The 56761-nt window shown below is 56.3% G+C and carries 49 protein-coding genes and 3 pseudogenes (2 of these 52 running past the window's edge); 31 read left to right on the forward strand and 21 right to left on the reverse strand.

Annotated features, from left to right (window positions below; translation table 11 throughout):
* The 3 genes from O77CONTIG1_RS09820 to ftsZ form a co-directional block, all read left to right on the forward strand.
* Positions 1 to 162, forward strand: the end of a protein-coding gene (locus O77CONTIG1_RS09820; RefSeq protein WP_084782462.1) for a hypothetical protein. 258 nt of this gene lie to the left of the window's left edge; 162 of the gene's 420 nt are visible here — the last part of the coding sequence; its start codon lies beyond the left edge, outside the window; its stop codon occupies positions 160 to 162.
* A gap of 258 nt (positions 163 to 420) precedes the next feature.
* Positions 421 to 1437 carry a cell division protein FtsQ/DivIB gene (locus tag O77CONTIG1_RS09825; RefSeq protein WP_068510181.1) on the forward strand — a complete coding sequence of 339 codons (1017 nt, stop codon included), beginning with the start codon at positions 421 to 423 and terminating at the stop codon, positions 1435 to 1437.
* A gap of 596 nt (positions 1438 to 2033) precedes the next feature.
* Positions 2034 to 3242, forward strand: a complete 1209-nt coding sequence (gene ftsZ / locus O77CONTIG1_RS09830) for a cell division protein FtsZ (protein WP_084782464.1) — start codon at positions 2034 to 2036, stop codon at positions 3240 to 3242.
* Positions 3243 to 3264: 22 nt separating this feature from the next.
* On the opposite strand, the gene O77CONTIG1_RS09835 is transcribed toward ftsZ, so the two are convergent.
* On the reverse strand, positions 3265 to 3504 hold the full coding sequence (locus O77CONTIG1_RS09835) for a TIGR02450 family Trp-rich protein (protein WP_068510182.1): 240 nt from the start codon (positions 3502 to 3504) through the stop codon (positions 3265 to 3267).
* A gap of 179 nt (positions 3505 to 3683) precedes the next feature.
* Here O77CONTIG1_RS09835 and upp point away from each other — a divergent pair, with 179 nt between their 5' ends.
* The 3 genes from upp (at position 3684) to O77CONTIG1_RS09850 (ending at position 5221) form a co-directional block, all read left to right on the forward strand.
* The gene (gene upp / locus O77CONTIG1_RS09840; protein ID WP_068510184.1) at positions 3684 to 4334 is read left to right on the forward strand and encodes a uracil phosphoribosyltransferase; all 651 of its coding nucleotides are present in this window, start codon (positions 3684 to 3686) and stop codon (positions 4332 to 4334) included.
* 125 nt (positions 4335 to 4459) lie between these two features.
* Positions 4460 to 4765, forward strand: a complete 306-nt coding sequence (locus O77CONTIG1_RS09845; RefSeq protein ID WP_068510187.1) for a hypothetical protein — start codon at positions 4460 to 4462, stop codon at positions 4763 to 4765.
* A 177-nt stretch (positions 4766 to 4942) separates the two neighbouring features.
* Entirely contained in the window at positions 4943 to 5221 is a 279-nt protein-coding gene (locus O77CONTIG1_RS09850) for a YggT family protein (RefSeq protein WP_084782466.1), read from the forward strand.
* Positions 5222 to 5255: 34 nt separating this feature from the next.
* Here O77CONTIG1_RS09850 and O77CONTIG1_RS09855 read toward each other — a convergent pair whose 3' ends face one another.
* On the reverse strand, positions 5256 to 5765 hold the full coding sequence (locus tag O77CONTIG1_RS09855) for a hypothetical protein (RefSeq protein WP_317134238.1): 510 nt from the start codon (positions 5763 to 5765) through the stop codon (positions 5256 to 5258).
* Positions 5766 to 5934: 169 nt separating this feature from the next.
* Between O77CONTIG1_RS09855 and O77CONTIG1_RS09860 the strand changes: the two genes are divergently transcribed.
* Together O77CONTIG1_RS09860 and O77CONTIG1_RS09865 are read left to right on the forward strand one after the other, a co-directional pair.
* A complete protein-coding gene (locus tag O77CONTIG1_RS09860) occupies positions 5935 to 6666 on the forward strand; it encodes a hypothetical protein (protein ID WP_068510189.1) in 732 nt (243 codons plus the stop codon).
* Between the two features lie 174 nt (positions 6667 to 6840).
* Complete coding sequence (locus O77CONTIG1_RS09865; protein WP_068510190.1) at positions 6841 to 7296, forward strand: Fur family transcriptional regulator; 456 nt, start codon at positions 6841 to 6843, stop codon at positions 7294 to 7296.
* 153 nt (positions 7297 to 7449) lie between these two features.
* On the opposite strand, the gene O77CONTIG1_RS28345 is transcribed toward O77CONTIG1_RS09865, so the two are convergent.
* The 3 genes from O77CONTIG1_RS28345 to O77CONTIG1_RS09875 form a co-directional block, all read right to left on the reverse strand.
* Positions 7450 to 8049 carry a proton-conducting transporter membrane subunit gene (locus O77CONTIG1_RS28345; RefSeq protein WP_410503495.1) on the reverse strand — a complete coding sequence of 200 codons (600 nt, stop codon included), beginning with the start codon at positions 8047 to 8049 and terminating at the stop codon, positions 7450 to 7452.
* Positions 7982 to 9028, reverse strand: a complete 1047-nt coding sequence (locus O77CONTIG1_RS09870) for an NADH-quinone oxidoreductase subunit M (RefSeq protein WP_410503496.1) — start codon at positions 9026 to 9028, stop codon at positions 7982 to 7984. Before O77CONTIG1_RS09870 ends, O77CONTIG1_RS28345 begins: the two co-directional genes overlap by 68 nt.
* 231 nt (positions 9029 to 9259) lie before the next feature.
* Complete coding sequence (locus O77CONTIG1_RS09875; protein ID WP_068510191.1) at positions 9260 to 11332, reverse strand: NAD(P)H-quinone oxidoreductase subunit 5; 2073 nt, start codon at positions 11330 to 11332, stop codon at positions 9260 to 9262.
* A 1465-nt stretch (positions 11333 to 12797) separates the two neighbouring features.
* On the opposite strand from O77CONTIG1_RS09875, the gene ctpB reads away from it, so the two are divergent.
* Positions 12798 to 14132 carry a carboxyl-terminal processing protease CtpB gene (gene ctpB, locus O77CONTIG1_RS09880; RefSeq protein ID WP_068510192.1) on the forward strand — a complete coding sequence of 445 codons (1335 nt, stop codon included), beginning with the start codon at positions 12798 to 12800 and terminating at the stop codon, positions 14130 to 14132.
* 91 nt (positions 14133 to 14223) lie between these two features.
* Here ctpB and O77CONTIG1_RS09885 read toward each other — a convergent pair whose 3' ends face one another.
* From O77CONTIG1_RS09885 to O77CONTIG1_RS28350, 3 genes and pseudogenes are all read right to left on the reverse strand, one after another.
* Positions 14224 to 16704: a 5'-nucleotidase C-terminal domain-containing protein gene (locus O77CONTIG1_RS09885; RefSeq protein ID WP_068510199.1), complete on the reverse strand. Its 2481-nt coding sequence runs from the start codon at positions 16702 to 16704 to the stop codon at positions 14224 to 14226.
* Between the two features lie 393 nt (positions 16705 to 17097).
* The gene (locus O77CONTIG1_RS09890; RefSeq protein WP_317134239.1) at positions 17098 to 17631 is read right to left on the reverse strand and encodes a molybdenum cofactor biosynthesis protein MoaE; all 534 of its coding nucleotides are present in this window, start codon (positions 17629 to 17631) and stop codon (positions 17098 to 17100) included.
* Between the two features lie 18 nt (positions 17632 to 17649).
* Positions 17650 to 18539: pseudogene (locus O77CONTIG1_RS28350) on the reverse strand (GGDEF domain-containing protein).
* Positions 18540 to 18735: 196 nt separating this feature from the next.
* Here O77CONTIG1_RS28350 and O77CONTIG1_RS09905 point away from each other — a divergent pair.
* The 10 genes and pseudogenes from O77CONTIG1_RS09905 to urtE all read left to right on the forward strand — a co-directional run bounded on the left by O77CONTIG1_RS09905 (position 18736) and on the right by urtE (position 29367).
* Positions 18736 to 20046 (forward strand): TAXI family TRAP transporter solute-binding subunit, encoded by a 1311-nt coding sequence (locus tag O77CONTIG1_RS09905; RefSeq protein WP_068510202.1) that lies wholly within the window; start codon positions 18736 to 18738, stop codon positions 20044 to 20046.
* 94 nt (positions 20047 to 20140) lie between these two features.
* The gene (gene ureG / locus O77CONTIG1_RS09910; protein WP_068510203.1) at positions 20141 to 20758 is read left to right on the forward strand and encodes an urease accessory protein UreG; all 618 of its coding nucleotides are present in this window, start codon (positions 20141 to 20143) and stop codon (positions 20756 to 20758) included.
* 150 nt (positions 20759 to 20908) lie between these two features.
* Positions 20909 to 21031, forward strand: coding sequence for a hypothetical protein (locus O77CONTIG1_RS26790; RefSeq protein ID WP_286132647.1), 123 nt, complete (start codon positions 20909 to 20911; stop codon positions 21029 to 21031).
* Between the two features lie 130 nt (positions 21032 to 21161).
* Complete coding sequence (locus O77CONTIG1_RS09915; protein ID WP_068510207.1) at positions 21162 to 21824, forward strand: NAD(P)H-dependent oxidoreductase; 663 nt, start codon at positions 21162 to 21164, stop codon at positions 21822 to 21824.
* Entirely contained in the window at positions 21814 to 23751 is a 1938-nt protein-coding gene (locus tag O77CONTIG1_RS09920) for a monovalent cation:proton antiporter-2 (CPA2) family protein (protein WP_068510209.1), read from the forward strand. The genes O77CONTIG1_RS09915 and O77CONTIG1_RS09920 overlap by 11 nt, the downstream gene beginning before the upstream one ends.
* 215 nt (positions 23752 to 23966) lie before the next feature.
* Positions 23967 to 25236: pseudogene (urtA, locus tag O77CONTIG1_RS09925) on the forward strand (urea ABC transporter substrate-binding protein).
* A 114-nt stretch (positions 25237 to 25350) separates the two neighbouring features.
* Positions 25351 to 26508: an ABC transporter permease subunit gene (locus O77CONTIG1_RS09930; RefSeq protein WP_068510211.1), complete on the forward strand. Its 1158-nt coding sequence runs from the start codon at positions 25351 to 25353 to the stop codon at positions 26506 to 26508.
* A gap of 58 nt (positions 26509 to 26566) precedes the next feature.
* The gene (gene urtC / locus O77CONTIG1_RS09935) at positions 26567 to 27733 is read left to right on the forward strand and encodes an urea ABC transporter permease subunit UrtC (protein WP_068510213.1); all 1167 of its coding nucleotides are present in this window, start codon (positions 26567 to 26569) and stop codon (positions 27731 to 27733) included.
* Positions 27708 to 28517 (forward strand): urea ABC transporter ATP-binding protein UrtD, encoded by an 810-nt coding sequence (urtD, locus tag O77CONTIG1_RS09940; protein WP_084782474.1) that lies wholly within the window; start codon positions 27708 to 27710, stop codon positions 28515 to 28517. The genes urtC and urtD overlap by 26 nt, the downstream gene beginning before the upstream one ends.
* An 88-nt stretch (positions 28518 to 28605) precedes the next feature.
* Entirely contained in the window at positions 28606 to 29367 is a 762-nt protein-coding gene (gene urtE / locus O77CONTIG1_RS09945) for an urea ABC transporter ATP-binding subunit UrtE (protein WP_225894733.1), read from the forward strand.
* Positions 29368 to 29494: 127 nt separating this feature from the next.
* On the opposite strand, the gene O77CONTIG1_RS09950 is transcribed toward urtE, so the two are convergent.
* On the reverse strand, positions 29495 to 29818 hold the full coding sequence (locus tag O77CONTIG1_RS09950; RefSeq protein WP_068510215.1) for a hypothetical protein: 324 nt from the start codon (positions 29816 to 29818) through the stop codon (positions 29495 to 29497).
* A 493-nt stretch (positions 29819 to 30311) separates the two neighbouring features.
* Between O77CONTIG1_RS09950 and O77CONTIG1_RS09960 the strand changes: the two genes are divergently transcribed.
* Positions 30312 to 30608 (forward strand): hypothetical protein, encoded by a 297-nt coding sequence (locus O77CONTIG1_RS09960; protein ID WP_068510219.1) that lies wholly within the window; start codon positions 30312 to 30314, stop codon positions 30606 to 30608.
* A gap of 125 nt (positions 30609 to 30733) precedes the next feature.
* On the opposite strand, the gene gcvP is transcribed toward O77CONTIG1_RS09960, so the two are convergent.
* Complete coding sequence (gcvP, locus tag O77CONTIG1_RS09965; RefSeq protein ID WP_225894734.1) at positions 30734 to 33775, reverse strand: aminomethyl-transferring glycine dehydrogenase; 3042 nt, start codon at positions 33773 to 33775, stop codon at positions 30734 to 30736.
* Between the two features lie 516 nt (positions 33776 to 34291).
* On the opposite strand from gcvP, the gene O77CONTIG1_RS09970 reads away from it, so the two are divergent.
* Positions 34292 to 34999: a hypothetical protein gene (locus O77CONTIG1_RS09970; RefSeq protein ID WP_156435130.1), complete on the forward strand. Its 708-nt coding sequence runs from the start codon at positions 34292 to 34294 to the stop codon at positions 34997 to 34999.
* Here O77CONTIG1_RS09970 and O77CONTIG1_RS09975 read toward each other — a convergent pair.
* Positions 34905 to 36074 carry an extracellular solute-binding protein gene (locus tag O77CONTIG1_RS09975; RefSeq protein WP_068510225.1) on the reverse strand — a complete coding sequence of 390 codons (1170 nt, stop codon included), beginning with the start codon at positions 36072 to 36074 and terminating at the stop codon, positions 34905 to 34907. The genes O77CONTIG1_RS09970 and O77CONTIG1_RS09975 overlap by 95 nt on opposite strands.
* A gap of 947 nt (positions 36075 to 37021) precedes the next feature.
* On the opposite strand from O77CONTIG1_RS09975, the gene O77CONTIG1_RS09980 reads away from it, so the two are divergent.
* Together O77CONTIG1_RS09980 and O77CONTIG1_RS09985 are read left to right on the forward strand one after the other, a co-directional pair.
* Positions 37022 to 37534, forward strand: coding sequence for a histidine kinase (locus O77CONTIG1_RS09980; RefSeq protein WP_068510227.1), 513 nt, complete (start codon positions 37022 to 37024; stop codon positions 37532 to 37534).
* A 272-nt stretch (positions 37535 to 37806) separates the two neighbouring features.
* The gene (locus O77CONTIG1_RS09985) at positions 37807 to 38433 is read left to right on the forward strand and encodes a DedA family protein (RefSeq protein WP_068510232.1); all 627 of its coding nucleotides are present in this window, start codon (positions 37807 to 37809) and stop codon (positions 38431 to 38433) included.
* 36 nt (positions 38434 to 38469) lie between these two features.
* Here the strand turns inward: O77CONTIG1_RS09985 and O77CONTIG1_RS09990 are convergent, their stop codons facing one another.
* The 4 genes from O77CONTIG1_RS09990 to petN form a co-directional block, all read right to left on the reverse strand.
* Positions 38470 to 38871 (reverse strand): two-component system response regulator, encoded by a 402-nt coding sequence (locus O77CONTIG1_RS09990; RefSeq protein ID WP_068510234.1) that lies wholly within the window; start codon positions 38869 to 38871, stop codon positions 38470 to 38472.
* A 459-nt stretch (positions 38872 to 39330) separates the two neighbouring features.
* A complete protein-coding gene (locus O77CONTIG1_RS09995) occupies positions 39331 to 41265 on the reverse strand; it encodes a primary-amine oxidase (protein ID WP_068516354.1) in 1935 nt (644 codons plus the stop codon).
* 289 nt (positions 41266 to 41554) lie between these two features.
* Positions 41555 to 41722 carry a hypothetical protein gene (locus O77CONTIG1_RS25160; RefSeq protein WP_172799660.1) on the reverse strand — a complete coding sequence of 56 codons (168 nt, stop codon included), beginning with the start codon at positions 41720 to 41722 and terminating at the stop codon, positions 41555 to 41557.
* Between the two features lie 51 nt (positions 41723 to 41773).
* On the reverse strand, positions 41774 to 41863 hold the full coding sequence (petN, locus tag O77CONTIG1_RS10000) for a cytochrome b6-f complex subunit PetN (RefSeq protein WP_068510235.1): 90 nt from the start codon (positions 41861 to 41863) through the stop codon (positions 41774 to 41776).
* Between the two features lie 278 nt (positions 41864 to 42141).
* Here petN and O77CONTIG1_RS25165 point away from each other — a divergent pair, with 278 nt between their 5' ends.
* The 4 genes from O77CONTIG1_RS25165 to O77CONTIG1_RS10020 all read left to right on the forward strand — a co-directional run bounded on the left by O77CONTIG1_RS25165 (position 42142) and on the right by O77CONTIG1_RS10020 (position 47751).
* A complete protein-coding gene (locus O77CONTIG1_RS25165) occupies positions 42142 to 42978 on the forward strand; it encodes a hypothetical protein (protein WP_068510237.1) in 837 nt (278 codons plus the stop codon).
* Positions 42923 to 43363: a TonB family protein gene (locus tag O77CONTIG1_RS23470; protein WP_225894772.1), complete on the forward strand. Its 441-nt coding sequence runs from the start codon at positions 42923 to 42925 to the stop codon at positions 43361 to 43363. Before O77CONTIG1_RS25165 ends, O77CONTIG1_RS23470 begins: the two co-directional genes overlap by 56 nt.
* A 64-nt stretch (positions 43364 to 43427) precedes the next feature.
* Positions 43428 to 44957: a hypothetical protein gene (locus O77CONTIG1_RS10015; protein ID WP_068510240.1), complete on the forward strand. Its 1530-nt coding sequence runs from the start codon at positions 43428 to 43430 to the stop codon at positions 44955 to 44957.
* Positions 44958 to 45219: 262 nt separating this feature from the next.
* Positions 45220 to 47751: an endonuclease MutS2 gene (locus O77CONTIG1_RS10020; RefSeq protein ID WP_068510242.1), complete on the forward strand. Its 2532-nt coding sequence runs from the start codon at positions 45220 to 45222 to the stop codon at positions 47749 to 47751.
* A 38-nt stretch (positions 47752 to 47789) separates the two neighbouring features.
* On the opposite strand, the gene dapB is transcribed toward O77CONTIG1_RS10020, so the two are convergent.
* The 3 genes from dapB to O77CONTIG1_RS10035 form a co-directional block, all read right to left on the reverse strand.
* The gene (dapB, locus tag O77CONTIG1_RS10025) at positions 47790 to 48629 is read right to left on the reverse strand and encodes a 4-hydroxy-tetrahydrodipicolinate reductase (RefSeq protein WP_084782480.1); all 840 of its coding nucleotides are present in this window, start codon (positions 48627 to 48629) and stop codon (positions 47790 to 47792) included.
* Between the two features lie 42 nt (positions 48630 to 48671).
* Complete coding sequence (locus O77CONTIG1_RS10030; RefSeq protein ID WP_068510243.1) at positions 48672 to 50018, reverse strand: sensor histidine kinase; 1347 nt, start codon at positions 50016 to 50018, stop codon at positions 48672 to 48674.
* Between the two features lie 419 nt (positions 50019 to 50437).
* Positions 50438 to 50644, reverse strand: coding sequence for a hypothetical protein (locus O77CONTIG1_RS10035; protein ID WP_068510244.1), 207 nt, complete (start codon positions 50642 to 50644; stop codon positions 50438 to 50440).
* Positions 50645 to 51136: 492 nt separating this feature from the next.
* Here O77CONTIG1_RS10035 and O77CONTIG1_RS10040 point away from each other — a divergent pair, with 492 nt between their 5' ends.
* Entirely contained in the window at positions 51137 to 51901 is a 765-nt protein-coding gene (locus tag O77CONTIG1_RS10040; protein ID WP_068510245.1) for an NDP-sugar synthase, read from the forward strand.
* Positions 51902 to 51938: 37 nt separating this feature from the next.
* Here the strand turns inward: O77CONTIG1_RS10040 and O77CONTIG1_RS24445 are convergent, their stop codons facing one another.
* Positions 51939 to 52097 carry a hypothetical protein gene (locus tag O77CONTIG1_RS24445; protein ID WP_156435132.1) on the reverse strand — a complete coding sequence of 53 codons (159 nt, stop codon included), beginning with the start codon at positions 52095 to 52097 and terminating at the stop codon, positions 51939 to 51941.
* Between the two features lie 53 nt (positions 52098 to 52150).
* Here O77CONTIG1_RS24445 and serS point away from each other — a divergent pair, with 53 nt between their 5' ends.
* The 3 genes and pseudogenes from serS to O77CONTIG1_RS28355 all read left to right on the forward strand — a co-directional run bounded on the left by serS (position 52151) and on the right by O77CONTIG1_RS28355 (position 55902).
* The gene (serS, locus tag O77CONTIG1_RS10045) at positions 52151 to 53431 is read left to right on the forward strand and encodes a serine--tRNA ligase (protein ID WP_068510246.1); all 1281 of its coding nucleotides are present in this window, start codon (positions 52151 to 52153) and stop codon (positions 53429 to 53431) included.
* 301 nt (positions 53432 to 53732) lie between these two features.
* Positions 53733 to 54956 (forward strand): GDSL-type esterase/lipase family protein, encoded by a 1224-nt coding sequence (locus O77CONTIG1_RS10050; protein ID WP_068510248.1) that lies wholly within the window; start codon positions 53733 to 53735, stop codon positions 54954 to 54956.
* A gap of 216 nt (positions 54957 to 55172) precedes the next feature.
* A pseudogene (locus tag O77CONTIG1_RS28355) lies at positions 55173 to 55902 on the forward strand (IS5 family transposase).
* A 9-nt stretch (positions 55903 to 55911) separates the two neighbouring features.
* On the opposite strand, the gene O77CONTIG1_RS10060 reads toward O77CONTIG1_RS28355, so the two are convergent.
* Together O77CONTIG1_RS10060 and O77CONTIG1_RS10065 are read right to left on the reverse strand one after the other, a co-directional pair.
* Positions 55912 to 56463 carry an HD domain-containing protein gene (locus O77CONTIG1_RS10060; RefSeq protein ID WP_068510250.1) on the reverse strand — a complete coding sequence of 184 codons (552 nt, stop codon included), beginning with the start codon at positions 56461 to 56463 and terminating at the stop codon, positions 55912 to 55914.
* Between the two features lie 192 nt (positions 56464 to 56655).
* On the reverse strand, positions 56656 to 56761 hold the end of the coding sequence (locus O77CONTIG1_RS10065) for a hypothetical protein (protein ID WP_068510252.1). 182 nt of this gene lie beyond the right edge of the window; 106 of the gene's 288 nt are visible here — the last part of the coding sequence; its start codon lies beyond the right edge, outside the window; it ends in the stop codon at positions 56656 to 56658.

The following is a 56761-nucleotide window of genomic DNA, read 5'->3' on the forward strand; positions in this document are numbered from 1 at the left end:
GAGGCTCTGCCGCTGGATGCCCCCCCCGAAACGGGACGAAATCTGGCAATTGCTTTGGAATTGCCGAATGGGGCGGTCACCATCCCCTTCACAGACTTGACCCTAGCTGTGGAATGGGGACGGTTCCTCCAGCGCCATCAGCAAACCCTGCCGGAACCATAGCCTGACTGCAAACCTGCTGGTTTCGCCGTTTCAATGCTTTGCCCAGCAAAGTCTTCAGAAAGCCTCGATCTCGTCTTGATCTCTTGTGGCAATTTTGCAAAAACAGGATATACCAGGGAAAGCAGCGGGGCTTTGCCTGGAATCTGTCTTCATCGGCAAGCCTCAAATTCAGTGAATTAAGTTTAAGTGAATAGTGAATTAAGTTTAAGTGAATTAAGTTTAAGTGAATTAAGTGGCAGGGGTTCACGACCAAGATTCATGGCGGATATTGTTTCAGTCTCACGGGCGGAGCTAGCCAATCGGCGCAGGCGGCTGCGGCAACAACGTCGCTGGCGGGCGTTGAAGGGAATCTGGCGGCTGTCGATGGTGATGGGCATGGCGGGGGGTGCGGTGTGGCTGCTGACGCACCCTGCCTGGGTTATCGCGTCGCCCCAGCAGGTAGAGGTGGAAGGGAATCGGCTGCTGTCGGACGATACGGTGAAGTCGATGTTGGAGATTGACTATCCCAAAGCGCTGTGGCAGCTTAGCTCCGAGGCGATCGCCCGCCAGCTAGAGTCCCAGGGCATTATTGCTCAGGCATCGGTGACGCGCCACCTATTTCCGCCCAGCCTGACGCTTGCCGTACAGGAGCGCGATCCCGTGGCGATCGCCGTTCTGGCACCGCCGATTGCCGGAAACGAGACTGCGATCCTCAAGGATTCCACCGCGAACGCACCCAGCCCCCCGCCAACCACTGGACTGCTGGATGCCACAGGTTTCCTCGTGCCGATGGATGAAACCACCGTGCTGGAAGCAGGGCTAACGCTGCCTACTTTACGAGTTGTTGGTTTTCGGGTTGAACAACACGAGGAATGGGCCAACTTCTACCGAGATCTAAGCCAGCACCAGCAGCAAACCCCAGGGGCGATCGCCATTCAGGAAATCGACTGGAGCAACCCGTCCAACCTCATCTTGACCACTGAGTTGGGAGCGGTTCACCTGGGTGGCTACAGTTCTCGCTTCCCGGCCCAACTCCGCGCCCTTGACCAACTTCGACAATTGCCCACCAAGCTTGATCTCAGCCAGGTTGTCTATATTGATCTACAAAACCCAGATAATCCCCTTATCCAAACGCGAGACATGCGCCTCCCTGGTACGTCATCCAATCCTGATGATGAGGCTAGCTGGGATCAAGAAACTGGGGCCGCGTCAAACGCTGAGACGGGAAGCTTGAGCGATCCGGCCAGTTCTGCTCCGGTTTCCGATCCGGCGATCGCCCCACCCGCTGCTTGGTAGAGCCAGCGCCCCGCCCCCGTCGGTTCAAATCGGCTCAACGCTGTCACCCAAGAACTTTCGTTTGTTTTCCAATCAAGTTGCACTATATTTAGTTAGAATTAGACCTCACATTCCTCCCTGAGAAATCGTCCAGAAATCTCTCGGATCACGCTAATGGATCACGCTAATAGAACGCCGATAGCGATTGGCTCTGATTTCCACTGGGTTTGAGCGTTTGACTGGTTTGGGTTTCCACCATGAATAATCTGGGTGTTCTGCGATCGCTCTCGAATGACCAGAGCCACTGCTCATAGCCCCACCCCCAGTCCCGGTCAATTGGATCGTGTCTAAGTCGATCGTTCCAATCGACCGTTGCAGTGAACCGTTCAAGTTGATCGTTCAAGTTCCGTTCAAACTAAATGTCCAAATCCGCCGAGCCTGAGGCTGCATCAGGCATTTCCACTGCTCCGTAGCCTCTTTGCGTTAGCGAACGTTAGAGAATTGCCATCAAAGGTGGAATTTGGAGATGTGGATGCGGACTGCGCGTGTAGTATTGATGTAAATATAATGCCTGGGCTTTCTTGCCTGGTTAACGAATTAAGCCACTTTTTTGACCAATGAATAATGCGAACCCTTTTGCCAATGCAGGCGCGAACTCTGGGCTTCATCTAAACCAGAGCCACGACACGAAACCGTCCCTCTCAGACGACTCTGGATACAGCGACATCGTGCCGAGCAGCCTGGCCCGGATTAAGGTCATTGGCGTGGGGGGAGGCGGCTGCAACGCGATTAACCGCATGATTGCCAGCCAGGTCTCTGGAGTCGAGTTTTGGTCGGTCAATACTGATGCTCAGGCGTTGACCAATGCCGCTACGCCGAACCGCCTCCAGGTGGGCAAGAAGCTGACCCGTGGGCTGGGCGCAGGCGGGCATCCGCCCGTGGGTGAAAAAGCAGCCGAAGAATCGCGGGATGAAATCGCCACTGCCCTAGAAGGGGCTGACCTCGTGTTTATCACCGCAGGCATGGGCGGCGGCACGGGCACGGGCGCGGCCCCGATTGTGGCAGAAGTCGCCAAAGAAGTCGGCGCTCTGACGGTCGGTGTGGTGACTCGTCCCTTTACCTTTGAGGGCAAGCGTCGCACCTCTCAGGCCGAAGAGGGCATCGCGGCGTTACAGAGTCGGGTAGACACGCTCATCGTCATTCCCAACGACAAGCTTCTGACGGTGATCTCAGCCGAGACCCCGGTGCAAGATGCGTTTCGCGTCGCAGATGATATCCTTCGCCAGGGCGTTCAGGGCATTTCCGACATCATCACCATTCCGGGTCTGGTGAATGTAGACTTTGCAGACGTGCGGGCAGTCATGGCCGATGCGGGGTCTGCCCTGATGGGGATTGGCATTGGCACGGGCAAGTCGCGGGCGCGGGAGGCGGCTACGGCTGCCATTTCGTCACCGCTGCTGGAATCTTCTATCGATGGCGCACGGGGCGTGGTGTTCAATATTCGCGGTGGCTCTGACCTAACGCTGCATGAGGTGAATGCGGCGGCCGAAATCATTTACGAAGCGGTTGATCCCAATGCCAACATTATCTTCGGCGCGGTGATTGACGATCGCCTCCAGGGAGAAGTCCAGATTACGGTCATCGCGACGGGCTTTGCGCCGGGTGAGGTGGCAACGTTGCAGTCTAGCCGGGTAGCTCCGCTCAAGCGCACGGTCACTGCTCCACCCATTGGCACTATGCCCACTGCGCCCTCCGCCGATCCGCGCCTGCGACCGGGGCTGGATATTCCCGAATTCTTACAGCGTCGCCGTCCGCCGACCCGCTAGGTTTTTGGGTTCATTTTTGGGTTTACTCAATGGACTGTTCCTGGAGCGATCGCCAGCCTGCCTGCCAGAGCGATCGCTCTTTTAGCTGCTTTGCATTGATCCAGAACCGCACGCTGGGATCACAGGATGCCACCATCTCAGCAAATACCCACTCGCCCTCATTTTTGCGGTTGACCACCTGAAAGTGTCGCCAGCCCCAGGTGGTTTGCAGCGAAGTCCACTTAGACCCTACTAGATGGGGAAATTTTTGCTTTTTGGGCATCGTTACTCCTCACGCCAAAGCAGTCTTGCAACGCAATTCCTGGGGAAAAAACGTTGATATGATAATCCAGATTGCCTGCCCGTGCGACCTATCAAGCCGCGTCTCCAGGGTGATATTGCAGAACTTGCAATCATTGGTCGATTTGCGCTTTTTCTATCTACGCTAATCCCTAACCCCTTATGTCCCTGACCCTCCGCGTTTACGTCCCCTCCCATCCGCTCATCAAGCACTGGCTCTCGGTTGCCCGCGACGAATCAACCCCTACGGTTTTGTTTCGCAGCGCCATGACCGAGCTGGGGCGCTGGCTCACCTACGAAGCCACCCGCGACTGGCTGCCGACCACCGAGAGCGAAGTGCAAACGCCCCTGGCCCCCTGTCCAGCCACCTTCATTGACCCGGAGGTGCCGATTGTGGTGGTGCCAATTTTGCGGGCGGGGCTGGCGTTGCTGGATGGAGCGCAGGCGCTACTGCCGCTGGCCTCGATTTATCATGTCGGGCTGGTGCGAAATGAGGAAACCCTGGAAGCCAGTTGCTATCTCAACAAGCTGCCAGAACAGATGCCGCCAGGGACGCGGGTGCTGGTGACGGACCCGATGCTGGCGACGGGTGGCTCTAGCCATTCGCTGTTAAAGCTGCTAGTAGAGCGGGGTGTTGATCCGGCGCTGATTCGGATTGTGGCGGTGGTGGCGGCTCCCCAGGCCTTGCAGCTATTGGGGGCAGACTTCCCAGCGCTGTCGATTTTCACAGCGGCCATCGACGAAGGGCTGAACGATCGGGGTTATATTGTGCCAGGGCTGGGCGATGCGGGCGATCGCACGTTTGGCACTTGAGAAGGGGCGCTGAAGAAAGGACACTTGAGAAACCCACTGAGCAATCACATGCCCAGTAATCGACTTAACGGTAGACTAAAGGGTATCTGAAATAACCGCTAGTGGCGATCGCGGAGAGAAAGGGTATGAGTCAGCAAGATAACTTCTTTGGCGGGTTTTGGGTCGGCGCAATTGTGGGCGGCGTGGTGGGCGGCGTGCTGGGCGTGCTGGTTGCCCCCCGCCTCTCGCGGCAAGACTCGCTAGAGAGCAAAAAGGGAGACCGTCATTTGCCCCTGTCTGAGCAAAACAGTGAGGACTCTCGTCGGGGGCTAGAGGACAAAATTGCCCAACTCAACGACGCGATCGATGACGTGCGCCAGCAGTTGGGCGGGGTGAACGGCGGCAACCGGGTCGAAGGGATGGAACGGGTGCGGGGCGATCGCCCTTACTAGCCCCCTTGGAAAGCTTGTGAAAAGCCCATCTCTGAGAAAGCCCCCTCGAAGCCTCATTCAAACTAGCCTCATCCTGTAGAAATCCTGGAAGTCGTCAAGCGCCCGCTGGCTTCCAGGTCGTGTAGGTTAAACTGAGTGTTAAATGAGTTTAGTTCGCCATTATTCATCCAAACGCCCATGAGTGGTTCTACTATGCTGGTTGCCCAGTCCCTCTCCACCTTCATCTCGATCTACACGACAATCCTGATCATCCGCATCCTGCTTACCTGGTTTCCCAGCGTCAACTGGTATAGCCAGCCCTTCGCCGCCCTCAGCCAAATCACTGACCCCTACCTCAACATCTTTCGTCGCGTGATTCCGCCGCTGGGGGGCTTTGATTTTTCGCCGATCTTGGCAATTTTTCTCCTGCAATTTTTGGGGCGCTTTCTGGAAAGCGCCGCCTATGCTGCCTTCTAAGCCTTCTAACCCTTATAAGCGGTGACCCAAGCGGCTATCGGCGGACAGTCCCTGCAAATCCTGCTGCCTTGAACTGCTCCAGCTTTAGCGGCGTGGGCTGGTTTTCGGACACGCTGATGCGGAGTTCAAAATCGCTGACACCGGGCGGAACTTCGTCGATCGATCCCAGTCGAGTCCGGTTTTGCATCACTGGGTTATCGTTGGCATCGTAAATACGACCGAAAATGTCGGCGTTGTAGATGTCCTTGTTGGTTGGATTTTCGGCTTTGCCCGTAATGATGTAGCAACTCGCGGGCATACTCGTGCCGCCAGGAGTGACAGCGCCTTCGCCCAATTCTTCTGGGCAGACTTGATAGGACAGGTCAAATAGCCGAATCTGCACGAGCGCTAGGGCTTTGGGTGCGTAGAACCAAGGGGCGATCGCCATACAGGCCGCCAGGAAAATTACGAAAACGCGCTGAAGGCGGAAGTTAAACCAGTTCATCATTGCAGGGAATAGCGTAGACAGTAGCAGAATCCAGGTCGAAATCTGGAGAGTAGGCATGGAGAAATGGCTACCCTCAGCGTACCTGAATCTGGGGGCACAGGGGGTTAGCCAGCCTATTTTTCCAGCCTATTTTTATAGATGACTTCGCAGATGACTCTACAGATGTAGTGGCATAATACAAAGTTAACTTGCAGAGCTAACGGTTGCGAAGCAGAGTGAACCGCGCATGACCCCTGCCGAGATTGAAGCTGCTTTGAGGGTCGCTTTCGATGCCTGTGATGCCGAAGGCTATCCTCTGAGTTTGGAACAGCAGAGCCTGTTGTTGCAGCTTGTGGCGCAACAGTTAGAAAACGGAGCGGCATTGTCTGCACCCGACTCTGCTGTCTCTGATCGGGACAAGCCAAAGGACAAGCCAGAGGATAGCCAAAACAACCCGCTGGATGCGCTCACGGTAGATCAGCGGCGGGCGTTTTTGGACTATGTGCAGGAGACTCAAGCCAGCGGGCGATCGTGGAAGGCGCAGTTGCTTAATGACTGGCTGCGAGGAAATGATTCTGGCCCGGTGCAGTTTGTCCGCGATCAGTTTGGGCTGAACTGGTTGGAACAGGTGCGTCCTGTGCATCTGGCGGCCTACGCAGAGGCAGCGTTGCGGCTGAAGGTGGGCGATCGCATCGAAGTTGCAAACAGCCTCTGGGAATGGGTGCAAGACGACGGCCCGTGCAGCCGCGAGTGGTTTCCCTGTACCGTTATCTCCGTTAATGAACCAGCCCCGCGAGAATCCGCCAATAGCCAATCTGCCAGCAGTGAACCAGAACCCACAGGCATGTCAGAGGCTTCCGAAACCCGACAGGCAAGCTGTTGCGTCCGATTTGACAACGGCATGGAATACGAAATTCAGGGTGTTTATGAGTGGAATCGCTATAACTGGCGCTGGGCTAGGGAAGAATCCCGGTTCTGAGCAGGTTTGACGAAAATCCCGCCTATTCTCCTGTTTTAAGGCGTTCCTGTTATAGAAACTCTAAAAGATTTGTGAAGCCTAAGTGGGTATTATTCTCAATAAGCAAGTTTTCTTGCAAATACTCGATTTATTGTGTATCCTTCTCAATAAAGCAACCTTATTGAAAAGGTGCCTATGACTGCCTACACTGCGACCTCACTAAAGGCTGAACTTAACGAGCGGGGCTGGCGCTTGACCCCTCAGCGCGAAACGATCCTGACAATCTTTCAGAACTTGCCCAAGGGCAATCATCTCAGCGCTGAGGACTTGTATAACCTGTTGAACGAGGAGGGGCATCATATTAGCCTCTCGACGATTTATCGCACGCTCAAGCTGATGGCCCGCATGGGCATCCTGCGAGAGCTAGAGCTGGCCGAGGGCCATAAGCACTACGAAATCAACCAGCCCGCGCCCTATCATCACCATCACTTGATCTGCGTCCGCTGCAATAAGACAATTGAGTTCAAAAACGATTCCATCCTGAAAACGGGCAGCCGCGTGGCTCAGAAAGAGGGCTATCACCTGCTCGACTGCCAGCTTATTATTCATGCTGTTTGTCCAACCTGTCAGCGATCGCTCCTTCCGATTTAGCTTCTTCTTCGATTGGGTTCAGGGCTGATTGATCTGCCAGTTTTGACGGCTTCTGCTACAGATCTCCTAATTTAGCTCTCATAACAGCCAAAAAGCCCAGAGTTGACAGACTCCGGGCTTTCCTGTTAACGGCTATCGGCGCGACAGATCAGGCTAGAGATTGGACGAAATCTCAGGAGCCTTGAGCAACGCCTGTTTTGAAAGCGTCGCGGTTTCTTTCTCCGCAGCGGCGATCGCAAAAGATTCCTGAAGCTGGGCTGTCACCTGCTCGGTCGTAGAATCATACATCTGCGTAATCAGCTTGGGATAGAACCCGATGCCAATAATCGGGATCAGCAGCGACGCAATGATAAAGACTTCGCGGGGTTCAGCATCCACCAGCACCTCATGCTCCACGAGTTCCTGGTTTTCTGGCCCATAGAAAATCTCTCGCAGCATAGACAGTAGATAGATCGGTGTCAGGATCACGCCCACCGCCATGAGCGTAATCACGATAATTTTGAACGTCTGGTCGTAGGCATCGCTGGTGGCAAAGCCCACAAACACCATCAGTTCTGCAACAAAACCACTCATCCCTGGCAGCGCCAGCGAGGCCAGGGAGCAAGCCGTGAACATGGCAAAAATCTTGGGCATCTTTTTTTGCCCACGCCGCCCATTTCGTCCAGGGATGAGGGTGTGGGTTCGGTCATAGGTTGCGCCTACTAGGAAGAACAGGCTGGCTCCAATCAGCCCGTGGGACACCATTTGCAGCATGGCTCCGCTCAGTCCCAGGTTCGTAAACGAAGCGATCCCAATCAGCACGAAGATGTGGCAAATTTTTTCGCTTCAGGTTTCGCTGGGCAAAGGAGGTCAGCGCGGCGTAGATGATATTAACCACGCCCAAAATTATCAGAATCGGCGCAAAGCGGACATGGGCATCCGGCAGCATCTGCGCATTCATCCGCAGCAGCGCGTAGCCGCCCATTTTCAGCAGAATGCCCGCCAGCAGCATGTGAACTGGAGCCGTCGCCTCGCCGTGGGCATCCGGCAGCCAGGTGTGCAGCGGGAAAATCGGCAGCTTGACCGCATAGGCAATCAGGAAGCCTGCGTAGACCAAAAGCTGGAACTTGAGCGGGAAGTCCTTATCCATGAGCGATCGCATGTCAAACGTGACCGTATCGCCATAGAACGCCATCGCCAACGCTGCCACCAGAATGAACAGCGACCCGCCTGCGGTGTACAGAATGAACTTGGTCGCCGCATAGAGCCGCTTTTTGCCGCCCCAAATCGACAGCAGTAGATAAACCGGAATCAGCTCCAGTTCCCACACCAGGAAGAACAGCAGCATATCCTGCACAGCAAACACGGCGATTTGTCCGCCATACATCGCCAGCATCAGAAAATAAAACAGGCGCGGCTTGAGCGTGACCGGCCACGATGCCAGAATTGCCAGCGTCGTGATAAAGCTCGTTAACAAAATCAGCGGCATCGAGAGTCCGTCTGCCCCCACCGACCAGCGCAGGTTGAGCGACGACACCCAGGAGTAGCTCTCGACCAGTTGCAGGTCAGAGCGGCTGAAGTCGTATTGTGTATAGAAAGCGTAGACCGTCAGCGCGAAGTCAATCAGTCCAATGATGAGGGCGTACCAGCGGACGGTCTTTCCGTCTTTATCGGGAAGAACCGGGATCGCCAGTGATGCAAGGACAGGCAATAGGATGATGGTTGTTAACCAGGGAAATTCAGCAGTATTCATGTAGAAATTTAGATTTCAAACGTTCGGAGCAGGTTTCTGAGTAAGTTTTCTGGACAAAATCTGAAAGGATTAGCTTTATAACTTGCAATCTCGCTTGCAACCCAACTGCGATTAATGGTTGAAGATTGGACGGTTCACTCAAGTAACTTGGGCTGCTCACTCAGGCGGCAGATTTCCTGAAAAGTGACAAGGCAGAAGCGGAGAGCGATCGCCCTCCGCCCCGTCTCAACTTCAGGTGATCCCCGAAACCAGCACCAGACCCAGCACCGCGCCAAAAACGATCAGCGCGTAGAATTGCACCCTGCCGCTTTCCAGATATTTCAGCGCTTCGCCTGTGACCAGCGTGACAAAGCCTGTCAGGTTTACCAGCCCATCCACAATCCGCACATCTACTTCTAGCACCTGCCGGGCCAGACGACGGCTGCCCTGCACGAATACGGCGTTGTAGATGTCGTCGATATACCACTTATTGAGGGAAAGCTGATAGAGCGGCTGGATCTTGTCGGCGATCGCCGCTGGATCAATCTTCTTGAGCAGGTACATCGCAGTTGCCAGAGCGATGCCGCCGAGGGCGATCGCCACCGAGCTGCCGCCCATCGTCAGAAACTCGCCCCAGTCCACTGCCTCGGCTTCGTGGATCACCTCACCCGGCGCGTGGATGAATTCCTCAAAATAGTTCTTGAATGGCGTGCCCACCAGCCCGATCAGCATCGAAGGAATCGCCAGCAGCATCAGCGGCAGCGTCATCGTAATCGGCGATTCGTGCGGTTCGCTGGCGTGATGCCCGTGGTCGTCGTGAGCGTCGTGGTCTTCGGCCGGATGCTCCGCCGTCAGCTCTAACGGGTTCATCGCGCCGGGACCAAAGGCTAGACCCAGCTTTTGAAGCTGCTCGTTCTTGAGCTTGCGCTTGATTTCCTCGCTCGTGCCGCGAAACTCGCCTTCAAAAGTGCTGAAGTACATGCGGAACATGTAGAACGCCGTGATCCCCGCCGTCAGGAAACCAACCGCCCACAGCGCAGGATTAGCGCGGAAGGTTGCCCCCAAAATTTCGTCCTTCGACCAGAAGCCCGCCAGCGGAGGAATTCCGGCGATCGCCAGCGTGCCAATCAAGAAGGTCGTGGCGGTAATTGGCATATATTTCCGCAGTCCGCCCATCAGCCGCATATCCTGCGCCAGCACGGGGTCATGTCCTACCACACCCTCCATGCCGTGGATCACGGAACCAGAACCAAGGAACAGCATTGCTTTGAAGTAGGCGTGGGTCATCAGGTGAAAGAGTCCGGCGGTGTAGGCTCCCACTCCCATGCCCATGACCATATAGCCAAGCTGGGACATGGTGGAATAGGCCAGACCCTTCTTGATATCGTTTTGGGTGATGGCGATGCTGGCTCCCAAAAATGCTGTGACCGCGCCCGTGTAGGCGATTACGTTCATTGCGGTGGGAATGTTCTCAAACACGGGGAACATGCGGGCAATCAGGAACACACCCGCTGCCACCATCGTAGCTGCGTGGATCAGTGCCGAAATGGGGGTAGGGCCTTCCATCGCGTCTGGCAGCCAAACGTGCAGCGGAAACTGGGCTGACTTTGCTACTGGGCCAAGGAACACCAGCACTGCAAACAGCGCTGCCATCGCTCCACTCAGGGCCCCCGACTGGACGAGTTCCTGGAGGCGATCGCCAATCACTTCAAATTCAAAGCTGCCCGTTGCCCAATACAGCCCCAGCATCCCCAACAGCAGCCCAAAGTCGCCCACTCGGTTGGTCACAAACGCCTTCTGGCAGGCATCGGCAGCTGCTTTGCGGTCATACCAAAAGCCAATCAGCAGGTAGGAACACATTCCCACCATCTCCCAGAAAATATAAATCTGCACCAGGTTGGGGCTGATCACCAGACCCAGCATCGAGGAGCTAAACAGGCTGAGATAGGCATAGAAGCGAACATAGCCCGGATCATGCGCCATGTAGCCATCGGTGTAGATCATCACCAAAAAGGCAACTGTTGTCACGATCACCAGCATCAGCGCAGTGAGGTGGTCAACGATGTAGCCCATCGAGAGGTGAAAATCACCCGCCGAAGCCCACTCAATCGAGCGCTCGTAGGTCGGATGTCCTTGAATCTGGCTCCACAGCAGCGCAAAGGAGAGAACCATTGCAGTGCCTGTCAGCGAGACAATAAACACCGAGCTGGGCTTGCGAAACTGTTTGGCGAAACTGCTGGAAGAAATCAGACCCAGCCCCAAAATCATTGCCCCTGCCAGGGGCAACACTGGGATCAGCCAGGCATATGCGTAGAGGGATTCCATGATGAAGCCTACTTCAAGCTTTTTTTAAATCGGGCAAAACCGCTTACATTTTGACACAGACTGGCGGAGTAGAGGTGTTTCTGAAGGTTTTGTCAAGAATGGGGCTGCGATGGTTTTAGACTCGATTCCTCACCCAATTCTGAATGAGCCACCCGACTCCGCATCATCTACTGCACTCGGTCACAGTTAATCTGTGCAGATCACCTGTCAGAACCTAGTCGTCATAGATCACATACTGCCCCATTCTTCCCTGTATTGTTCGACACGCTATTAAAATTTCTCCCGTTTTTATTCGACAGCTGCACGGCTCGATAAAGACTGGCTGAAACCTTGCCTAGGAAACTCAGAATTACGAGCGATACTCTGCATTAGGGCAAATTTACAGGTTTGCATGGAATTTCAGGGGCGATCGCCCGGCCATACGCGCCCAGGCTTCGTTAAATTTCTTCAAAGAGTGCTGGAAGATTGACAGGGACTAGGGTTAAAGTAGCGGAAACTCACGATATTGGTGCGGATATATTTTGGTGCGTCTTATATGCGTCTCGTAATGCGTCTGAAAATTATGCCTTTGAATTATGCGTCTGAATGATGTGTCTGGTAATACGTCTGGTAATGCGCCTGGCAATGCGTCTGGCTAGATGTGTCAGAGCTTGTTAAACAAGCTTTGTTAAACAAGCTCAGGATTTGGTACCTCTACTCATCATCTATGGGAGCAATTGACGAGAATTGAGGGATGGCTGGCTCAAAGCCTGACTTACTGAAGCTGTCCGGTGATTTTTGTTACTCCCAAAAAACCTTCAAACGAGCTACCTTTAGATAGATGAAGAAATGGCCCAAATCGGATAGGGCCACTATCCTGGAAAGAGTCCCAGAGTAGAAGCGACTGGAGGGGTGTAGCAACTTGGTTTGAGGCTTGCTGCTGCCGTCTGCAACCTCAATCCTGATTCACCCGTCTAAGGGGTCTGCTGGCAGGTGCTAGAGGGAGCGTCACCCTTGACCTCCTGAGTTTCCTGTCTTCACCGCAGGGTTCATGAGAACACTGAAGAACACTGATCTGGGAGCGTGTTGCTCTATACAGGGTTGATTAATGTTGCTTAATACTTAATGCTGCTTAATGCAGAATTGCTCCAGATGGAGCGGTTCTGGGTTGTGGCTGGCAGGATTCCGTCCTCTGCTGCGATCCGTCCTCTTATAAACTTCTGTAGACTTCTTGGCAGACTTCAGTGATTGCTCACTTGGTCTTTCGTTTGATCCATACAGCCCTGCTCGCACCCAGTCGTTTCACATTCCAGTCTTAAAGTCGCCCCGGAGGTTGAAGCATCGGTCTGTCTAAACCAGGCTCCAAACTAAAACTAGGCTCCAAAACTGAATTAGCACACGCATCCTGCCGTATTGGCGAATCCAGCGTGTGGCCGCGCATTGAATCCCTCTGCTTTCCTGTCCCCCTCTATCCCGGTTACTGCCCATGCGCCGCTTTTTTAACCGCTCTCGTCTGCTCAATGCCGCTCTTTTTGGTGGAACCGTCGCCGCAGCCGCTACGGTTTCACTCCTGACCCCTGTGTTTAGTTCGGCTGTGAACGCTACGCTTCAGGACAGTCCCAAGGCGCTGCTCGATGAGGCGTGGCAGATCGTGAATCGGGAGTACGTAGACAGCACGTTTAACCAGGTAGACTGGCTAGCTGTGCGCCACGAACTGCTCAGCGCCTCCTATAGCTCGCGGGAAGAGGCTTACAATGCATTGCGCCGCGCCCTCCAGCGGCTACGAGACCCCTATACCCGCTTTATGGACCCGCGCCAGTTTGAAGTGCTGACAAGCCAGACCTCTGGGGAACTGTCGGGGGTGGGTATTCGGCTTCAGGCGGACGAGCAAACAGGGGCGATCACTGTGGTGGAGCCAATTCCCAACTCTCCGGCAGCGCGGGCGGGCATCCAGGTGGGCGATCGCATTTTGTCGATTGACGGCGTTTCGACTGAAGGGATGACGCTAGAAGAAGCCTCGAATCGCATTCGGGGTGAGGTCGGCACGCGCATCGTTCTGCGGCTGCAACGCCAGTCGGAAGAGGCGACCGAACTCACGCTAACGCGGGCTCGCATCGAACTGCCCAATGTCCACTACACCCTGAAACAAGAGCAGGGCACTCGCGTTGGCTACATTCGCCTGACGGAGTTCAGCGCCCATTCGGCAGAACAAATGCAGCGGGCGATCGAGGACTTGCTGAGTCAGCAGGTTCAGGGCTTCGTGCTGGATCTGCGGGGAAACCCAGGGGGGCTGCTGCAAGCCAGCATCGACATCTCGCGTCAGTGGTTGGGCAATGGGTTGATCGTTCGCACGGTGGATCGATACGGGGCCAACGAGCGGATTCGCGCCAATCGGACGGCGCTGACGGATTTGCCGCTAGTGGTGCTGGTAGATGGCAGTTCTGCTAGCTCTAGTGAGATTTTGACCGGGGCGCTGATGGACAATCGGCGGGCAACCATCGTTGGCACTAAGACCTTTGGCAAGGCGTTGGTGCAGTCGGTGCATTCGCTGTCGGATGGATCTGGTCTGGCGGTGACGATCGCCCACTATTACACGCCCAACGGCACGGACATCAGCCAGCGTGGTATTACGCCAAACGTGCAGGTCAACCTGACCGATAGCCAGCGCCAGCAGCTTGCTGCAAACCCCACCTCGGTCGGCAGCCAGAGCGATCCCCAATACGTGCGGGCGATCGCCGTTCTTCGGTCTACGATTGCAGCCCAGCCTGCCCGTCCGATTCCCGCTCAGCGGGCCAGTGCCCCCCCGCGCCCCCCCGCGTGAGCAACTAAACGCAGCACCTTGCAAATGTAAAAGGCACGGCGCGATGCGCCGTGCCTTTTATGCGCTTTTATAGGCTGGCTTCAGACCCGCATTAAGCGAACGTCTCTGCGGTCGCAAACGTGGTCACAAAGTCGGTGCGGTTGAGCGCACTAGCCCGCACGCCCAGCAACTCCGCCAGCAGGTCATTACCAGCCCGGATCTGAACACCGCGAGTGGTATCGGTAAAGCGCAGATTGCCGAAGCGCAAATTGCCCGACAGACCGATCTTGTCTACGCCGTCTTTGTAGTCCACAATCGTGTCGAATCCAGCGCCGCGAGTCAGCACAAAGGTATCTGCGCCCGCTCCGCCAATGCAGGTATCGCGGCCCAGCCCGCCAACCAGCACATCTTTGCCAGGGCCACCGTTGAGGCGATCGCCCCCGCGTCCACCCTCCAGCAAATCGTCGCCCTGTCGCCCGTTCAGCACGTCGGCTCCGCCCAGCCCTTGCAGCAGGTCATTGGCAAATCGTCCGACTAGACGGTTGCGGCCGCTGGAGCCTGCCAGTTGAACCCCAAACACGTTGTCGCCCCGCACGCCGAGGTTCTGAATGCGGCGATCGCGCTCTGCGGGCGTGTCCGCCTTAGTAAACGTACCACTTTGAACTAGAAACTCCGCAAACGCATCTTGCTCACTGCCTGCATCTGCAAACGTTGCTGCCCCCTCTGGCAGACTGACTGGCCTATCAATCACGCCATTGCGGTTCAAATCGATACTCGTCTCACCCAGCAAATCGACCCGATTTGCCAGGGTTGGATTTTCTCGCACAAACCGGAAGAACGGATAGCCATCCCCACTCGCATCGAGCGAACTCGTGCCTAGCAAAAAGCTGAGCGTCACCAATCGAAAAGTGCGGTTGGGATCGCCTACAATCTGTCCATTCCGAATGAGGATTTGTGTAAAGTTGCCATTGGCATCCGTCAGAGCCGCTGACCGGATGCGCTCGCCCGGCGTGATCACCGTGCCATCGCTTGCGAGTCGCTGGGCCGTCTTGCTCGCATCGAAACTAAAAGAGATGCCGCCGATTTGAGGAAATGCGCCAGGGGTTCGCCCCGGCCCAACCCCCGAAACACCATGCTCCAGCACTTCCTTCAACTGAGCCGCCGTCACGGTAATCAGGCTCAAGCCATTGTTAAAGCGCAGCGAATTTTCCACATCCAGTTGCGACAAATCCCCTTCTCCCTTGTTTGCCTCCGGGTTGGCGGGGGGTGGCAAGGTCACGATGTCGCTGGGGTCGGTCGCTCCTGGGGTGGGAGACACTGCACCAATGTTGTCGCGGATGCCGCCGCCATTTTTTAGCGAGATTACAACAGAAGAATCTACCTGCCTTGCCACAAACAGGTTGGCATCCGCCGTCAGGTTGCCCAGGTTTGTCTCCTCCGTCCGCACCGAGTTGCGCGTGCCGTTGAGGAACACCGTGGTCTTCCCAAAGATATTGCTGTCTTTGGTGTTGATGATGCTCCGCAGCTTACCGAGCAAATCCACCACTTCTGGATCGGGTTCACCGGGGTTGACGGCCGTCAGCGCAGCCACGCTGGCCGTATCCGTGGCATAGGCTCCATTGACATTGGGATCGAGCTTTGACAGGTCAATTTTGCCGTCGTCGTCAAATTCCACCACCAGCCGCCCGACATATTTCCAGTTGCTATCGGTGTTGACCACCAGCACTGGCCCCGTTGGAGAGTTTTCTACTAGGGGGTAAATGCCGCCCGCTGTGTCGCCAGGGCGCAGCCGGTCGGTGCTGTCTGCCAGCAGCGTGTGGGAACCCCCTGCAATGATCACGTCCACATCGCGCAGCCGTTTGGCCAGTTCCCGCTCGATGAACAACTGCTGCATGTGCGCCAAGATCACAATCTTGTTGATGCCAGCGGCGGTCAATACATCGACGGATTTTTGAATTTCTGCCGCAAGGGCATCTAGCTCGGTTGCACTGGGGTTTGCGCCAAAGGGCCGCGGCAGGATTTCAACATTTGGGCCAGGTGAGGAGATGACCCCCAGCGTTGGCGTTGTTGCACCCACAATCCCAATCTGTTCGCCATTGACTGTCAGCACGGTGCTTTTAGCAATGCTATTGGGGGCTGCGGGCTGACCATCTGCAACGACCAGATCTTCTAGCACAAAATCTTGATTAGGGGTGCCGTCGTCTGCCGGATTGGGGTCGGTGAAGTTCAGGTTGCTGCTGAGGTAGGGAAAGACCGTGCCTCGAAATTCGCGATCGCGCCGAATCAGGGAAACAACGGTCGATTCGCCCAGGTCAAATTCGTGGTTGCCTAGAGCAGAAGCCTGAAATCCAATCTGGTTAAGGATTTCAATATCGACGCGCCCAACCCCCTCACGAAAGGTGTAGTCATCACCGGGGGCAGAGGAAGAAGTGGTTTTGCGGAGGGCGCGATCGCTCCCAGAGGAAAAGAACGGCCCCGGAATGTAGTTATCGCCGGAGGACAGAATCAGCGTGTTGGCATAGTCGTCTTTCAGCGCGTTAATCACCGTAGAGAAATTGACTGCATCGGTGAAAGCTGGGAGGCCGCTTTCCATGTCGGAAGCATGTAGTATTTGCAGTTGAAAAGCCATAGGTTTCGTTGAAGCGATTTGGAGGCGCTTGGTAATCAATGCCTCACAAACGATCCCACAGCGAGATTAAGTGAGTTTAATCGCATTATTAACGTCTCGTAATTGGGTGATTAACCTTCCTTAAAGTGACCCTAAGAAAATGGATCAAAAAGGAGCAAAACAAAGATGGGGCGATCGCTCGCCCCTCGATTTTCGGTTGGTTCTCTCAATCCTTTTAAATTCTTTAATGCCTTTCAATAAGACTTTGGAAATGCATTCTAATTTGTAAATGCGCCGCTGCAAGGAGATCACGAAATATTTGCTTATGAGGGGTAAATCTCATCGCTGGATTTGGCATCACGACATCTAGGTCTTTTCTTAGCAGCCTGCTGGTGACTGTTCGCACGCGCCGATGCTGACCCAGCTTGTGGAGCCGTCTGCCCAGTGTTCTTTTTTCCAGATGGGGGCGTTGTGTTTCAGTGTGTCGATGGCGTATTGGCAGGCGGCGAAGGCTTCGGAGCGGTGGGGGCAGCCAACGGCGACCAGCACGCTGATTTCGCCGACGACTAGCTTGCCTGTGCGGTGATGGATGACGACGTGGCTCACATCGGGCCAGGTGGCGCGAATCTCGGCTGCGATTTGCTGAAACACCTTCAGGGCCATTGGTTCATAGGCCTGGTATTCCAGCGCGATGACGGGCTTGCCGTCGGTTTGCTGACGCACCATGCCGCTCATCACGACTACTGCGCCATTGGCTGGGTCATCAACTAGGTCATAAATTTCTTGCAGCGATAGAGGGGCAAACGTGATCGCGAAGTGGTCGCCAGGATGGGGAATTGCAGGGCGACTGGCAAAGGCACTGGCAGAAGGGGCGATCGCACTCATATCGGCGCACTCATTCAGGAAAGTCACATCAAGAAGTTGCAGGCATTACTCGCTATTATGCCGTGGGGCGTTTGCGTCGGGATAGATCACAAATTGGGCAGCGTTTTTGCCTGTGCGTTTGACCTGATACATCAGCTGATCGGCGTAGTGAATCAGCGGTGCCTGGGAAGAGGGCGGCTGGGTACAAACCACAACACCGATACTGAAGGTGATGGGGCTTTGCTCTGCCTGCATAGCGGACTCAAGCTGTGTCTGAATTCGGGAAATGGCGGCCTTGGCAGCGCTGAGATCGGTTTCAGGAAGCAGCAGGGCAAATTCATCCCCACCGAGTCTGGCAAACAGGTCAGTCTTGCGGATGCTGTCTCGAACCACCTGGGAAACGAGCTTCAGAATGCGATCGCCCTCCAGATGCCCCCCTGATCTTTAACCTGCTTAAAGTTGTCCAGGTCGAGATAGGCAATGGCAAAGGGGCGGGCATAGCGGCGCGATCGCTCTATTTCCTGCGCCAGCTTCTCGGTAAACACGCGAGCATTGACTGCCTGGGTCAGTCCATCCATGCTGGATAGCCAGCGGAGCCGATCCTGTGTCTTGCGAAGTCGCGTAATCAACGTGCTGGTGACAAGAAAAAAACCGAGTCGCGTGACACTCCGCCAAGCAGAAACAAGCGGTTTAGTATAAATCAAGCCGCTGGCATTTTCCGCCAAAAGGAATATCACCAGCAAACTGAGCAGCGCAGTATATAGGGCGATGGGGCGAGGCGAAGACCAAGCTGCCCAGGCGATGGGAATCAGGTAAAACAGGGACAGCACAATATCTGAACCCAGGAGATAATCCAGCCAACCGATCGTCAGCACGATCAGCGTGTAAACTGCAACCTGAACCCAGATTGGTTGATGCGCGACTTGCTCAAGCCAATTGCCCTGCTCAATTCTCATGGTTTGGAAGCGCTTCCTGGAGCCATTTTCAAGTCTGTAAAGCCAGTCTATCGGGTTCAGTTTGGTCAGCAAAGTCTGTCAAGAATGCAAGCTGCTTCCGATTTACAGCATTCAGAACTGTAGGTGGCCACTCCTGTCATCTGGTGTTTGTCAGGTCGTCGCCCTATTGGATCGAGGTCTCATTCGGTCAAAGCCTATGCAGAGCAAATTTGCAATTCCTGTGGTGGTGCTGAGCGTGCTGGGGGCGATCGCCTTTGCGGCGCAGTGGACGGTCGAGCAGCGGCGCGTCTACCAACTCACCATCGCCACGGGTAACCCGGATGGCGAGTATTACGCCTTTGCCAGCGCCCTGTCGAATGTGGTGGCCGCGCACGAACCCAAAATTCAGATTCGCGTACTGGAAACAGAAGGCTCTCAGCAAAATGCAACGCTGCTGGCTCAGAAAGAGACCGATCTGGGCATCATTCAGGGCGACACAGCGCTTGACCCGTCGGTGCAGGCGATCGCCTACCTGTTTCCCGAAATTTGCCACCTAATTGCCGCGCCCAGCGCCAGCATTCAGCAATTTACCGACCTCAAGGGCAAGCGCGTTGCCATTCCGCCCGTGGGCAGCGGTTCCTATGCCATCTTTCGGCACTTCCAGGCGCACTACAACCTCCAGGACAGCGACTTTCGCCCCTTGCCCATGACCACCAGCGAATCCTACGCAGCGCTGGAGGCTGGGCAAATCGACGCGCTGTTTCGCGTAATTGCTCTGGGTAGTCCCTCCATTCGCGGGCTGCTCCAGCGGACTCAGGCGCAGCTCGTACCCATCGACCAGGCAGAATCCATGCGGCTGACGCTGCCCGTGCTGGAAGCCAGCGAAATTCCCAAAGGAACCTATGACGGAGCGCTGCCAATTCCCGACAAAGATATTCCGGCCGTGGGGCTGCGGGCGATTTTGGTAACGCGGCGGGATCTGGAACCGGCGATCGCCAAGGTCATTACCCAAACCCTGTTTGAATTTCGCAACGAACTGGTCAGCCAGTATCCCCGTGCTACCCTGATGCGCCTGCCCGATGCCCGCGAAAACCTGGGTCTGTCGCTGCATCCAGGCGCTCGCAATTACTACAACCAGGACGAACCCGCCTTTTTGGTGGAATATGCCGAAGTAATGGGCTTTTTGCTGTCTTTCGCAGTTTTGTTGGCCTCTAGCTTATGGCAATTTCGCCGCTGGCTTGATGAACGCCAGAAAAACCGTGCCGATATGTACAACCTAAAAGTGCTGGCGCTGCTAGAACAAGTGGAACAAGCGAAAACCCCAGAGGAACTGGAGTCTCTGCGCCAAACCCTGTTTGAAATGTTCCAAAAGGTAGTGACCGACCTTGACACCGACCGCATCTCCCAGGCTTCATTTCAGTCCTTTACTTTTCCCTGGGATGTGGCCCTCAGCACGATTCGCCATCGAGAATTGTTGATGAGTCGTGCGATGGATTACAAAGATCAGAAACCAGAGGTGCGGCGATGATAGAGGTTAAGTGTGGAGGCTAGGGGAAAAGAACGAAGAGCGAAGAACGAAGAGTGAAAAACGAAGAACGAAGAACGAAGAACGAGAGGCTCTGATGAATACTTTTCGCGTTGGTATTGCTGGCCCTGTGGGTTCTGGGAAGACGGCTCTGGTTGATCGCTTGTGTAAGGCGATGCGGGAGACGTATAACTTGGCAGTGGTGACGAACGATATCTATACGAAAGAAGACGCGCAGTTTTTGGTGCGGAGTGAGGCGCTGACGGGCGATCGCATCGTAGGCGTAGAGACGGGCGGCTGTCCTCATACGGCGATTCGCGAAGATGCGTCGATTAACCTGGTGGCGATTGAGCAGCTAGAGCAGCAGTTTCAGCCTGATTTAATCTTTGTGGAAAGCGGCGGCGATAACCTCGCGTCTACCTTCAGCCCGGAACTGGTGGATTTGACGATCTACGTCATCGACGTGGCCGCTGGGGACAAGATTCCCCGCAAGGGCGGCCCTGGCATTACCAAATCTGACCTGCTGGTGATTAACAAAATCGACCTGGCCCCGCTGGTGGGCGCAGACCTGGGTGTGATGGAGCGCGATGCCCGCAAGATGCGCGGCGACAAGCCGTTTGTCTTTACGAATTTGAAGATCAATCAGGAACTAGATACCATTGTTCGCTTCATCGAACTGCACATGGGAAGATCGTCTTTGCAAACGTCGGCTTGAACGGGATGAAGATGACGGGCGATCGCTCTCAAGGATTAAGTTGATGAAAGGCTTGAAATCCCAGAAAAGACGCTATTTTGACCGGGTTCTGAAACTCAACCAGGAACGTGGCGATGAACCTTAGGGCGAAACTCAAAAACTGGCAAAAAGATGGAACCCGGTAAACCAGCGAGGCGACTGACGGCTGCCTGGGGACTGTTGCTGGCGATTGCAGGGTTGGCCTGCTCCACTCCGTCGCAAGAGCAACGACCCGCAGCCCTGGGCGAGTGGTGAAACAGCGGGACGTTGCGCCCTAATGCTAATTCGGCTGCAATAATGCTCCATCAAACGAAGCCGTTGCTTCTTAAGATTCTTTTTAAGATTAAGATTGCCCTAGAATCGATAGCCTTCCTCAGTAAAGCGCATGGGCAACCCAAACCGTATTCTGATCTTGTTCGCGCATCCAGCACTAGAAAAGTCGCGGGTCAATCGTCAACTGATTCGCGCGGTGCAGGGACTCGATTCCATCACCCTGCACGATCTCTACGAGCAATATCCCAACTTTCACATCAACGTGAAGCTCGAACAGGATTTGCTGCGATCGCACGACATTATTGTGTTCCAGCATCCGTTCTACTGGTACAGCAGCCCCGCCATTCTCAAAGAGTGGCAAGACCTGGTGCTGGAATATGGCTTTGCCTATGGGCAGGGCGGCACGGCGCTGCGGAGCAAAAAGTTTCTTTCGGCAATCACCACAGGCGGCAGCGAAAAGGCTTATTGTCGGCAGGGACACAACTATTTCACGATTCGGGAATTGCTCACGCCCTTTGAGCAGACGGCGCGGCTCTGCGGCATGGACTATCTGCCGCCGTTTGTGATCACGGGGACACACCAACTGCGAGCCTCTGACCAGATTGCGCCCTATGCCGAGGCTTATCGGATGGCGCTGGTGGCATTGCGGGACGGCACGGTGGACTGGCCCACGCTACTGCAACAAAAAACCCTCAACGCCTATTTGACGCAAATTTTGCCCCAAGTTTTGCCTCAAGCGATGCAACCTGCGGAGATTGCCCAGCATGGACAGTAGCTTATTTTTTCAGGCGTTTATTTACCTGATGGCGGCGGTGCTGTCGGTGCCCATTTCCAAGCGGCTGGGGCTGGGGTCGGTGCTGGGCTACCTGATTGCGGGCGTAATTATCGGCCCGTTTGTCATGGGACTGGTGGGGCAAGAAGGGCAAGATGTCATGCGCTTCGCCGAGTTTGGCGTGGTGATGATGCTGTTTTTGGTGGGGTTGCAGCTTCAGCCCGATTTGCTGTGGCGGCTGCGGGTGCCGATCGTGGGGCTGGGCGGGTTGCAGATGGTGGCAAACGTGCTGCTGATTACGGGCTTGGCGATGCTGGTGGGGCTGTCGTGGAAAATGGCAATGGCGATCGCTCTCATCCTCCCCTTCTCCTCCACCGCCATCGGCGTGCAAACCCTGAACGAGCGCGGTCTGATGAAAACCGAGGGTGGCCAGTCAGCCTTTGCAGTGCTGCTATTCCAGGCGGTGGCGGTAATTCCTATCCTGGCGCTGTTGCCGCTGCTGTCGGCGGCTCCGCCCGCTATGACTCAACAGACCGTTTCGGCAGCAAGCACCCTGGCGGGCTGGCAGCAAACCCTGCTGGTGATCGGCACGGTTGGCGGCATTATCCTGGGCGGGCGGTTTCTCATGCAGCCGGTGTTTCGCTTCATCGCCGCGACGCGCCTGCGGGAGAGCTTCACGGCGACGGCGCTGCTGCTTGTGGTGGGCATCACGCTGGCGATGCAGACGGTAGGCTTGTCGCCTGCACTGGGCACGTTTGTAGCAGGCGTGGTGCTGGCGGAGAGTGAATATCGCCACGAGCTGATGAGCACGATCGAGCCGTTTCAAAGCCTCTTGCTGGGGCTGTTTTTCATCTCCGTCGGGGCCAGCATCGACTTCAACCTGATCCTGGCACAGCCGATGCTAATCGCGGGGCTGATCGCGGGCATTACAGTTCTCAAATGTGGCGTGCTGGTGGGGTTGGGCAACTTGTTTAGGCTGGCGCTGAGTCAGAGCCTTTTGTTTGCCTTTTCGCTGGTGCAGGGCGACGAGTTTGCCTTTGTGCTGTTTTCTTTTGCCGCGCAAACCAAAGTGCTGACAGAAGATCTGGCGGGGATTTTGATTGCAGTGGTGGCGCTGTCGATGTTGCTGTCGCCCCTGATGATGATTGCCTATGATCGCCTGATTGTGCCCCACTTTGAAACGCCGACCGAAGAACGCGAGGCCGATGAAATTGATGAATCGGATAGTCCGGCGATCATCGTCGGGTTTGGGCGGTTTGGGCAAATCGTTGGGCGCTTGCTGATTGCCAATGGCTATCGCATCACTGTGCTAGAGCATAACCCGGCGCAGATTGACCTGCTGCGACGCTTTGGCTGGAAGGTGTTTTATGGCGATGCGGCGCGGCTGGATTTGCTGCACGCGGCGGGGGCGGCAGAGGCTCGGCTGCTGGTGCTGGCGATCGACGATCGTGAAAAAATGCGGGAGATTGTGCAGTTGGCGCACAAGCATTTTTCCCGCCTGAAGATTCTGGCGCGGGCGGGCGATCGCCGTCATGCCTACGAACTCATCCGCAGCGGCGTAGACGTGATCCAGCGGGAAACCTTTAGCTCGGCGCTGGATCTGGGCGTGGAAGCACTGAAACTTATGGGAATGCGGGCCTATCGGGCCCACCGCGCAGCGCAGATCTTTAAGCAGCACGATGAAGCGGCGCTACGTGATGTGGCTGCGATGGAAGGCGACGACACCGCCCTGATTGCGCGATCGCGCCAGTTGGCAGAAGATTTAGAGCGCATCTTGCAGACCGATGCAGAAGATCGACGAGACGAGGGCGATCGCGCCTGGGACGTTTCTGCTCTACGAAAAGACCCAGCCGAAAAAGCCTCAGCCGAAGCCGCTGTTGACCGCAACCCAGATGCAGATACCGCACCTGTCAACCCATCCAAAATCTGAGATAAGGTCTGAAATCAGATTTATATTTATAAAAACTTAAGAAGACCCGTTTTGTAGTCTAGGGCACAATTAACGACCGTCTCCAGACCTAACATCACACCCTAGTATGATTATTCGTTCATTTCGCCCCCTCGAATGAGGAGACGTGTTGCATGACAAGGCTATTTGGTCGTCGGAAATTTATGGTCTACGGCTCCGCCGCACTCGGAGCCAGTATGTTGCTCAAGGCCTGTGCCCCCTCTACTACCACTACGGCAAGTTCCCCCGCTGCGGATGCCTCTCCGGCTGCTTCCCCGGCCGCAACGGGCGACGGCATCAAGGTGGGTGTTCTACACTCGCTCAGCGGCACGATGGCAATTTCTGAGAAGTCAGTGGTCGATTCCACCCTGCTCGCCATCGACGAAATCAACGCGGCTGGCGGCGTTTTGGGTAAGCAAATCGTGCCCATCATCGAAGATGGTGCATCGGATTGGCCGACCTTTGCTGAAAAAGCCCGTAAGCTGATCGAGCAAGATCAAGTCGTCGTCATCTTTGGCTGCTGGACTTCTGCCAGCCGCAAAGCCGTGCTGCCTGTGTTTGAAGAAAAGAACCACATGCTGTTCTACCCGGTGCAGTATGAAGGGCAGGAATGCTCCAAAAACATTTTCTATACGGGTGCAGCCCCCAACCAGCAGATCGAGCCGTCGGTAGACTGGCTGTTGGAAAACAAAGGCAAAGAGTTCTACCTGGTTGGCTCAGACTACGTGTTTCCCCGCACGGCTAACACGATTATCAAAGCCCAGGTCGAAGCGAAAGGCGGCACCGTTGTTGGCGAAGACTACTTGCCCCTGGGCAACACCGAAGTTGCGCCCATCATCGCCAAGATCCGCTCGGCGCTGCCCAACGGTGGTGTCATCTACAACACGCTGAACGGTGACAGCAACGTCGCCTTCTTCAAGCAACTGCAAGGCGCAGGTCTCACGCCCGACAAGTACCCCACGATGTCGGTGAGTATTGCGGAAGAGGAAGTGCAGGCGATCGGCAAGGAATACTTGCTGGGTCATGCGGCTGCCTGGAATTACTTCATGACGGTCGATTCGCCCGAAAACAAGAAGTTCGTGGACGCCTTCAAAGCCAAGTATGGCGACAACCGTGTGACCAACGACCCGATGGAAGCGGGCTACATCTCTGTCAACATCTGGAAGCAGGCAGTTGAAAAGGCCGGTTCTGAAGGCACACCGACTGATCTAGAAGCAGTGCGCTCTGCCGCCTACGGTCAAGAATTTGCCGCGCCCCCACGGCCCCGGTGAGATGTTCCCCAACCACCACATTTCCAAGACGGTTCGGATTGGTGAAGTGCGGGATGACGGTCTGTTTGAAATCGTCTATTCCACGCCCGCCCCAGTCGATCCAGTGCCCTGGAACCAGTACGTTGCGGAGACTAAGGGCTTTGCCTGCGACTGGACGAGAACTGACGTGGATGATCCAGGGAAGTTCAAGATCTAGAGGTTGGGTAGCTGATTTCTCAGATTTCTCGCGGGCCGTGCCCGCGGGAAATTCCTTACTTACCTCGGTTATGGGTGACCTGTTGCCTGTTGCTGACTCACTGGGAGAGAGCCTGTGGTTGCAAGTATTTTGGACGGTATTTTTAACGGAGTCAGCATCGGCTCGATTTTGCTGCTGGCGGCGCTGGGATTGGCGATTGTGTTTGGCTTGATGGGCGTGATCAACATGGCCCACGGCGAGCTAATGATGCTTGGCGCTTACACGACCTTCGTGGTGCAGAATGCGTTCAGAGCAATCGGTGGGCCGCTGTTTGAGGTTTATATTTTCTTTGCACTGATTGCGGCGTTTGTCGTTGCGGCGCTGGTGGGGCTGCTGCTAGAGCGGGGTGTGATTCGCTATCTCTACGGGCGACCGCTGGAAACACTTCTAGCCACCTGGGGCGTGAGCCTGATTTTGCAGCAGTTTGTTCGCAGTGTGAACTGGGTGCTGGTGTTTGGCTTGGCTCTATTTTGCATTTTGTACTTTGGTGGACAGTGGCTTGCGAAGCGTCGTCCTGATTTTGACCGGGTGAAAGGCTGGGTCACAGCGCTGCTGCTGGCGCTGTCGGGGGCGATCGCCCTTATGGCGGGCAACGTCCTCGCCAGAACCTATGGGTTAGCTGTGACACAGCCTTGGTTTGGCGCACAAAACAAAGACGTGACTGCACCGGCCTGGCTACGTGGCGGCATTCCCCTCGGCAACTACCAACTTCCCTACACGCGCCTGTTCATCATGGTGCTGACGGTGCTGTGTGTGCTAGGGGTCTACTGGTTTCTGAACCGCACCGCCTGGGGGCTGCGAATTCGCGCTGTCACCCAAAACCGCAACATGAGCGCCTGTCTGGGCATTCCCACTCGCACTGTGGACGCACTCACGTTTGCCTTGGGGTCGGGACTGGCGGGCATTGCCGGATGCGCCCTCAGCCTGCTGGGTTCTGTTGGCCCCAACACGGGACAAAATTACATCGTGAATACGTTCATGGTGGTGGTTGTGGGTGGCGTGGGCAAACTCATTGGCACGATTGTCGGCGCGATGGCAATTGGCATCACGGACTACATCATTGGCACCGGAATGCTGGCAAACTTGACCAATATCCCGTTTATCAAGGACTTTTTCACCTTTTTTGCGACCACTAGCATGGCCAAGGTGATGGTGTTTGCCCTAATCGTCCTATTTCTCCAGTTTCGTCCGGCGGGGATGTTCCCGCAGAAAGGACGCACGGTGGATGCCTAGCGATCCGATTTTGTTTAGCCCTGCACCCATTCATGTTGCCGTTACCTGAGCAATCCTCATGGCCGTTGACACTTTTGTTCCCAATCGCACCGTAAACCTGGCAAAGCGGCGATCGCTCTTGATAGAAATTGCCATCGTAGCGGCGATCGCCCTGTTCCTCATCTTCGCGCTGCCCTGGATGATTTCCGCCTTTCGCCTCAACCTGATGGGTCGATTCTTGGCGCTAGCCATCGTCGCCCTCGGCATCGACCTAATCTGGGGCTTCACTGGGTTACTTAGCTTGGGACATGGCATCTTTTTCACGCTGGGCGGCTACGCCCTGGCTATGCACCTGAAGTTGCCCCAGCCGCCAGGAAGCGGGCTTCCAGATTTCATGTCGCTTTATGGAGTCAGCGAGTTGCCCTGGTTCTGGCGACCGTTTTACTCTGCGCCATTTTCTATGATGGCGATCGCCGTTATTCCCGCCATCATTGCCGGACTGCTGGGCTACGTCATCTTCCGAAACCGGATTCGCGGCGTGTATTTCTCCATCCTGACGCAAGCCGCAACAATCATCTTTTTCAACTTTTTCAATGGTCAGCAAAAGCTGTTCAACGGAACCAACGGTTTGACCGATTTTCGATCGGTCTTTGGGCTGCCCGTGAAGGACAACCGGACGCAATACATTCTCTACATTGTCACTATCTTATTTGTTGTGGCGGCCTACGCCCTTTGTCGATGGCTGACCAGCGGTCGGTTTGGTCGCCTCCTCGTGGCCATCCGCGATGATGAAAGTCGCGTTCGGTTTACAGGCTATAACCCAACGGGGTTCAAGATCCTGGTGTTTGCCGTGTCTGGTGCGCTGGCTGGAATCGCGGGTGCCCTATTCACGCTGCAATCGGGAATTGTGTCGCCCAACACGATGAACATTGCCTTCTCGATCGAAATGGTGATCTGGGTTGCAGTCGGTGGCCGCGCAACGCTGGTAGGCGCAATTTTGGGTGCAGTGGTTGTGAACCTGGCCAAGAGCCTGCTGAGTGAAAAGTTTCCTGATTTTTGGCTGTTTTTCCAGGGTGGCTTGTTTTTGCTGGTGGTGCTGCTGTTGCCGAGTGGCATCATTGGCTGGCTCCGCACGAGCGGCGTAAACCTCTATAAGCAACTCACTGGGCAAACACGACTGTCTACTTACCCCAGCTTAGAAGAAGACCCAGAGGTTGAATATGAACGAAAAAATCTTGGAGATTGATGACCTGACCGTCAGCTTTGACGGGTTCAAAGCCCTCAATCATCTTAACTTCAGCCTCGATAAGGGGGAACTGCGCGTCATCATCGGCCCCAACGGTGCAGGCAAGACGACCTTTCTCGACATCATTACGGGAAAAACCAAGCCCACCGAAGGACAGGTACGATTCAAAGGTCGGAATCTGCGTCCCTACGCTGAGCATGAAATCGCGCAGATGGGCGTGGGGCGGAAGTTTCAAACGCCACGAGTGTACCTGAACCTGTCCACCCGCGAAAACCTAGAGCTAGCCGCCAACCGCCAAAAGTCCGTCATTCACACTCTATTTCGCAAGACGCTGAACGCTGAGCGGCGAACGGTGGCGGAACTGCTGGAAACCATTGGTCTGTCACACAAAGCGGACATGAAAGCGAATCTGCTGTCGCACGGCGAAAAGCAGTGGCTAGAAATTGGGATGCTGGTCGCGCAATCCCCTGATTTGCTGCTGGTGGATGAACCCGTGGCCGGACTGACGGACGAAGAAACGGAACGCACGGGTGAACTGCTTCTGTCCTTGGCGGAGAGCCACTCGATCATCGTGATCGAACATGACATGGAATTCGTTCGCCAAATTGCTAGAGGCACGGTTACGGTGCTGCACCAGGGTTCTGTCCTCTGTGAAGGCACCATCGACGAGGTGCAGTCTGACCCCCGCGTTATTGAGGTTTACCTGGGTCAAGAAATTCACGCCGACGGCCCCATTAGCCTGGAAGACACTGAGGAACTGCTAGAGGCTGTCGAAGGCGTGTAGCGCAGGAAGCAGGTGTTCCAATACGGCAATATCTTGTCATTCCAACTCTCGTCATTCCAACACTCTGTTATCCTTTCCCTCTGCCATCATGAGCCAAACCAACTCTGCTGTCGCCTACGAAACGCCCGCCGTTGCTGATGACGCGATGCTCCGCGTATCGGGGCTGAATGTGTATTACGGCGAGAGTCATATTTTACGGAATGTTGATCTCACGGTGCCGCGGGGGCAGATGGTGTGCCTGATTGGGCGCAACGGCGTGGGCAAGACGACCCTGCTGAAGACCATCATGGGTCTGCTAAAGCCGCGCAGTGGGAATATCACGTTCGATGGGCGATCGCTCTTAGAACGGACTCCCGACCAGCGGGCGCGGCTGGGCATTGGCTACGTCCCACAGGGGCGCGAGGTGATTCCCCGGCTGACGGTGCAGGAAAATCTGATCCTGGGGCGCGAAGCAAGGGCAGACAAGGCAGGACGCAGTACCAACCAGGTTCCCGACTATATCTACGACCTGTTTCCCGTCCTAAAGACCATGCTGGATCGGATGGGCGGCGACCTGTCGGGTGGGCAGCAGCAGCAGTTGGCGATCGCCCGCGCCCTCATGGGCAAGCCCAAACTCCTGGTGCTGGACGAACCCACCGAAGGCATTCAGCCCTCGATCATCCTGGATATCGAAAATGCCGTGCGCCAGATCGTTGCCTCCACAGGGATTTCGGTTCTTTTGGTGGAGCAGCATTTGCATTTCGTGCGCCAGGCCGACCGCTACTACGCTATGCAAAAGGGCGGCATTGTCGCCTCTGGCCCGACTAGCGAACTCAGTAATGACGTGATCCAGCAATTCCTGGCCGTGTAATGACGTGTCGTGTTACGGCGCCATGTGCAACGTTCAATCTGCTGTCACCCCCCAACCCCTGCTCCCAGTCGGGAGGCGGGGAGAAAGAGGGGCTTGAAGTCCCTAAGCAAACCTAAACGCTCAGCGGCTAATCGACTCGCTCTAGCTGCCAGAGAATCTGGTTTCCTTCGCGGCGCACGCGAGAGACGACCCAGTTGCGCCAGACCCAGTGATCGCCCCGCCCGGTGACGGCGCTGGCGTTGACATCCATCAGGTCGGCCAGTTCGGCGCTGGTGATCAGATAACCACTGCTGGCGATCGCATCGGCCATTTGCAGCGTTTCGACAGTATTGCGAAGCTGAGCAACCCGCACCTCGCGGGGCAAGTTGTCGCTGGTATCTACGCTGGAGGGAATCGACGAAAGATTAGAGTCCACGGTGAGTTCAGCGGAATGCGTCAGGACAGCCGACATGCACAGCAAAGCAACAGTTCAATTCACAGCAATTCACAGCAGTTCACAGATTTATTAAAGCACTCTCCTAGAAAGACAGATTGCAAACTGTAATGCAATGTTGAGTTTCGCTGCGAATCTAGAATGCAAACCTTCAAAAAAGCGTCCCATCTAGAGCCACGCATCGAGCGATTTCGCGCAAAAAGCGGATGCCAGACCCCTTCACATTCCGTAGCAAAATTTTGCTTGCGCCGATCAGGGGTATCTACTACAATCGTCCATCAAGCTGTAATTTTTCCAACACGCAGCTTATCTTCACTCCCCGAAAATTTGGCCGGTTCGTCGTTTACGGCATTGGTAGATGCGCCAACACCTACCAACGCCTGACCCCAAGACAGGAATAGCTGTCTCAGGGCTTTGCCTATTGTATGGCCGCCTTGAAACCTGCTTTGCGTCGTTTGGGCGGCCATCTTTTCGGGGTTTCCCTACCTCGTTTCCAAGGAGGAAACCCCAAATGCTGACAGTTCAATACACCTGGTCGTCCCCATTTTCGGAGGCGACCCAGTTTTCGCTGCCCCCGCTCACCTGCGAACTGCCCCACCGTCGCCGCCTGCGCCACTGCATCATCGGCCTGCCCGAAGACGCGCAACTGGCCATCGACCGGCTGCACCTGCTCCGCTATGCCGAATGCTTCGAGTGGACCCACGCCCTGGAATTTCCGCCCCACGGCATCGTCTTCGACGGTCGCCCCGGCGAAGTGCTGCGCTACCTGCACCGTGAAGTACGGAGTAACCCCAGCGCGAATGAGTAAGAACAGATAAGGGCGATTTTGGGTTTTGGGTTTTGGGTTTTGGCAGGGCATTCCCTCAATCCAAAATCCAAAATCCCCAATCTAAAATTCCCCCATTCGATGGCGCGATGGATCTAATAATGGATCTAATAAGCGTCTATGGGCAGGCAGGAGCAGACTAGGTTGCGATCGCCATAGGCGTTATCAATGCGTCCTACGGCAGGCCAGAACTTGTTCTCACGAGTCCACGCCGTTGGGTAGGCAGCCTGCTCCCGCGAGTAGGGGCGGTTCCACTCGTCGCTCAGCAAGATGGCAGCAGGGTGGGGCGCATTTTTCAGCAAGTTATTGTCTTGGGGAACCTTGCCGTCTTCGATCTCGCGGATTTCTTCGCGGATGGCGATCATCGCATCGCAGAAGCGATCTAATTCTGCCAGCGACTCGCTCTCGGTCGGCTCTACCATGATCGTCCCCGCCACGGGCCAGGACATGGTGGGCGGGTGAAACCCGTAGTCGATCAGCCGCTTGGCAACGTCTTCCACCTCCACACCAGCCGTCTTCTTAAACTGGCGCAGGTCGAGGATACACTCGTGGGCCACCAGCCCGTTTTCGCCCTTATACAGCACGGAGTAATGTCCCTCCAGCCGCTTAGCAATGTAGTTGGCGCTGAGGATGGCGACCTGGGTGGCGCGGGTCAACCCAGCCGTGCCCATCAGGCGGATGTAGACCCAGGAAATGGGCAAGATGCTGCTGCTGCCCCAGGGCGCAGCAGAGACGGAGCCGACGCTGTTTTCGCCGCCCATCGGCACGACGGGATGGCTGGGCAAGAAAGGAACCAAGTGCGCCGCTACGCCAATCGGGCCCATGCCGGGGCCGCCGCCGCCGTGGGGAATGCAGAAGGTCTTGTGCAGGTTCAAATGGCATACATCTGCGCCAAAGTCGGCCGGACGACACAATCCCACCTGGGCGTTCATGTTGGCGCCGTCCATGTAGATCTGGCCGCCGTAGGCATGAACAATGTCGCAAATTTCTCGAATCGCCGCCTCAAAGACCCCGTGGGTAGAGGGATATGTCACCATCAGCGCCGCTAGATCGGTCTGGTGCTTCTCTGCCTTGGTTCGCAAATCCGCCACGTCGATATTGCCTTCGCTGTCGCAGGCGACGGGCACCACCTTCATGCCGGACATCACGGCGCTGGCGGGGTTAGTGCCGTGGGCCGATTCGGGAATTAGGCAGACATTGCGATGTGCTTCGCCCCGACTCAGGTGATATTGCCGAATCACCAGCAGCCCGGTGTATTCGCCCTGGGACCCTGCATTCGGCTGGAGTGAGATACCCGCAAAACCCGTAATTTCCTTGAGCAAGTCCCCAAGCTGCTGGAACAGGACTTGATAGCCCTGGGCCTGATCCAGCGGCACAAAGGGATGAAGCTGGCCAAACTCCGCCCAGGTGACGGGCAGCATTTCGGAGGTGGCGTTCAGCTTCATGGTGCAGGAGCCGAGGGGAATCATCGCCGTGGCTAGGGACAAGTCCTTAAGCTGGAGGCGATACATGTAGCGGAGGAGTTCGGTTTCGGAGTGGTAGCGGTGGAAGACGGGATGGGTGAGGTAGGGGCTGGTGCGGGCGAGGGGGCTGGGGATCTGAGGGTTTTGCTCCGCAGCGCTGACGTGAGGGGCATTCGGCAGGGAAGGCGTTGGGGAACTGGGGGCGAAGACTTGGAGGAGATCCTGGAGGTCTGCGGGGGTGGTGGTTTCGTCGAGGCTGATGCCGAGGGTGGTGGGGTTAATGCGGCGGAGGTTGATCTGGTGGGCGATCGCCCGCTCCATGAGCTTCTCAGCATCGGGCACCGTCACCCGCAGCGTGTCAAAGAAGGGTTCGCTCCCCAGTTCGTAGCCTTGCGCCTTTAGGCCTTCGGCGAGGACGCAGGTGAGTTGGTGAATGCGGGTGGCGATGCGCTTCAGTCCATCTGGGCCGTGGTAGACGGCATACATGCTGGCAATGATGGCCAGCAGCACTTGGGCAGTGCAGATATTGCTAGTAGCCTTGTCACGGCGGATGTGCTGTTCGCGGGTTTGCAGGGCCAGACGCAGGGCGGGCTGGCCCGTCGCGTCTTTGGATACGCCGACGAGGCGACCCGGAATCTGCCGCTTGAAGGCTTCTTTAGTGGCGAAGTAGGCCGCGTGGGGGCCGCCATAGCCGAGGGGCACGCCAAAGCGCTGGGTGCTGCCGACGGCAATATCTGCACCAAATTCTCCCGGCGGTTTCAGCAGCGTCAGGCTGAGCAGGTCGGCGGCAACCGTGGCGATCGCCCCTTGTTCATGCGCCCGCTCAATAAATGCCGTGTAGTCGTAAATTGCGCCGTCCGTCGCCGGATATTGCAGCAGCACGCCAAAGACGGGCGTGGAAAAATCGAACGTGCGGTGGTCGCCCACCAAAACGTCGATGCCTAGCGGCCGGGCGCGGGTTTGCACCACCTCGATCGTTTGCGGGTGGCAGGCTTCCGACACCCAAAATGTCTTGCTCTTGCCCTTGTGCTGGCCATAGCTGAGGGTCATCGCTTCGGCGGCGGCGGTGCCTTCGTCCAACAGCGAGGCGTTGGCGATTTCCAGCCCTGTCAGGTCGATCACCATCGTCTGAAAGTTCAGCAGCGCCTCCAGGCGACCCTGCGCGATTTCGGGCTGGTAGGGCGTGTATTGCGTATACCAGCCAGGATTTTCCAGAATATTGCGCTGAATGACCGGCGGCGTAATGGTGTTGTGATAGCCCATGCCGATGAAGGAGCGGAAGAGTTTATTTTGAGCGGCGATCGCCCTCAGTTCCTTGAGCAACTCATACTCGCTCTGCCCCTCTCCCAAGTTCAGCGGCTGCTGGAGCCGGATAGCCGTGGGTACGGCCCGGTCGATTAGTTCTGCCAAAGACCCCAAGCCTAGCGTCGCCAGCATGGATTGCACCTCTGCCTCCGACGGCCCAATATGCCGCTGCACAAAGTTATCCGCAGCCGTAACCCCATCGACCTCTGCATGGTCAGCGCGATTCGCGAAGCAACCCCTGCGGGAATCGCCCGATTGCCTGCCATCTGCCTCTGCGCTGTTCTCTATCCCTGTGGACAGTGTTCCGGCGACCTCGCCGTTTGAAATTGAGCCAGCGTTATCCATCGACACTTGAGAATTGGTCAAAGTTTCAGGCGACATAGACAGCAGCAGAGGGTGAGTTTGAGGATAAAAATCGAAGAGAGCTTGGGAAAAGAGCCTAGAGAAACAGACCCTACCGACAGACCTTACCGATGGACTCACGAAGACTCAGAAGCGCCGCCGAAAGACAGCCACCCAAACAGACGAGGCACTGGTTATGACGCTGCTGCTCCTGAGTTCCCATTTCTCTAAGACGTATTCTAGTAATCTTAAGGGATGTTAAGAAAATCGCCCATCGCTCCGTCGGGTCGCGGCTTGGTTCATTCGGACTCTGACTCTGGATCATCCGATTGGATGATCTATTTTTCCTGGACTTGCCGATTAAATCGGTTTAGGTGAGGATAGGGAAAATTCATAGGAAAAGTTGACAACCGCAAGTCAGGAAAGCCGAACCCTGGCTGGCTTGTTCTAGTGGGTTAATGCCGCATTGGCTGATGTCGCACTGGCTGATGTCACGTCTAACCAGCGGACACAAGGACCCGTCAGCGGTAGGTCATGAGGCACTTGGAGCAAACCATGAAAATGGCAAATAGACGGGCAAATGGGCGATTTCCCCAGGGATCGCTTCGCCAATCGCACTGGATGTCTGTTGGTGCAAGAACAGGGTTGAGCGTGGGTCTGGTTGCAGGGCTGATGGGTGGGGCGATCGCCGTCCACGCGGCTCCCCAGTCCGACGCACCCGCAGCAACCCGCACAGCAGCGGCAGCCTCCGACGACATGACCCGTCTGCTGCTGAGCGAACCCCCGGATTTATCGCTGGCGCAACCCGGCGCAGTTTTGCCCGATCCAGGAATGATTACCGCGAACACGATTTCTCAGGAAGGACTGACGCTGCCCAGTCTGTGGTGGGTGCGTGACCAGTTTGGCGAACAGCTTTTGGAAACTTGGCTGGTCTATCCCGCCCGCGAAGACTCGCCCCAGCGGGTGGAACTCGTCGTCAACCCGCAAGTGTGGAGCATCTATAACTATATGGAGCGCTACACGTTTGTAAACCAATTTGGCGCGTCTGCCAGCACCTATGGCTACAGCACCCGCGTCTTTGACCGCCAGGGTAACCTGCTGGCGGCTTATCTGTGCAATTTTTCGGGCGTGGCATTGGGCCAGGCAGAGGGGCAGCGAGACTGCGACATTATGCTGCGTTCCGACGGGATTGCTGGGCTGACGGGTCGATCCACGCCTGCCGCGGCAACGCCGACCACGCCTGCCGAAATTGGGCAGCGCTAGCGGGCGACAGCGGCAATAGAAATTCGCTTTTTTGCAAAATGGACTCGGCAGGCAGCCGTAGCTCACGGTTTCGCAAGTCCGCAGGCAAGTCCGATGTATCCAGCGCAAAAATGGGCGATGCAGCGGCCGTTTGCAGCGACAGGCGGGTTGCAGTCTCCGGCTGCCAGCAAAAGTCGATCCACTGGGCCAGCGCAGATTCGGCGATCGCCCCCGGATTGGACTCTGTAGAGGGCGATCGCGCTGGACGCACCCACAAATCGCTAAACAGCATCGTGCCCGACGCGGGAATCACCGCCCCAATGCGCGGGTCGCCCTGCATCACGGGCAGAATGTCGGTCGTCCAGCCCACGGCGGCCCAGGTGTCGTCGATCAGCAGCGGCTGCAAATAATCGGTAGAACTGTAGAACTTAGTCTGGCGGTCGAGGGCAGCCAGTTCATCCTGCAAATTGGGAACGGTCTCCAGGTTTGATTCATTAACCGAGCGCCCCAGTTTCTTTAGCACCAGCCCCAACACCGTGCGCGGGCTATCGGGCAGCGACAGCATTCCGGCTAGCTCCGGCCGCCACAGGTCTGCCCAGTCTTGGGGTTGCCAGCCCAGGGGGTCTAGCTTATCCCTGCGAAAGGCGATCGCCACGCTGCCCCAGCGGTAGGGCGCACCCCACACCAGACCCGTAGCGCTCAGCGCACCCTGGCGATCGCGCGTTACCAAATCCTGCCAGGGCTTGGGCACGCGCTCCCAGCCGGGAATAGACGACATCTCCAGCGGCTGAATCAGCTTTTGCTGGATCGCCTCCGTTAGCCACGCATCACCCATTGTTACCAAGTCGGCCGTCTGCGACGACTCCACCGTTTGCCAGGTTTGCAACTGCTCAAAGATGCTGGCAAGCTGCGGACGGGGCACAAAGCTGAGCGGCAGCGGTTGCCTCAGGGCGCTGCGAAATGCCTTCAAGACCTGCGGCGGCACCGAGTCTTCGAGAAACAACACCCGCAGCCCGTTGTCGCGGCGGCGACATCCGCCCAGCAGGGCCGCAAGCGCTACACTGCCAGAGCCAATGAGGAGCGATCGCCGCTTCATGTTGATCAGGGGTAGGAGGGTATAGATAGAGGGTTGGACTCAAGAAACCAGTTGTTTCAGGATGTTAGCAGAATGTCAGGTATCCGTCGCCTCCCCACGAGTCAGAGAGCGATCGCCCCTTTTATCGTTTCGAGCGAGGATTGCAGCCCACTGCTGCCAACGTAGCGTTCCGAGTAGCGTTCCGACAGCGCTAATTCTTATGAAACTGGCAGAATCTTGCGGGCAATTCTTAGACATCAGGTGGACTGCAAAACGCAAGTCAGATCAATCCTCCCGATTGCGCCGATAGATAAAATAGAAAGGAGTAGGGAATAAGAAAAGGACGGTCTTAAATTTTGGAGGAATGCCTGCCTCCTCTAAACCGACTGGTGTACCTTTTACTCATACGTCTCATAAGATTTCCATCCTTCTATTCACTTGCGTCAGATAGATGATTGCGTAGACAATTGCGACCTTTCATTCCGGGAACAGATGTAAGTTTATTCGTCTTTTAGCAAGACTTTTAAGCTGTCAGTTTTGGTTATTTATATCTTTGAATAGATGCGCCTAGACGATGGTGACAAGCCTTGGAAGCTAATTTTCGTTTGGCGATCGCGCTCAGACTTGTGACAGTTTAATTAGCGAAACATAGATGGGGCGATCGCTCATTTTATAGTTCTATAACTAAGATAGTTCAGGTGCTAAAGGATTCTTTCTAAGTCTAAGGAACTTTTAAGACATAGACGAATTCTTTAAACCAGAACCTGCAATTCACCTGCTCTTGATGCCATCAGACTGAGATTGAAAGAGGTGCGAAAGCGCCTTTTTGAGAAATCTTTTATCTCAGGTCTATGGTCGAGCATGAAGCGACTCTGATTCGATTACCTGGTCCGAATTCACCATAAGTGCAGTTTGCATTTATGTCGGATTTTTGCGCTCTCTTGTACGTTTTTGGGATGGGAAAACCTATGAAACTCTCTCTGAAATCGATTGCTACCGTTTCTGCTCTGTCGGCTGTTGCTGCGGTTCCCATGCTGTTTTCTGCCAGCCCTGCTTCGGCCCAGATGTCTGGTAGCTACATTGGCGCAGGTATTGCTGCGGGTGTGACCGAAGATGCCGCTGGCGACACGTCCTTCGGGGCAAATGTTCAAGGGCGGTTTGACGTGCCTGTGGCTCCGATCTCGGTGCGCGGCGCAGCCCTGATTAGCGATTCGGCGGCGCTAATGCCCCTAGTGACGTATGACATCGGCATCGCACCTGGCACCAACCTCTACATCGGCGGCGGCTACTCCTTTGTCACCGAAGAGGGCGAATCGACTCCGCTGGGCGATCGCAGCGCTCCGGTGGCCACGGTGGGTGTAGAAGCCGCGATTCGTCGCAACATCGTCCTCTACGGTGACGCGAAGGTGGGCTTTGATGCATACCGAAACAGCAACGACGCTGCTGTGAGCCTGCAAGTGGGTGCAGCTTATCGATTCTAGGCTGCTGCGTAGGGCATCTCTTGACTTGCAGGTTTGCAGCGACTACGGCTAGAAACGATGACACTGTGTGATGTTTAGGTTGAGATCTAACGGGATAGCCAACACTGTCTAGTTGGGATCTCACCGACCTAAAGGCTGAACTAAATCCTCCGGCTATCCCCCCGAACTCCTATCGCACTGGGAAACGGGGGGATTTTCTTAATCATTGACACCCTCTCCCGCTTAAGTGAAGATCAAAAGAGTATTCGTAAATCTTTGTGAAGGCTTCCCTCATGTCGCTTGAGCTGTTATCGCTAGAGGCCCTGGAAAATCTTGCACATGAGTATGGCTATTGGGTCGTGTTTTTGGGCATTATGCTCGAAAATACAGGCGTGCCGCTGCCCGGTGAGACAATTACGCTGGTGGGCGGGTTTTTGGCAGGCAGCGATGAGCTAGATTACTGGCTGGTGTTGGCCAGTGCCACGGCCGGGGCTGTGCTGGGGGACAATTTTGGCTATTGGATTGGGTATTTTGGCGGCTGGCCGCTGCTGGTGCGGGTGGGTCGCGTCTTTCGCATTGAGGAACCCAGGCTGCTGGCAATCCGCAAGCAATTTAGCGAAAATGCCGCGAGAGCAGTCATTTTTGGTCGGTTTCTGGCGCTGCTGCGAATTTTTGCCGGGCCGCTGGCAGGCATTGCTCAGATGCCTTATCCCAAGTTTTTGCTGTGCAATTTGATTGGGGCGCTGTCTTGGGCATCGGTCATGGTCACGCTTGCCTTTTTTGTTGGCAAGCTTGTTCCACTGGAGCAGCTGGTGGCGCTGGTGGGTCAGTTTGCAGTGGTGGCGCTGCTGCTGTTTTGTGCGGCGATCGCCCTGCCCACCTGGCTAGAGCATCGCGCCAAGCAAGAGCTTGAAGGCTAAGTTCAGATCCATTTGGTGAATCGAATCGAGGTCGGACTAGCTGGCGGAGCCAACGCTCTGTCGCGCCCAGGCCGACTGCACCAGCGACATCAGCACATCGGCAGTGAGCGGCTTGACTAGAAATCCATCAAAGCCCGGATTTTCTTCTTGGTGCAGCCAGCTCGGCGCATGGTGATCGGTCAGCGTGACGATGGTAGTGTGGCGGGCGTTGGCGTTGTTGCGGAGCTGTTTGACTAGCACCTCAGACCAGCGGCGATCGCCCCCCACCAAAATCACCAGAGACGGCGGCGACTGGCTCACTCGCAGCATCATTTGCACGGCTGAGTTTGTCACCACAACAGGACAGTGCAACCGAGCAAGCTGAGACTCTAGTCTGCGAAGTTCGTCGGACGGCTTATCCAACACCAAGACATAGCTCTGGTTGAGTTGCAGTTGCATGATTTTCCTCGGATACCCGGCTTTGGATATCGGGTGTTGTCAAGCAACTATACTCCAGGCTATGGTTCAGGCAAAACCAGGCTCAAATCCTTGTCCGATAAGGGATGCGGCTATTGATTTTTATCAGCGGCCTTCAATTTTTTTTAGGCTTTGGCAATAGGAAGTTGGTGATAGTTTTTAAACCTTAACGTTGCATAAACAAAAGACTCACAAGTTAATATCCAGACGATTAATCTGCATCATTTCAGCAGTTGAAATGCTCTCGATGAAGCTTTAAAGAATAACCGCAGTAATAAAAAATAATCACAATAAAAAATAATCACAGCAATCCGAAATGATTACAGAAAAGTCGATCTCATCGATCTCTACGGAACTAGTTCCCCTTCTCCTAGAGGAGAAGGGGTTGGAGCATGAGGGCGTATGACTTTCGACTTTTCAAGCACCGCCCATTCTGATCGCCTAGTGACAGGCGTGCTTGGATTCCGAGGGCGGCACATCAAGAGCCGGGTTTGCCTCAAAAAAGCCGACCGGCTTCAGCATAAAGCCGGAATAAGCCGTCGGCATCACGGGCCAGTCTTCTGGACGGGGAATGTGGTGATGCCCGAAGTTATACCAAACCACAATGTCGGTATTTTCAATCGAGCGGTTGGCCTGCGTCCACTGGGGCAAGCCCTCGCCGCCGGGGTGCTGGTTGGGGTAGTTGCCTGCAGGATAGCGCTCGTCCGGGTCGTAGGGCGTGACCCACAGGTGCTTGCCCATAAAGCCTGCCCGCTTCATGATGGGCGAGTCCGGGTGGGCAAAGGGCAGCACGTTCTCTCCTGGGGCAAGCTTGAAGCCGACGGGTTGCCCCAGGCGGTTAGTCACGTTGGGGTTCACTACTTTCCAGTAGCGGGCGGTGAAGGGGTCGATCAGGCGTTGGGCCTGCTGCTCGGTTGCCAGCAGTGTCGAAGTGGCGTAAAACGCATTGCCCATCGGGTTTTCGGGGCCCATTGGCTCGGCTTCGGTGTTGACTTCGTAGACGGAGTTGGCCGTGCCATCCAGGTCAAAATCTAGCCGCATACAGAAGAAGTGCTGATGGTTGGTGGCGTTTAGCTCTGGGGCGACCAGCGTGCCATATTTCGGCGCACCCGCCAGGGCTGCACAGAGCAAAATGCCCGTCAGCTTGACTTCAAACTGGATGGAGCCGTCCTGATAGAGATACCAGAAAAAGGCGTATTCGTAGTTGTCTACGGTGGCGATGAAGGAAATGGCCAAACGGCGCGATCGCCTTACTTCCACACTCTCTCTGCGCCAGTCGGTGTGCTTCCAGAGCATTCCAAAATCTTCTTCGTGCAGGCAGACGGCATTTTCAATCACCGACACCTCGCCCCGGCTGTTGGTCAGCACGCCGTCAAAGTAATAAATTTCGCCCAGGCAATCGCAGCCCAGCTTGAGGGAATTGGCCAGCAGCCCCACGCCATGTTCACCGACGTCAAACGCATTTTTGCGATAGTGCTGCGGGCGCGGGTCTCCGTAGGGCACGACCATCTCCGCCATCGACGCACGGTAGAGAATCGGCCGTAGTCGTCCCTGATCTTCATAGCTCAGGCAATATAGCACCAGTCCCTCACGCGGCGTAAAGCCGATGCGAAAGTCCCACTTTTGCCAGCGGATATGGTGCCCATTCACCTGAAAGCTGGGCCCTTCTGGTTGGGTAATGTGCAGCGGCTTGATGTCCTGGCGAAACGCGGGCATGAAGCGGGCTTCGTATTCCCCTGGCTCCGGCGGCGCGGGTACCACGCCCAAGTCGTCGATCCGAATTAGCTCCATTTTGTTCAAGTCCACCACGGGAATCAGCCCGTCGATGGGGCGGGCGTAGGCGTTGCTGTCGGGTGTGGCGCGCAGATAGCAGATGCAGCGCGAAAAGCGGATGCCCTTTTCGTCTTCAAAGCCAAAGTTGCCCGGTGCCCACGGATCGACCATCACCAGATCCAGGTTGGTGATGCCCCGCTTTGCCAGGGCTGCGTGAAAGTCGGGGTGTGCCTTGACGACGGCTTCGCACTCTACTAGCTCATCGGCCATGATGTTGGGCTGCACGCCTGGAACCTGCTTCCAGGATGTAACCAACTCCTGCGTCAGGGACACCACCGCCTCGTAGGTTTGCCCGGTGGCGTTGTCCAGCAAGATAAACGCGACTTCCCGATCGAAGCGATCGCCCGGTTGATAAGCCTGCACCAGCGCCTTGGGCGGTTCACGCAGCGTGACGGAGGGAAACCGGAAACTGTCGCCCACGTCTTTTTGCTGCCGCAGCAAAGAAACTGCCTGGGTAATTTCAGCAGCCGTTAAGGGTTCTAGAGGATGTAATGCAAGAGCCTGAGGATTGGAAGAGGCAGGCGTTTCGCGGGTTGTGGTCATACAAAATTGGGGAGGTGATTCTAGAAATTCAACATCAAAATAGGTCGTCAGTTCAGGGCGACCAGTGGCCGGGCCTTCATTGGGCTGGCGCAAAGAAGCCCAATCTCTGAAGATACTCAATTCTGTGAGGGGTTGTGGTGTGCGTTGTTGCGAAGCAGGAGCGGGCAGCAGAAAAGCCGTGTTGGGAACAGGAGAGAAAGGGACGCAAAACGTAAAAGAGCCAGGTTGATCAGGGTCAACTGGCTCTCCTATTGGCTCTCTTCGGGAAGCAAGGTATTGCTGAGTCGGGCTATCGGCTGCGCTTTTCGCGGTCTTGGCGACGGCGATCGCGCCATTCTACAGCCGTTAAATAAATAACCCCGCCTGTCACGCCGACCAGCAGCAGCGCCGCCAGCACCGCCAACACATTCAGCGGGGACAGACTCAGGGCAGACACATCAAGCGTATCAAGGGTCATTGCAAAAATTGTGAATCTGGACGGAAGTCTTAATCAATCCAGTTAGACCAGTTAGAAACCGTTGCGCCCCCAAACCACCAGCGAGATTGAAAACGTGAATAGAACCAGCAAAGAAACCCATCCCAACGTCAAAATATCCATAGCAAAATCTCAAACACAGCGGGTGCAAATGATTTCAAGCTCCTATTTTACGGCAAAAGGACAGCATTCCTGAAGTCCCCTGCCAGCCAGGATACGATCGGAAATTGGGGCGGTAACGGTCTGAACAGCGATTTCCCGTTCTCAATTGTTCCGCGTGATCTAGAAAAATTGGGTATTTCTGCGGGAAAAAAAAGCCGTCAGATCGGCCGCGTCCTGTGGTTTGATTACAGTAACTCGCAGATTTACAGGGCTTGCGCCTGGGCGGGGTGAGGAGAAGCATGAGCCGACTGGGGCGCTATCGGTCGCGGGTGATGACGCGCCAACGCAAGCATTTAGTCTTATACGTCACGGCGGCAGCAGCGTTCCATGCGGGCGCGGTGACCGCAGGCTGGGTCGCGTGGCAACTGCCGGAGCCGCCACAGGTTGAGCCGCCCAGCCCTGCCCAGCCAATCGAGTTTGTTTACCTGGATGCTCCTGAAACGGGAGCGGTAGAAGCTGCGCTGCGCCGCGCCCAGGTGTCTCAGAAAGCGACTGGCGAAAAGGTGGACGTTTTACCCACCAATGCGGGCAAGGCTGTAGAGTTTCAGAAGGATGCGGTGACGCTAGCAGGCAGCAAGGGTGACGCGCTAGATGAGGGGAGCGTGGCAATTGCCCCCCCGGAGGATGAGGCTGAAAAAGCCCTGCCGCAACTTGCCGCCCACGCCAGCCGCCCGGCGATCGCCCCTGCCGCGCCTGCCCCGGCTCCTAGCCCGATTCGTGAAGCGATCCCTGCGGAAATCGCCCCATCCGCTGCTCCGGCTCCCGTCCCGTCCACCCCTCCCCCGCCCGCTGCCTCTCCCAGCCCTGCGGCGACGCCAGTGGCGGCGGCCCCGGCGGCTCCGACCCCCAACGGTTTGCCCGCGCTGAGTCCGGCTCCCCTTTGCGCCGCCAGAATCGATTCCCTCGCCCCTGGCCCGGCCGCCATTGCCGCCACCCCCAGCCGCTCTGGGGAAGCCGCACTGCCGCCCCCCACCAGATTTTTCGCCCGTCTCGCCTCAGCCACCCCAGCCCTTGCCAGAAGTGGTCGTTGCTGGCAACCCTGCCGCTGCGCCGCCACCCCCCCGGTCAGGGACTAGACGGCATCGCCAACCCAGACCCCACACGACGGCGGCCAATCCGCCCGGTCTATCTGCCCAGCGTGACCCCGTGTGGGGGGCATATGTCAACCAACTCAACCGGGAAGTTCAAGAGGTCTGGCAGCAGGTGCCGATTGATCGACCCTACCGCGTCACGGTTCGGCTCACCCTGGATCGCGCAGGCAACCTGCTCGACTTGCAGCTTGCGGAACCCTCTGGCTTTGCCGATGCCGATGCCGCTGCAATCGCCGCTGTGCAGCAGTCCGCCCCGTTTGAGCCGTTTCCTGCCACCGCCACGCGCGATCGCATCCGCGTCAACCTCACGTTTAACTACAATTTGGTGGAACCGGGAGCAGCGGCCCGCGATCCAGGCGCTAAAGAGTGAGTCCGTTTGCCGCCTGAAGCCCGAAAGCCGCCTCCTAAAATCTGACACTCGCTAAGATTCAAGCATGAATCCTAAATCGCTGCGGGTGACGACCGCGATTAAATCTGAGCATCTGGAAGGGGCGATCGCCGAGCTGGCGGGGCGTTACTTGCGGGCGACCAAAACCGGGGCGCGAGTGGTGACGCAGCCGACAGAGTTGCCCGTGTCGCCGTATTGCGAGGCCCTGTTGGAAGACTGGCGCAGGGGCAAGGTGAGCTATGCGCCGGGAACGATTACGCTGGTCTTTAGCGGGGGCGTGCTGGAGGCGGCGGCGGATCTGCTGATTTATAAACCAGAGGGGGGCGATCGCCTGCTCTATGGCAACCCATCTGCCAGCCGCCGCGAGTCGCAATTGCCGCTGCCGCTGGGAAGTGTGACTGACAACCCCGCACAAGCCAGTGCAGGAAAGGGCGATCGCCCCCGTTCGGGAGCAGCCTCCGATGACCTGGGACGGCAAGTGCAGGCCCTCAGCGATATTTTGGTGGAATTGACTGAACATCAGCGGGCGGTAGAAAGTCGCTTGCGGGAGAGGGCAGGCAGCGTCGCAGACAGTGTTTCAAACAGTGTTTCAAACAGTGTTTCAAACAGTGTTTCAAACAGCGCTTCAAATAGCGCTTCAAACGGTTCCGCCGCCGGACTATCTGCCCCACAAGTTCAAAAACTGCTGGAGGCCCAGGCAGCCAGCTTTGCCCAGATGCTGGCCAGCCAGATGGCCGCCACCACGCGCCACTTTGGGCAGCGGCTCGACCAGATCCAGGCGCAGCTTGAGCAAATTCAGGCGCAGCTTGACTTGCCCGAAGACCTGCCCGACCCGCAGACCGAGACCGAATGGCAGCAGCGCATCCAGGCGACCTGGGGCACAGTGGGCGATTATGAGCAATACAGCGCTAGCCATCGTGAAGCCAACGCCGAAACGCCCCTATTTCACGCGCCCGACTGGGTGGCGCTGTGCGAACTGGACTGGGCGCGGCGGCTGCACCCCGTGTTGGCGCAACTGCACCAGATGATCCACGGTGAGGAGGGCATTGGCTATGCTGGGGCGGACGTGTTGCAGCAGTTTGGCTGTCATGTTGATGCACGCACGGGCGATCGCTATTACATCTACAAGCTGGGCGGATTCAGCGCCTACGATGCGCTCTGGCAAACGGCGACACACCCCCAGCAATCCTGGCTGCCCGCATTGCAGCGCCTCCGCAAAAAAGCCGCCCGCTTCCCCGATGTGTTTCACCTGTTTGGCTGGGAACCAGAGGCGATCGCCGCTCTCGATACGGTTGTCGAACGACTCTTGCGGGAAAAGCAGTCAGCAGGGCAACAGTCGGCCGGATCGACCCACGGCAGCCACCACTACGCCAAGCGCCCCGGCAATACGATTCCCGATTACTTGGCTCTGCTGAATTTGGGCCCTTTTACCCCGATCACGCCGGAATCCCTCAAACGCGCCTACAAGCAGGCGATGAAAACAGCACACCCCGATACTGGCGGCAGCAAAGAGCTAGCGCAGCGGGTGAATGAAGCCTACGAAGCGGTGCTGCGGCATTACTTTCCTAGTGCTTGAACCCGGTGCTTGAGGGCAGAAGACCATATCGATTTTGGATTGCTAGATGCAGACTGCGAGTTGGGATTTTGGATTTTGGATTTTGGATCGCTAGATGCGGGCTGCGAGTTGGGATTTTGGATTTTGGATTGCGGGTTGCGAGGTATTTACCCATTGCGTTTGGAGCGCCCGTTGGGAGAATTGGCCTGGCTCCGTTGGGCGAAATTGCTGACACGCTCTAGATCCCTGATAATTGGGAATAGTCTCCAGACCTAAGCCGCAATTGATCCAAGCTGAAACCCTCAATCTGTTGGAATGGCCGCGCCTGTGCCAGCATCTCGCCACCTTTGCTGCGACGAAATTGGGCGCAAGAGTCGCGCAGGATCTGCGAATTCCCGATACCCAGACCAAAAGCGAGGCGCTACTGGCGCAAACCCGCGAGGTCTATCAGCTTGAAACCACGCTGCCAGTTTCGCTTAGCTTTGAGGGCATTCAGGACATTGGCGACGCGCTGGAACGGGCTGCATTGCAAGGTATCTTGAGTGGAGACGATTTGCTGGCGATCGCCACGACGCTTTCTGGCGCACGCACCCTCCGCCGCACGATTGACCAATATCCCGACCTGACCACGCTCAATGCCCTGGTTGCAGACCTCCGCACCTATCCCGAACTAGAGCAAGAAATCCACCGCTGCATCGACGAGCGCGGCCGGGTTATGGACCGCGCCAGTGCTAAATTGGGCGGCATCCGCGAGCAGCTTAAGCAGCAGCGCGATCGCATTTATCAAATCTTGCAGGGCATTTTGCAGCGCCACGGCAACGCGGTGCAGGAAGCGCTGATTACCCAGCGGGGCGATCGCTTTGTGCTGCCCGTCAAGTCTTCCCACAAAGACATCATCCCCGGCATCGTCCACGACACCTCCACCAGCGGCGCAACGCTCTATGTAGAGCCAAACGCCATCGTCAGCCACGGCAACCAGCTCCGGCAGTTGCTGAAGCAAGAGCAGGTGGAAGAAGAAGCCGTCCGCCGCGCCCTCAGCGAACAGGTTGCAGGCGTTCACGAAGATTTAGAAAGACTGCTGGCGATCGCCACGACGCTTGACCTGGCCACCGCCCGCGCCCGCTATTCCCTCTGGCTCGGCGCAAATCCCCCTCGTTTTGTGGAATTTGGGAGTCAGGAATCTGGAGACTCCGCCAACGGCTCTGCGTCTGTGGTTGCTCCAATTACCCTCCGCCAACTTCGCCACCCGCTCCTCATCTGGCAGCATCAGCACGAGCAGGGGCCGGCCGTCGTGCCGATCGATCTGGTCATCCAGCCCCAAATCCGCGTCGTTGCCATCACCGGCCCCAACACGGGCGGCAAAACCGTGACGCTGAAAACGCTCGGACTGGCGGCGCTGATGGCAAAAGTGGGGCTATTTGTTCCCGCCCGCGAACCCGTGGAAATGCCCTGGTTTCACCAGGTTCTAGCAGATATCGGCGACGAGCAATCGCTTCAGCAAAGCCTTTCGACCTTTTCTGGACACATTCGCCGGATTGGGCGGATTCTGGCGGCGTTGCAGCAGGATAAGGCGGAGAGTGACGGTGAGACAGAGCCGTTGAGTGAGGACGAGCCGTTCCCCCATACCCCAACGCCCTCCCTCGTCCTCCTCGACGAAGTGGGCGCAGGGACTGACCCCTCGGAAGGCAGCGCCCTGGCGATCGCCCTCCTCCGCTACTTAGCCGATCACGCTGCCTTAACCGTTGCCACGACCCACTACGGCGAACTGAAGGCGCTGAAGTATCAAGACGAGCGCTTCGAGAATGCCTCGGTGGAATTTGACGATGTGACGCTATCCCCCACCTATCGGCTGCTTTGGGGCATTCCGGGACGTTCAAACGCGCTGGCGATCGCCCAGCGGCTCGGCCTCAACCCGGCAATCGTGGAGGCGGCCCGGGCGCAGATCGGCGCAGGCTCCGAGAGCGACGTCAACCGCGTGATTGCCGGACTGGAGCAGCAGCGCCGCCAGCAGGAGGAAAAGACAAAATCTGCGGATCAGTTGATTCGAGAAACGGAGCGATTGCATCAGGAGATCTTGCAACGAGCGGAGATGCTGCGGCAGCGCGAACGGGAACTGCAACAGCAGCAAGAAGAGGCCGTGCAGGCGGCGATCGCCCAGGCTAAAGCTGAAATCGCTAGGGTAATTCGCCAACTCCAGCGCGGCCCCGAAACGGCCCAAACCGCCCAGCAGGCCACCGAAGCCCTGAATGACCTCGCCGATCGCCACTTGCCCTCGCGTCAGGCTCCACCCAAACCGAAGCCTGGATTTCGTCCCAAAGTGGGCGATCGCGTCCGCATTCCCCGACTGGGACAGGTTGCCGAAGTGCTGACGAATCCCGATGACAGCGGCGAATTTACCGTCCGCTTTGGGCTGATGAAGATGACCGTTTCTCTGGCGGATGTGGAGTCGCTGCAAGGGGAAAAAGCTGAACTGCCTGCCAAGGAGCAGGGATCGGCCGCCAAGGGCCAGAGCGCAGAAAAGAAGCGACCGTCAGAGAAATCTGCGGAGGAAAAGCCGCCCGAAGCCCCCGCGATTCGCACGTCAAAGAACACCCTCGACCTGCGGGGCAGCCGGGTGGCAGATGCAGAGATTGAGCTAGAACGGGCGATCGCCAGCGCCCAGCCGGGCCCCCTGTGGATCATCCACGGCCACGGCACGGGCAAACTGCGGCAGGGCGTTCATGCTTTCCTGAAGGAGCATCCGCAGGTGTTGCGCTTTGAGGCGGCAGAGCGGGCAGACGGTGGCTCTGGCGTGACGGTTGCCTACATAGAATGAGGCTTTTGCTGCCATACCTGGCGCGATCGCCCTTTGGCTTACAGCACCTTTTCTAGCCCGTAGACCAGCGATTTTAACGCCAGCACCTTGCGAATGCAGAGCAGCACACCGGGCATATAGGACGCGCGATCGCTCGTGTCGTGGCGCAGGGTATAAAGCTGCCCTGGTGCGCCAAAGATCACTTCCTGGTGAGCAATTAAACCGGGAAGCCGGACGCTGTGGATGCGGATGCCATCTTCGGTTTGACTGCCGCGTGCGCCAGGGAGTTTCTCGGTTTCATCAACGGTCGGCGGATTAAAGGCTTTGCCAAATTCCGCTAAAAGCTGCGCCGTTTGAATCGCTGTGCCGCTGGGTGCGTCGGCTTTTTGGTTGTGGTGCAGTTCGATAATTTCCACATGGTCAAAATAGCGCGATGCCTGCACCGCCGCCTGCTGCATCAGCACCACCCCAATCGAGAAATTGGGAATCACCAGACAGCCGATGCTCGCCTTGTCAGCAAAGTCTGCCAGATCGTTAAGTTGCTCCACACTCAGCCCCGTCGTGCCAATCACCGGACGCACGCCATAGGCGATCGCCGCTCGCGCATTTTCATACACTACGTCGGGATGGGTAAAATCCACCATCACAGCGGGCTGCTTTTCCTGCGATGCCAGCGCCAGCGTGCCCTGCATGTCGTTGAGAATGGGCACCTCCAGCGGGCCGCAGCCGATGATTTCGCCCACGTCCTGCCCAATCCGTTCTGGATTGCGGGCCAACGCCCCCACCAGCGTCATGTCTTTGCTAGCGGCGATCGCCTTGATGGTTTCGCGCCCCATCTTGCCCGTTGCGCCGTTTACCACGACCGGAATCGGAGCCTGTGTCATTGGAGCCTGCGTCATAGCCAAACGGTTCTCTGCTAAACATTTGGCATTGTATAGCGGTTAGGGATTTCTCGCTGCGGTGCGCGTTGGCTCTGGGGCAGCGAATGACTGTCTTAGCGGAATCTGAATTAAGAAAGTCGTGCCCTGCCCTGTGTCGGACTGGCAAATTAGTTGCCCACGATGTTTTTCTGTGACGATTTGATGGCTAATGGCTAACCCCAATCCGGTTCCTTTACCGAGCGGCTTGGTGGTATAAAACGCCTCATAAATTTGGGCTTGCACTGCTTTGGGAATGCCGGGGCCATTGTCCGCAACGCAGATTTCAGCCTGCTTCGCGGCATTGTCCGGTTCAATCAGGCGTGTGCAGATCTTGATGACAGGTGCTTTATCTTGAAGCGTTCGCTCTAGCGTGCTTGATTGATTGGCTTTATACGTCTCACAGGCTTCTTCTAGCGCGTCGATTGCGTTGCTCAAGATGTTCATAAACACTTGATTAAGCTGTCCTGCATAGCATTCCACTTTGGGCAGATCGCCATACTCTCGCACCACCTGAATGCAGGGGCGATCGCCCTTTGGCTTGAGGCGATGCTGCAAAATCATCAGCGTGCTGTCGATGCCGTCGTGAATATTCACGGGCTTCATTTCCGCTTCGTCTACGCGAGAAAAGTTCCGCAGCGACAGCACAATCTGACGAATCCGGTCTGCGCCAATCTGCATGGAGGAAAGAGTCTTGGGCAAATCACTCTCAATAAACTCTAGATCGCTGTCGGCTAAGACCTCTGCCACAGCAGGCGCAGGCTGGGGAACCGTTTCTCGATACAGCGCCAGCAAATTGAGCAATTCCTGCGTATAGCTGCTGACGTGATTGATGTTGCCGTAGATAAAATTAACGGGATTATTGATTTCGTGAGCAATGCCCGACACAAGCTGCCCCAGATTTGAAAGCTTTTCCGCCTGGATGAGGCGAGACTGGGTACTCTGAAGTTCTCGCAGCGCCCGTTCTAGCTCTCGATTCGCCGCTTCTAGCTTGGCCGGACTGGGCAGCGCCAGCGCCTGAGGAATCAGCGGCACTAGCTCTATCGCCGTATAAATCGAAATGATAGCCGTGAACGCTTTGACCACACCCGACAGCCAGTAGCTTGGATGCCAAATCGTCCAGATATCCATCAGATGTCCTATGCCGCAAGCGATGATGAACGCTCCAAACAACACAAACATCCAGTTAAACGGAACATCTCTGCGCTTGGCGATGAAGTAAAGGAGCAAGGCGGGAATCGAGAAATAAGCCAAGGCGATCGCCGCATTGGAAACAACATGCAACCACACCAGCCAGGGTTGCCACAGGTAACAGTGCCCGTGGGGAATATAGCCCTGCGAACCGAAAAGCGTATGCAGCAGGTTGGTCATACATTTAGATGATTGGGTCAGGTGAGAGGCGAAGTTTGAAGCAATCTTTAAGAACGCTACTTGAGAATGCCCACCCCTCCCATTTGAGCTAACATCCTGTCGTTATCAGGGCAAAACATGAATTTACCCGGTCTGAGAGGGATTTCTGCTTTAGGATTGCACTGCTTTGGGATTGCACTGTTTTGGGACTGCACTGCTTTGGGATTGCATGGAGGGGGCGATCGCCATCTCAAAAGCAAGGCTACAAAACACGATCGGTTTCAGAATTACGCTCGTGACCCACAGGAACCTCATCGAAAGAGGGTCGGAGTGTGACTCACCTCCGACCCTCCAGTATCAAGCTTGTGATCTCCTAGCTCATCTCTCAAGCTCACCTGTAAATCACCTGCTGTGCGTATCCTCTACTCGCTAGTCGGCTTCTAATCGGCGACCCGGAGCAAGCCCATTTGCAGGCGATCCAGCATGATGCGGATATGACGGAGATCTTCCATGCCCAGATACAGATCCGACATCATCACCTGATGCAGCATTTGCTCGTCTTCACGGGTGATTTTGCCCGTTGCCACAATCCGGTTGGCAACATCCCCAATCCCATATTCTATGGAGAACCCTGCTTGCGTCTTCATGGAAACTCAACAAAAGTAACTACATTTAGGGTCACAAATTTACAAAGGTTTCGCCATCCCCCGATGGGATCACCCAATGGTTCCAGCGTTCAACCGCTGGACTGAATTCGGTCTGCAAGTCGCAAAAACCGAATCTGGATGTCTATCGGCGGTGTATCGTGCCATTTCGCTCCTAAATCGCTGCGGAAAATGCGGAATCAAACACCCGGTTCAGCGCTCTATGAGGGGCGATCGCCCAGTTTTCGCATCCGGTTTCGAGACCTGTTAAAGGCTTGCCAAATCAGGTATTTTGGCAAAAAGCTGCTTTTAGCTTTCCCAGAAACTTAAAGGAAATATAAAAATCTCATAAAAGTTTCATGACATTTCTGCGGACTGGAAAAAGCACTCAAAAAGCTCAGTATCCTTACACAGGAGGTTTCTGCGCTCAGTCCATCCTGTTTCTGACTTGCCGTACTCTGGCTTGCTGTACTGTGATAAGTTCGATGAATTCCTATGTCCAATGTCATCGGATTGCTGCCTGCTGGCGGACAGGCGACCCGGCTTTCGCCCCTGCCGCTGAGTAAAGAGCTTTACCCTTTGGGCTTTCGCACAAGTACCGATGGGCGCACTGTTCCCAAAGTCGTCAGCCACTATCTGCTGGAGAAAATGCAGCGGGCGGGGATTGCCAAAGCCTTTTTTATTTTGCGGCCAGGCAAGTGGGATATTCCCGCCTACTATGGCGACGGCGCACTGGTGCAGATGCGTCTGGGCTATCTGACGGTGCAGGTGCCCTACGGCGTGCCCTACACGCTGGATCAGGCTTACCCGTTTTTGCAGGGGGCAACCGTGGCGATTGGGTTTCCCGACATCCTGTTTCAGCCGGAAAACGCCTACGCCGCATTGCTAGAACGACTGGCGCGAGGGGGCGCGGATGTGGTGCTGGGGCTATTTCCGACCAAAAACTTTCGCAAAGCGGGCATGGTGCAGTTTGATGAAATCGGGTATGTGCAGCAAATTGTTGAAAAACCGCAGCAGACGGACTTGACCTATATGTGGGCGATCGCCGTTTGGTCGCCGCGCTTCACCGAGTTTCTGCACGAGTTCGTCAGCGGCAAAATCCCAGATAAGGAAGTGCCGATTGGCGACGTGATCCAGGCTGGAATCAACGCGGGGTTGCGAGTGGAAGCAGAAGCCTTTCCCGACGGTTCCTATCTGGATGTCGGCACGCCAGACGACTTGGCACGGGCAATTCGGCAACTTACGCCGCCGGAGGGATAATGCTGAAGATTGAAGATGGAAGATTGAAGACTGAAGACTAAGGAGCATTGGGGTCAATGCCGAGCGATCGCAGGCGCTCTGCCAGTTTTTCGTCCCGTTCGCGTTTGGCTTCGGCTTGCTGCTGCACTTGCTGGAGTTGCTCTTGCGTGTGGGCGATCGCCCCACATGCCGTCCCCCCGTGACGCTGCTCCCACAATCCTTGTATCCTGTGAAATGCCACAGCAAGTAAAAATACGGCGGGGAAAAACGGTGCTGGATATCAAGCAAATTCGGGAGCATCCGGAGCAGGTGCAGGCAAAGCTGGATCTGCGAGGCGGCGGGTATGACCTGAAGCCAATTTTGGCGCTAGACCAGCAGCAGCGTGAGCTAGAAGTGGGGCGATCGCAGCTTCAGGCCCGCAGCAACGAAATCGGCAAACTGGTGGGGCAAAAGATGAAATCGGGAGCCAAGCCCGACGATGCCGAAGTGCTGGCGCTAAAGGAAGAGGGCAACCAGATTAAGGCGCAACTGAGCGATCTGGAGCCGAAAGAGAAGGAGATCAAAGAACAACTGCAAGCGCTCTTGCTCACGTTTCCCAACTTGCCCAGCGACGAAACGCCTGTCGGCAAAAGCGAAGACGAAAACGTGGAAATTCGCCGCTGGGGCGATGAATACATTCCCACCAATCCTAATATCCTGCCCCACTATGAAATTGGCGAAAAGCTGGGTATTTTGAACTTTGAGCGATCGGTGAAAATTGCCCAGAGCCGTTTTGTGACACTGCTGGGGGCAGGCGCGGCCCTAGAACGGGCGCTGATCCAGTTCATGCTCGATCGCCACACGCAGGCCGGCTTTGTAGAGGTGTTGCCGCCGATTTTGATTAACACAGCCTCGCTGACGGCATCGGGGCAGTTGCCGAAGTTTGCGGATGAAAGCTTTAAGTGCGATCGCGACGATCTCTGGCTCACCCCCACCGCCGAAGTGCCCATCACCAGCCTCTACCGGGATGAAATCCTAGAAGCCGATGCCCTGCCGATCTACCACTGCGCCTACACGCCCTGCTTCCGGCGCGAGGCCGGTAGCTATGGGCGAGATACACGGGGTCTAATCCGCCTGCACCAGTTCAACAAGGTGGAAATGTTCAAGTTCGTGCATCCAGACACCTCGATGGACGAACTGGAGAGCCTCACCCAGGCGGCCGAGGGGGTGCTGCAAGCGCTGAAGCTGCCCTATCGTGTGATTGCCCTCTGCACAGGCGATCTCGGCTTTGCCTCGGTAAAAACCTACGACCTGGAAGTGTGGCTGCCCAGCCAGGGCAAATATCGGGAAATCTCAAGCTGCTCCAACTGCACCGATTTTCAGGCTCGTCGTGCTAGCCTCCGGTTCAAAGAAGCCGGTAAGAAGGGAACCCAGTTTCTCCACACGCTGAACGGCTCTGGACTTGCCGTGGGGCGCACCATGGCCGCCATTCTGGAAAACTATCAGCAGCCGGATGGAACCGTTGCCGTTCCCGAAGCGCTGCAACCCTATCTGGGACGCGACGTGCTATGACGCAAATCAGCTACAGCGTTTTTGAAGCTAGTGAGGCACACGGATGGTCAATAAGCCCTTGCCTCGTGAGGGCAGCATGTGCCTCACCCCGCAAGAAAATGCTGTATAACGCAAATCATAGGCCTACATCAGCCCTGATCTCTGGCTTTTAGCAATCAGTGCTGGAGACTCGGTGCGGGAGATTTTTCGGGCTTGAATTTCAGATTTGCAGCCAATTTGTGGCTAGATTCTGGCTAAATTCTCCTGATGGGCGGGCGATCGCCTGCAAGTAGAAAAAGGTACTGTGCAGGATGATTGAGCCATGAGTGAGTTGCTGTTGCTGGCGGCGGGGCTACTGAGTCGAGCAAATGCGGGATCGCTGCCCACTGCAAATCTGCTGCCCGTGCTGCCGCCGCCTGCCGATGCGGCAGGAGTGTCCGGCGCAAAAGCCGCTGTTGTTCCCGTGCAGGCTGCGACAGATCAGGTCGTGCAGCCAGAATTTAGCCAGTCTTCGCAGCAGGCCTCGGCGGAAAACCTGCGGACTGCTGAAACGGGGGGAGCCTGGACGGGCAGGCGGCGATCGCTCCAGCGGACAGCCTTGGCGCAAACGGCTGCGGCACAGCCTGTTACGGCACAGCCTTCTACCCCAGCGCACAGTTTCAACACGCTGCAAACCGCTGCTGCTCAGAACGCTGCTGCCCAGCGCGATGGATCTCAAGCTCGCCCATCCCAAGCCAGCGCCGTTCGGAGCATCACAGCAGGGCGATCGCCCGTACAGGTTGCTGCTGCATCATCCCCAGCGCCCGTGCCAACGCTGACAGATATTCCGCCCGCCCGCCGCATCCGTCCCCAGAGCGGGGCCCAGCAGTATCAGCAGCGGTGGGCCGCACTGCGGCAGGGGCAAACGTATACCCGCATCGCTACCGATAGCTTCGCAGAGCAGTGGATCAACGCGACCGAACAGCCAACCTATGAACAGTGGGTGACTCTGCTGGGCTACGAAGCGCGGGCGATGGCCGCCGGCCAGGGCAACAACCGACTGTCGGTGCTGGTGGGCGATTCCATTAGCCAGTGGTTTCCCGTAGAGCAACTCAGCCGCGATCGCTTCTGGCTGAATCAGGGCATTTCGGGCGACACCACGGCGGGCGTGCTGCGTCGGCTGTCGCTGTTTCAAGACACGCGCCCAGCGGATATTCATGTGATGGTTGGCATCAACGACCTGCGGCGCGGCGCATCCAATGCCGAGGTGTTGAATAACCTCAGTCAGATCATGCAAGACCTGCGCCAGACGCACCCCCAGGCTCGCATTTGGATTTATTCCATCTTGCCGACGCGGCTGCCTGCCTTGCCACCGGAGCGGATTTTTGCGCTAAACCAAAACTTGGAGGCGATCGCCCGCCAGCAACAGGTCGCCTATGTCGATCTCCAGCGCTTCTTTGCCGAGGAGCCTTCGGGCATTTTGCGTCGCGACCTCACCACTGACGGCATTCACCTCAGCCGCACGGGCTATGCGCTCTGGCAGTGGGCGATTGGCTATTTGATTTGAGGCATGAGCGTCTGTCGCCGCACAACTGCTGCAAAACGTCGAGGTTAGCCGTCAGCGCTCCGATTCTGTCAGCTTTTAGGTTAAGTGGGCAATCGCCCAGGGATGTCCATGCTGAGGGAAACAGGGGCGATCGCCCTCAGCGAGTAAGTTAGTGATCTAGGGAGTGTCATCAATTAGATAAGCTGTAATCAGCAGTGATTCAGCTATCTGACGATTATGACAACCCGACGCTACGCCCTGCGCGATGACCAATGGGAACGGCTCCAAGTTTGCTCCCTGGACGAGGGCGGGAGTCACAGCAAAGGTCTGTTTGTCGAGGCAGTGCTATATCGATATCGAGCCGGCATTCCCTGGCGAGACTTGCCAGAGCGGTTTGGTCATTTTCGCAAGGTTCACACCGCTTTCGGCGCTGGGCAAAGACGGGCGTATGGCAACGGGTGTTTCAGGTGCTGTCTGAAGATGCAGACAACGAATACGCCATGATCGACACCACGATTGTGCGTGCTCATCAGCATAGTGCTGGGGCAAAGGGGGGGATGCCAATGCCCAAGCCATTGGTCGTAGTAAAGGGGGATTGAGCACCAAGATTCATGCGACTGTCGATGCACTGGGCAATCCGACAGGCTTTCACCTCACACCGGGCAGACCTGTGACCTTGATGGGGCTGATGTGCTGCTAGAGAATATTCAAGCTGATACAGTCCTAAGGTGCAGACCAACGGGTGATTGAGCGACTCCAACAACAGGGAAGACGCTGTGATTCCGCCCAAGCGAAACCGCAAGACACCGCGTGATTACGACAAGGAGCTATACAAAGCGCGGCATCTGATTGAGAACTTCTTTGCCAAACTCAAGCAGTATCGAGCGATTGCGACCGCTATGACAAGTTAGCCGAGACGTTTCTGAGTGCAATTTACATGGCGGCTGCCCTTATTTGGCTTAATTGATGACACGCCCTAGGACTTTATCTTAGCTCGTCCAGCGGACAAAAGCTGATCGTAATACGCTTCTAGCGTTGGGTTATCGCCTCGCAGCCCGTTAATGATTTTTTCTGTCCAGTCTAGATATTCCAGTCGTCGTTCCGGTGTCCAATGGGTTGGCGGTGTTTCGGTGACAGAGCGGACGTTGGAGATTTTGTCGGCAATCTTGACCTGCTTGGCCCGCTCGGAAAGGTGCGGCGCGTGTTCAATCTGGCGCTGTTTGCGTTCCGGCTTGGGCAGTTGTCGGTCATCGGTCACTTCTTCCACAACCTGCCGCACTTCTACGCCAAAGGCTGCGTCCAGTTCTGCTGGCGTGGTTTCGGTATCTTCCAGCGTGTCGTGCAGGATTGCTGCTTGCAGGGTAATCACGTCGCTCACGCCGCCAACCCGCGCCAAAATTTCTGCCACTTCGATCGGGTGGTTGATGTAGGGCGAAGCGTCCACATCTTTGCGGCGCTGATCGCGGTGTTTATTTGCCGCAAAGTGGATCGCTGAGAGCAACGCGGCCGCTGGGTTTTGTTCTTTCATCTGCAAGCTTCCTTGGTTGCAATCAGTCATAGTCAATCAGTCAATATAGAACACTCTTCCTTCCATAGAATGCCCAGCTTTTTGGGTCAGGCTGCATGGGCATCAGGGCGATCGCCCAACGGCTCAACTCAGCGAAACCAGGCATCCTGCATGACTTGTTACTTGGCAACGCCGCGCAACCTCTGTCCCTCGTCACACCATTGCTCGATTCACCAAACTCATCACCTTGCTGGGGCAACCGGGCAGCGGCATCAGTTTACTCCAGGCTACCGCCTCTACCACGTCGAGGGTGTGGAGT

The organism is Leptolyngbya sp. O-77 (assembly GCF_001548395.1).
Taxonomy (GTDB): Bacteria; Cyanobacteriota; Cyanobacteriia; order Elainellales; family Elainellaceae; genus Thermoleptolyngbya.

Excerpts from the sequence above, each read along its gene's own strand:
- O77CONTIG1_RS09825 (WP_068510181.1), top strand. The coding sequence starts at position 421 with ATGGCGGATATTGTTTCAGTCTCACGGGCGGAGCTAGCCAATCGGCGC.
- ftsZ (WP_084782464.1), top strand. The coding sequence starts at position 2,034 with ATGAATAATGCGAACCCTTTTGCCAATGCAGGCGCGAACTCTGGGCTT.
- O77CONTIG1_RS09835 (WP_068510182.1), bottom strand. The coding sequence starts at position 3,504 with ATGCCCAAAAAGCAAAAATTTCCCCATCTAGTAGGGTCTAAGTGGACT.
- upp (WP_068510184.1), top strand. The coding sequence starts at position 3,684 with ATGTCCCTGACCCTCCGCGTTTACGTCCCCTCCCATCCGCTCATCAAG.
- O77CONTIG1_RS09845 (WP_068510187.1), top strand. The coding sequence starts at position 4,460 with ATGAGTCAGCAAGATAACTTCTTTGGCGGGTTTTGGGTCGGCGCAATT.
- O77CONTIG1_RS09850 (WP_084782466.1), top strand. The coding sequence starts at position 4,943 with ATGAGTGGTTCTACTATGCTGGTTGCCCAGTCCCTCTCCACCTTCATC.
- O77CONTIG1_RS09855 (WP_317134238.1), bottom strand. The coding sequence starts at position 5,765 with ATGCCTACTCTCCAGATTTCGACCTGGATTCTGCTACTGTCTACGCTA.
- O77CONTIG1_RS09860 (WP_068510189.1), top strand. The coding sequence starts at position 5,935 with ATGACCCCTGCCGAGATTGAAGCTGCTTTGAGGGTCGCTTTCGATGCC.
- O77CONTIG1_RS09865 (WP_068510190.1), top strand. The coding sequence starts at position 6,841 with ATGACTGCCTACACTGCGACCTCACTAAAGGCTGAACTTAACGAGCGG.
- O77CONTIG1_RS28345 (WP_410503495.1), bottom strand. The coding sequence starts at position 8,049 with ATGCTGCAAATGGTGTCCCACGGGCTGATTGGAGCCAGCCTGTTCTTC.
- O77CONTIG1_RS09870 (WP_410503496.1), bottom strand. The coding sequence starts at position 9,028 with ATGAATACTGCTGAATTTCCCTGGTTAACAACCATCATCCTATTGCCT.
- O77CONTIG1_RS09875 (WP_068510191.1), bottom strand. The coding sequence starts at position 11,332 with ATGGAATCCCTCTACGCATATGCCTGGCTGATCCCAGTGTTGCCCCTG.
- ctpB (WP_068510192.1), top strand. The coding sequence starts at position 12,798 with ATGCGCCGCTTTTTTAACCGCTCTCGTCTGCTCAATGCCGCTCTTTTT.
- O77CONTIG1_RS09885 (WP_068510199.1), bottom strand. The coding sequence starts at position 16,704 with ATGGAAAGCGGCCTCCCAGCTTTCACCGATGCAGTCAATTTCTCTACG.
- O77CONTIG1_RS09905 (WP_068510202.1), top strand. The coding sequence starts at position 18,736 with ATGCAGAGCAAATTTGCAATTCCTGTGGTGGTGCTGAGCGTGCTGGGG.
- ureG (WP_068510203.1), top strand. The coding sequence starts at position 20,141 with ATGAATACTTTTCGCGTTGGTATTGCTGGCCCTGTGGGTTCTGGGAAG.
- O77CONTIG1_RS26790 (WP_286132647.1), top strand. The coding sequence starts at position 20,909 with ATGGAACCCGGTAAACCAGCGAGGCGACTGACGGCTGCCTGGGGACTG.
- O77CONTIG1_RS09915 (WP_068510207.1), top strand. The coding sequence starts at position 21,162 with ATGGGCAACCCAAACCGTATTCTGATCTTGTTCGCGCATCCAGCACTA.
- O77CONTIG1_RS09920 (WP_068510209.1), top strand. The coding sequence starts at position 21,814 with ATGGACAGTAGCTTATTTTTTCAGGCGTTTATTTACCTGATGGCGGCG.
- urtC (WP_068510213.1), top strand. The coding sequence starts at position 26,567 with ATGGCCGTTGACACTTTTGTTCCCAATCGCACCGTAAACCTGGCAAAG.
- urtD (WP_084782474.1), top strand. The coding sequence starts at position 27,708 with ATGAACGAAAAAATCTTGGAGATTGATGACCTGACCGTCAGCTTTGAC.
- urtE (WP_225894733.1), top strand. The coding sequence starts at position 28,606 with ATGAGCCAAACCAACTCTGCTGTCGCCTACGAAACGCCCGCCGTTGCT.
- O77CONTIG1_RS09950 (WP_068510215.1), bottom strand. The coding sequence starts at position 29,818 with ATGTCGGCTGTCCTGACGCATTCCGCTGAACTCACCGTGGACTCTAAT.
- O77CONTIG1_RS09960 (WP_068510219.1), top strand. The coding sequence starts at position 30,312 with ATGCTGACAGTTCAATACACCTGGTCGTCCCCATTTTCGGAGGCGACC.
- gcvP (WP_225894734.1), bottom strand. The coding sequence starts at position 33,775 with ATGTCGCCTGAAACTTTGACCAATTCTCAAGTGTCGATGGATAACGCT.
- O77CONTIG1_RS09970 (WP_156435130.1), top strand. The coding sequence starts at position 34,292 with ATGAAAATGGCAAATAGACGGGCAAATGGGCGATTTCCCCAGGGATCG.
- O77CONTIG1_RS09975 (WP_068510225.1), bottom strand. The coding sequence starts at position 36,074 with ATGAAGCGGCGATCGCTCCTCATTGGCTCTGGCAGTGTAGCGCTTGCG.
- O77CONTIG1_RS09980 (WP_068510227.1), top strand. The coding sequence starts at position 37,022 with ATGAAACTCTCTCTGAAATCGATTGCTACCGTTTCTGCTCTGTCGGCT.
- O77CONTIG1_RS09985 (WP_068510232.1), top strand. The coding sequence starts at position 37,807 with ATGTCGCTTGAGCTGTTATCGCTAGAGGCCCTGGAAAATCTTGCACAT.
- O77CONTIG1_RS09990 (WP_068510234.1), bottom strand. The coding sequence starts at position 38,871 with ATGCAACTGCAACTCAACCAGAGCTATGTCTTGGTGTTGGATAAGCCG.
- O77CONTIG1_RS09995 (WP_068516354.1), bottom strand. The coding sequence starts at position 41,265 with ATGACCACAACCCGCGAAACGCCTGCCTCTTCCAATCCTCAGGCTCTT.
- O77CONTIG1_RS25160 (WP_172799660.1), bottom strand. The coding sequence starts at position 41,722 with ATGACCCTTGATACGCTTGATGTGTCTGCCCTGAGTCTGTCCCCGCTG.
- petN (WP_068510235.1), bottom strand. The coding sequence starts at position 41,863 with ATGGATATTTTGACGTTGGGATGGGTTTCTTTGCTGGTTCTATTCACG.
- O77CONTIG1_RS25165 (WP_068510237.1), top strand. The coding sequence starts at position 42,142 with ATGAGCCGACTGGGGCGCTATCGGTCGCGGGTGATGACGCGCCAACGC.
- O77CONTIG1_RS10015 (WP_068510240.1), top strand. The coding sequence starts at position 43,428 with ATGAATCCTAAATCGCTGCGGGTGACGACCGCGATTAAATCTGAGCAT.
- dapB (WP_084782480.1), bottom strand. The coding sequence starts at position 48,629 with ATGACGCAGGCTCCAATGACACAGGCTCCGATTCCGGTCGTGGTAAAC.
- O77CONTIG1_RS10030 (WP_068510243.1), bottom strand. The coding sequence starts at position 50,018 with ATGACCAACCTGCTGCATACGCTTTTCGGTTCGCAGGGCTATATTCCC.
- O77CONTIG1_RS10035 (WP_068510244.1), bottom strand. The coding sequence starts at position 50,644 with ATGAAGACGCAAGCAGGGTTCTCCATAGAATATGGGATTGGGGATGTT.
- O77CONTIG1_RS10040 (WP_068510245.1), top strand. The coding sequence starts at position 51,137 with ATGTCCAATGTCATCGGATTGCTGCCTGCTGGCGGACAGGCGACCCGG.
- O77CONTIG1_RS10050 (WP_068510248.1), top strand. The coding sequence starts at position 53,733 with ATGAGTGAGTTGCTGTTGCTGGCGGCGGGGCTACTGAGTCGAGCAAAT.
- O77CONTIG1_RS10060 (WP_068510250.1), bottom strand. The coding sequence starts at position 56,463 with ATGAAAGAACAAAACCCAGCGGCCGCGTTGCTCTCAGCGATCCACTTT.